Origin of the sequence: Caballeronia arationis, from assembly GCF_001544975.2 — a bacterium.
In the GTDB taxonomy this organism is placed as follows: Bacteria; Pseudomonadota; Gammaproteobacteria; order Burkholderiales; family Burkholderiaceae; genus Caballeronia; species Caballeronia arationis.
Map to the genome: position 1 here is coordinate 1 of NZ_FCOG02000008.1, position 56249 is coordinate 56249.

The window sequence follows — 56249 nt, forward strand, 5'->3', positions numbered from 1 at the left end:
GCGTCGGGCTGCTCGGGGTCGCGGCGCGGCATCGGAAGCCGTAAAGCCGCGATTCCGCCGAGAACGCCCGACGGTCGAACTACCGGCGTTCAGCCGTCATTTCGCCGCAGGCTGACTCGCCGCGGCATCCTTCTGCGCCTGGTCCTTCGCCTTTTCTTTCTTGCTCGCTTCGTGATGGCCGATCGCGCAACCGCCCGCCGCGCCGACCGCGCCATGCTTGCCGGCCACGTGACCCGCTACGCCGCCGACCGCTGCGCCCTCTATGCATCCCTTCGCCTGCACGGTGCCGGTGGCGAGAAGCGTCGTCGATGCAGCGAGGGCGCAAATAGCAAATTTGATATTCATTCGATGTCGTCCTGTTACGGGTTGTAGGTAACAGGCGCAGTCGCACGGGGCATACCTGACACGGCGTAATCGGACATCGGGCGGGTTGTAAGCGCGCCTGGCGCAGGCAAAAAAATGCCCCGTCGAGACGGGGCATTCTTCATGTTGCAATTCGCTTCAGAGCTGCTGCTGAACCCAGCCCGTCACACCCGCGAGCGCCGCCGACAGGTTCGCCGGCTCGGTGCCGCCCGCCTGCGCCATGTCGGGCCGACCGCCGCCCTTGCCGCCCACCTGCTGCGCGACGAAGTTGACCAACTCCCCCGCCTTCACCTTCTTCGACGCATCCGCCGTCACGCCCGCGATCAGGCTGACCTTGCCGCCATCGACGGAAGCGAGCACGATCGCCGCGCTCTTCAGCTTGTCCTTCAGCTTGTCGACAGTTTCGCGCAGCGTCTTCACGTCCGCGCCTTCGAGTTGCGCCGCGAGCACCTGCACGCCGCTCACGTCGACTGCCTGCGATATCAGTTCGTCGCCCTGGCTCGACGCGAGCTTCGACTTCAGCGCGCCGAGTTCCTTCTCCAGCGACTTCACGTGCTCCTGAACCTGCGCGATGCGTTGCGTCAGTTCCGACGGCTGCGCCTTCAGCACGGCAGCGGCCGAGTTGATGCGCGAATCGAGGTCCTGCACGAAGCGCACGGCGTTGTCGCCTGTGATCGCCTCGACGCGGCGAATGCCCGCCGCCACGCCGCCTTCCATCACGATCTTGAAGAAGCCAATGTCGCCCGTGCGGCGCACGTGCGTGCCGCCGCAGAGTTCGCGCGAAAAACCGAGGTCGAGCACGCGCACGGTGTCGCCGTACTTCTCGCCGAAGAGCGCCATAGCGCCGCCCTTCACGGCTTCGTCGTACGGCAGCACGCGCACGATGCCCGGCGCGTTCGCCAGCACTTCCTCGTTCACGATCTGCTCGACGCGGCGAATCTGGTCGTCCGTCATCGGCGCGTTGTGCGCGAAGTCGAAGCGGGTCTTGTCGGCGTCGACGAGCGAGCCTTTCTGCTGCACGTGGCCGCCGAGCACTTCGCGCAGCGCCTTGTGCATCAGGTGGGTCGCGGAGTGGTTGCGCGCGGTGCGGGCGCGGCGAATCGCGTCGATTTCGGCCTTCAAGACATCGCCAACCTTGAGCGTGCCCTGTTCCAGCGTGCCGTGATGACCGACGACGTCCGCCTGCACCTTCAGCGTGTCGAGCACGGCGAAGCGCACGCTCGCGTTCGCGAGCACGCCCTGGTCGCCGACCTGACCGCCGGATTCGGCATAGAACGGCGTGTGGTCGAGCACGACGACCGCGTCTTGCCCCGGTTTCACTTCTTTCACCGACGCGCCGTCGACATACAGCGCGACGATCTTCGCGTCGTCGAAGATTTCCTTCTCGTAGCCGTGGAACGTGGTCTTCGCGCCCGAGTAATCGAGGCCCGCCGCGATCTTGAACTTGCCGGCCGCGCGCGCCTGCTCACGCTGACGGGCCATCGCGTCGTCGAACGCGGGTTCGTCGACGGTCATGCCGCGCTCGCGGCAGACGTCCGCCGTGAGGTCGAGCGGGAAGCCGTAGGTGTCGTGCAGCTTGAACGCGAGTTCGCCGTCGAGCTGCTTCACGCCCTTCTGCTCCAGCGCCGCGAGTTCGCCTTCGAGGATCGACATGCCGTGCTCGATCGTTTCGAAGAAACGCTCTTCTTCCTGGCGCAGCACGTCGGTGACGCGCGCCTGCGCATCCTTCAGTTCCGGATAGGCGGCGCCCATTTCGTCGACCAGGTCGGCGACGAGCTTGTGGAAGAACGCGCCCTTGCGGCCGAGCTTGTAGCCGTGGCGGATCGCGCGGCGCACGATCCGGCGCAGCACGTAGCCGCGGCCTTCATTGCCGGGAATCACGCCGTCGACAATCAGGAACGAGCACGCGCGGATGTGGTCGGCGATCACCTTCAGCGAATTGTTCGTGAGGTCCGCCGTATCCGTTTCGCGGGCCGCCGCGTGGATCAGCTTCTGGAACAGGTCGATCTCGTAGTTGCTGTGGACATGCTGCAGCACGGCCGCGAGGCGTTCGAGCCCCATGCCCGTATCGACGCACTGCTTGGGCAGCGGCGTCATGTTGCCCTGCGCGTCGCGGTTGAACTGCATGAACACGAGATTCCAGATCTCGATGAAACGGTCGCCGTCTTCTTCGGGAGATCCCGGCGGGCCGCCCCAGATTTCCGGGCCGTGGTCGTAGAACACTTCCGAGCACGGGCCGCACGGGCCGGTATCGGCCATCTGCCAGAAGTTGTCCGACGCGTAGCGCGCGCCCTTGTTATCGCCGATGCGGATGATCCGCTCGGGCGGCACGCCGATTTCCTTTTCCCAGATGCCGTAGGCTTCGTCGTCTTCCTGGTAGACGGTGACGGTCAGCTTGTCCGCCGGCAGCTGGTAGACCTTCGTCAGCAGTTCCCAGCAATAGTGGATGGCATCGCGCTTGAAGTAATCGCCGAACGAGAAGTTGCCGAGCATCTCGAAGAACGTGTGATGGCGCGCGGTATAGCCGACGTTCTCCAGATCGTTGTGCTTGCCGCCCGCGCGCACGCTGCGCTGCGCGGTGGTCGCGCGCGAATACGGACGCGACTCCGTGCCGAGGAACACGTCCTTGAACTGGACCATTCCCGAGTTGGTGAAGAGCAGCGTCGGGTCGTTGCCGGGCACGAGGCTCGACGAGCGGACGATCGTATGGCCCTTCGATTCGAAGAACTTCAGGAATTTCTCGCGTATTTCGGCAGCTTTCATGGCGTACTGGGGCGGTCTGCTGTTTTGTGATGCGTCGGACTGGCGGTGCGCTCGGGCCAAGTCGCATTGCTGATGCATGCGCGCTTTGCGTTCGCCGCGGCCCGCCGGGCGTTTTCTGCCGCGTCGTTGACGGCGCGGCCTTGATTCAAAAGGTGATTGTCGATTATACGGGATCGCATGCGGGTTGCCGGTGCCGTCGTCATGCGCGTGCGTTCGTCATCGGCCACGCGAGGTCCCGCCGTTTGCACTCCGCGACGGCATGGGGATCGCGCCCGGGGCGTATCTGTGCGAGAGTCGCGTTGGAGATCGCCGGACGCGCCTCGGCGAAATCGACGAAATCGCGCGTTTCCTGCGCTTTTCGCGCACGGAACAGCCAAAACGAAGCAGGTCGAAACAGGAAGGGAGGAAGATGGGAGCCTTGAGTCATATCCGCGTGCTGGACCTGACCCGCGTGCTCGCGGGGCCGTGGTGCGGGCAGACCTTCGCCGATTTCGGCGCCGACGTCATCAAGATCGAACGCCCCGAAACGGGCGACGACACCCGCCACTGGGGCCCGCCGTACCTGAAGACGCCGGATGGCGCCGACACGCACGAAGCCGCGTACTACCTGGCCGCGAACCGCAACAAGCGCTCGGTGACCGTCGATATCGCGTCACCGGAAGGCCAGCAGATCATCCGCGAACTGGCGGCGCAAAGCGACGTCGTGCTGGAAAACTACAAGGTCGGCCAGTTGAAGAAGTACGGGCTCGACTACCAATCGCTGAGAGAGGTGAAGCGCGATCTCGTCTATTGCTCGGTGACGGGCTTCGGCCAGACCGGCCCCTACGCGCCGCGCGCGGGCTACGACTTCATCATTCAGGGGATCGGCGGCTTCATGAGCATCACCGGCGAGCGCGACGGCCAGCCGGGCGGCGGCCCGCAGAAGGCGGGCGTCGCGATCGCCGACCTGATGACCGGCATGTACGCGACGATCGGCGTGATGGCGGCGCTCGCGCACCGCGACCGCACGGGCGAGGGCCAGTACGTCGACATGGCGCTGCTCGACGTGCAGGTCGCGATGCTCGCCAACATGAACACGAACTTCCTCGCGAGCGGCCAGCCGCCGGTGCGCTGGGGCAATGCGCATCCGAACATCGTGCCGTACCAGACGTTCCAGACGAGCGACGGCTGGATCATCGTCGCGGTGGGCAACGACGGGCAGTTCCGCAAGTTCGTCGATGCGGGCGGCCGGCCGGAACTCGCCGACGACCCGCGCTTCGCGACCAATCCGTCGCGCGTGCGCAACCGCGAAACGCTCGTGCCGATCCTCGCGGCGATAGTGCGCGAGCGCGGCAAGCACGACTGGCTCGCGGCGCTCGAAGCGGCGGGCGTGCCGTGCGGGCCGATCAACGATCTGGGCGAAGTGTTCGAGGACCCGCAGGTGGTCGCACGCGGGATGCAGGTCGAACTGCCGCATCCGACGGGCGCAACCGTCAAACTCGTTCCCAGCCCGATCAAAATGAGCGCGACACCGCCCGAGGCGCGCCTTCATCCGCCGATGCTCGGCGAGCATACGGACAGCGTGCTGCGCGAACTGCTCGGCTACGGCGACGCGCGGATCGCGCATCTGCGGGAATCGAAGGCGATCTGAGCGCCCGATGGGAGCGCGTCGGCCCGGACTTGCCCGGCGACCCCGCCGGGCAAGTCTCGACGAATCTCAGCGCGTTCCCGCGCCGATCAGGCCACCGGCCGCGGCGCCCGCGATCGTGCCGATCGGGCCGCCGGTGAGCACGTAGCCGAGCGCGCCGCCCGCGCCCGCGCCGATGGCGGCGTGCGCCTGCTGGCGGCTCATCCCGGAACAGGCCGCGAGGCTCGCAATGAGGGCGCCGGCGGCGGCGAGCTTGATGGTCGTGTAGGCGATCTTGTTCATGGTCGAGTTGTCCTTGTTCTATTCGTATGCGGCGTTGTTATTGGCGTGCGGCCTTAAAAAGAGCCAGGGTCGCGCCCCGGCGAGGCGAAGCCATCATACGAAACGCGCCGGGCCGCGAACAACTCGATTTACCTCCCGTTACGCTCGAAACAAACTTGTCGCGAATGCCCGTACGCCGCCCGCCGGGCCCGCCCGGCTTGCATCCGGCGCCCATCGCCCCCATCTGCGAAAGACATTTGCAACCGCTCGGCAACAAATGGCCGGCTACGGCCATGCTCGCCGGTCGCCTAAGGTAGAATCGACAGATAAATCAGGTATTCCCGAACGCTTTCGGGCGTTTTTGAACGTCCGAACCTGCAAGCGCCCTCGTCCGCTCTCTTTTTTCGCATGAACACCGATCGCAACGACGCCCCGGCGGTATCCAATTTCATCCGCAACATCATCGACGACGACAATCGCACCGGCAAATGGTCGCAGCGGGTCGAGACGCGCTTTCCGCCCGAGCCGAACGGCTACCTGCACATCGGCCACGCGAAGAGCATCTGCGTGAACTTCGGCATTGCGCGCGACTACGGCGGCGTCTGCCATCTTCGTTTCGACGATACGAACCCGGAAAAGGAAAGCGTCGAGTACGTGGAGTCGATCATCGACGCCGTGAAGTGGCTCGGCTACGAGTGGAACAAGGACGGCCAAGAGCACCTCTACTTCGCGAGCGACTACTACGACAAGCTCTACGAATTCGCCGAAACGCTGATCCAGCGCGGCCAGGCGTACGTGGACAGCCAGACGGCCGACGAAATCCGCGCGAACCGCGGCTCGGCCACCGAGGGCGGCAAGAACTCGCCGTATCGCGACCGCTCGCCCGAAGAAAACCTCGATCTGTTCCGCCGCATGAAGGCGGGCGAGTTCAAGGAAGGCGAACACGTGTTGCGCGCGAAGATCGACATGGGGTCGCCCAACTTCAACATGCGCGACCCGGTGATCTACCGCATCCGCTTCGCGCATCACTACCGCACGGGCGACACGTGGTGCATCTACCCGATGTACGACTACACGCATTGCGTGTCGGACGCGCTCGAAAACATCACGCATTCGCTGTGCACGCTGGAGTTTGAGGATCACCGCCCGCTCTATGACTGGTTCCTCGCGCAACTCGCCGACGACGGCGTCTTCACGCGCCCGCTGCCGCAGCAAATCGAGTTCTCGCGCCTGAACCTCACGTACGCGATCACGAGCAAGCGCAAACTGCTGCAACTCGTGCAGGAAAACCACGTCGACGGCTGGGACGACCCGCGCATGCCGACCATCGTCGGCGTGCGGCGGCGCGGCTTCACGCCGGAGAGCATCAGGTTGATGGTGGAGCGCATCGGCGTGACGAAGGTCGATTCGTGGATCGACATGAGCGTGCTGGAAGGCGCGCTGCGCGACGATCTCGACGACAAGGCGCCGCGCGCGATCGCGGTCCTCGACCCGCTCAAGCTCATCATCGACAATTATCCCGAGGACAAGAGCGAAGACTGCAGCGCGCCGGTGCATCCGCATCATCCGGAGCGCGGCACGCGCACGTTCCCGTTCGCGCGCGAACTTTGGATCGAGCGCGAGGATTTCCAGGAAACGCCGCCGAAGGGCTATTTCCGGCTCTTCCCGGGCAACAAGGTGCGCCTGAAGTACGGCTTCGTCGTGGAATGCACGGGCGCGGAGAAGGACGAGAACGGCAACGTGATCGCCGTCCACTGCAATTACTTCCCCGACAGCAAGTCCGGCACGGACGGCGCGAACACCTACAAAGTGAAGGGCACGATCCACTGGGTCAGCGCCGATCACGCCTGTCCGGCTGAAGTGCGTCTCTATGACCGGCTCTTCAAGGAACCGCAGCCCGGCGCAGGCGGCGCCGAGTTCCTCGACGCGCTCAACCCGGATTCGAAGCGCATCGTGAACGCGTACCTCGAACCGAACGCGCGCGAAGCCGCCGCCGAAGACCGTTTCCAGTTCGAGCGTCACGGCTACTTCGTGGCTGACCGCATCGATTCGCAGCCGGGCAAGCCGGTGTTCAACCGGATCGTCAGCCTGCGCGACAGCTGGGGCAAGCCTGCTTGAGACGCGCGCATTTTTCGGCGCTTCCGGCGTTTTGCGGCGCGCGCATCGTGAAGATCGCGCGCCAGCACACCTTCGAACAAGCGCACGAGCGCTGAGTCATGTCGCAAACAGCGAGGATCTCATGACATTGCCGCCCGCTCTTGCCTTGCGCCGCGCTCTGTCGAGGCGCGGCGCGCGCTGGATTGCAGTTGCCGCCATCGTGTGCAGCGGCGCCGCGCATGCCGCCGCGCCGACCAGCGCCGAGGCCGCCATCGACCAGTTGCCGCCCTCCGCGACGCTGCGCAAGATCGCGGAAAACGGCGCAATCGTGCTCGGTGTGCGCGAGTCGTCGGTGCCGTTTTCGTATCTCGACCGCCAGCAGCAGCCGATCGGCTATTCACACGACATCGCGCTCAAGATCGTCGACGAAATCAAGAAACGTCTCAATCTGCCGAATCTCGTAGTCAAGACGGCGCTCGTCACGTCCGCAAACCGCATCTCGTTTGTCGTGAACAACCAGGTTGATCTGGAATGCGGCTCGACCGCGCATATCGCCGAACGCGACCCGCTCGTCGCGTTTTCGAACAGCTTTTTCCAGTACAGCATCCGGATGGCCGTGAAGCGCAAGTCGGGCATCAAGGACTACGAGGATCTGGCCGGCAAGACAGTCTCGACGACCGCCGGCACCTCCGACGAGCGCATGCTGCGCCAGATGTCGCTGGAGAAGAAGCTGAACCTGCGCATCATCAGCGCCCGCGACCACGCCGAGGCGTTCCAGGCGCTGAAGTCCGACCGCGCAGTGGCGTTCGTAATGGACGATCCGCTCCTGTACGGCAAGATCGCGCAGGAAGGTGCGGCCCGCAACGACTACGTCGTGACCGGCAAGTCGCTCGCGTTCGAAACCTACGGCTGTATGATGAGGAAGGGCGACCCGGTGTTCAAGCGCCTCGTGGACGACGTGATCGCCAACATGCAGCGCTCGGGCGAAGCGACGAAGCTCTACGAGAAGTGGTTCATGCACCCGATCCCGCCCGATGGCATCAACCTGCAGTTCCCGATGTCGCCCGAGATGAAGACGCTCTTCGCCAATCCCAACGACCGCACGATCGACTGATCGGCCGATCGGCGCCGGCCGCGATCAGACCAGCGTCTCGTGCAGTTCGGCAAGCGACAGCGTCGCCTGGAAGAGGCGCGCGAGGCTGCGGCTCGCGAACGCGTCGATGTCGGCGGGGCTCACCCAGCGGTACGCATCCATTTCGGGGATCATCGTACCGTCGCCGCGCCGGGGAAAGTAGGACTCGCACACGCACTCGTCGAGCCGCACTTCCTCTTCGGTGACGCGCACCGCGAACAGATGCAGGTCCTTGTCCCGGCGATAGAGAAACCGGCCGAGATCCTTCAGCCGCTCGGGCGGCAACACGATGCCCGTCTCCTCGACGAGTTCGCGCAACGCCGCATCGATTGGCCGCTCGTCAGGGTCGGCGTGACCCTTCGGCACGTCCCAGTGCGACGTCTCGGTCGCGTGGCAGAGCAGGACGTCGCCCTGCTCGTTCAGAATCACGACGCCGCACGACACGGTGCGCCCGCTCATGCGCGATCCTCCGCCCCGATGCCGGCGGTTCCGGCAGTCACTGCGCGCTTCATTGCTTCAGCAATTTCCACTTGCCGCTGCTCTCTTTGCAGGCGGTCGGCGTCCAGGTCTGCGTCTGGCCCTTCGCGATGGCGACGAGCGTCACCCTGCGGCAGGTGCGCTCGCCCTGCTTGAAGGTGTCTTGCGGCGTGATGGTGCCTCGGATGGGCACCGGATTGCCCGCGCCCTGGTTGTTCCAGTCGAGCGATTCGCCGTCTTTCTTCGTGTCGAGCGCCGTGTTCGCGGCGCTGTTGAGGGCCTGGATATCGCGCTGTTTCATGTAGCTGATCGGCGTGTCGTTCAGAAAGCCGAGATTCGCGGCCGATGCGGCGGCGGCCCCGGCGACGAGCGCAGCCGCCGCGATCGACTGGACACAGGCACGGACGAACGCGCGGGATGTCATCGGCATGGAACATTTCTCCTCAGGGTCGAGTTCGATGGCTTCGCACACACAGCATGGCGGCCGGGTCCATCGAGAATAGCATGAGGCGAACGCGGGAAGCTTTGCCCGCGTCAGGCGCGACAAGGCCACGGAGAGGCGAATCGGACGCACTGCGGGATAATTTTAAGATTGCTCCAATGTTCGACTTAGGGCGCCCGCTCTAGGATCGACGGTTCTGTCTGCCCTTGCGGCAGCGTCCTGTCACTTCCGTACCGTCGACCATGTCCGAGCTTCTGTTTTCCAGCCAATCACCGGCCGTCTACTGGCTGCTTTCGATCGTCACTGTCGCATGCGCGGCCGGTATTCCCGGCGCGGTCATGCTCGTCGACCGGGTGCTGGCGCGCGGCCCCGTATGGAAGCAGGGCGGCGACGTCTGCGACTGGCCGCGCGTCGCGGCCTGGTCCGGCATGGCGCTCCTCCTTGCCGCATTCGTCGCGCTTGTGCTGCTCTGCCGGTCGCTCGCGTCGGCGGCCTAGTTTGCCGCTGACTTCGCCGGTGTTTGCGCCGGCACCTGATACCCGTCGGTCAGCGTGCCGAGAAACGCGACCACATCCCTGATCTCCGCCTCATCCAGCGCCGGCTGCTCGCCGCGCTTGCGATCGAAAGGCGGCTCTGTATTTACATTGCTCCAGTAGCGCTTCGGCAGGTCGTCGAATTTCTGGACCACGCCCTTCGATACCGGATAGAACTTCTCCGGATTCGTGTCCCGCTCGACGTAGAACCGCACCACGTCTTCGAGCGAGTGATAGATCCCGTTGTGAAAGAACGTCTTGCGCAACGCGACGTTACGCAGCGACGGCGTGCGGAACAGTCCGCAGAATTCGTCGCGTCCCTTCAGGTCGGTCCGCTCCGGTCCGCATGCGCCGAGGTCGTGATAGCGCGGGTCCTTGTTGACCGGCAACGCGCGGTTGCGCGGCACGCCGACCGCGATCAGCCCGAAGTCGCTGAACTGCGGCGGTGTGCCGTCCTTCGCGCGCTGGCTGATGTGGCACGCCGCGCAATTACCCTTCTTCTCGTCGTTGAAAAGCTCCAGGCCGTGCAGTTCCGCGTCGGTGAGTTTCGTCTTGCCCGCGAGATACGCGTCGAACTTGCTCGTGTACGGGTAGAACTTCTGCGGCACCTGCTCGAACGCCTCCAGCGCGCGTAGCACCGCGGCGAAGGTCTTGTCGTCGCTGTCGAAGACGTTCGCACCGAATGCGCGGCGGAAGTCGTCGGCGTAAGGCGCCGCCTTCACCGCCGCCGCGATCTTGGCCGGTGTGCTGCCCATCTCGAACGACGACAACAGCGGAATGCGCGCCTGGTCCGCGCCGTGATCGACGCGTCCATCCCACGTCAGGCCGCCCGTCGGACCGGCATCGACGCTCTCGTCGCCTTCGTCGTCTGAATCGTGGAAATGCTCGGTGAACGCAGGCACCGCCTGCAGATATCTGAGCGACGGCACCGCGCGAAATCCCGGCCGATGCATGTCGCTGCCGCCCAGCTGGACCGACAACCCGTTCGACGGCCCGAACGCGTGATACGGGTTGTGGCACGAAGCACACGCGAGCTTGCCCGAGCCGGAGAGCGACGGATCGAAGAAGATCTTCTCGCCGACCGCCGTCATCTGCTTCACGGCCGCGAATACCTGCGAGCGCGACTGGGCTTGCGGCGATGCGCTCGCGGCCTGCGCGGGCGCCGCCTTCGATGCATCCGGGGACGGGTTCGCCGCATGTGAATCGCAGCCGCCGAGCGAGATCGCGAGGGAAGCAAACAGGAGAGAAGACAGGGCGACGGGCAGACGCATCGAAGACATGAGCGCAGGGGCAAATGAAGAGAAGCCGCAGCGTATGACGCAAACATGTCGGTCGCGTGACAGCGCGTGAGCGAGCGTCAAAGACTGCTACACCTTACGCAGCCGAAAGCCGCATTACACGGCCATGTCAAACGCGCTTGCGACACTTGCGGCGCCGGCCACACGCGACAGCGCAACTTCCAAGCGCGCGACGGGCGCCGGTTCCCCAACACGAGAGACCATTTCAATGAACAAGAAACTCGTCTGCGCCGTGCCGCTCACGGCGCTCGTCGCATTCGGCCTGTACGCGTGCGGCAGCAGCGACAGCAATCATGCGGATTTGTCGTCGGTGAAAAACATCGTCGTGATCTATGCGGAAAATCGCAGCTTCGACAACCTGTACGGCAACTTCCCCGGCGCGAACGGCCTGCAGAACGTCACGGCGACGAGCGCGGTCCAGCTCGATCGCGACGGCAGCACGCTCGCCACGCTGCCCGCGGTGTGGGGCGGCCTGACGGCGAAGGGCGTGACGCCTGTGGTCACCGAGGCGATGACGGTGAACCTGCCGAACGCGCCGTTCGCCATCGACGATCCGGCCGGCTTCAACACCTCGCTCTCGACGACGACGCGCGACCTGTATCACCGCTTCTACGAGAACCAGATGCAGATCGATGGCGGCAAGAACGACAAGTTCGCCGCCTGGGCCGACTCGGGCGGCCTCGTGATGGGCCACTACAACACGAACGCGGACAAGCTGCCGCTCTACAAGATCGCGCAGCAGTACACGCTCGCCGACAACTTCTTCATGGGCGCGTTCGGCGGCTCGTTCCTGAATCACCAGTGGCTGGTTTGCGCGTGCACACCGGTTTATCCGAACGCCGACAAGAGTCCTGCGGCCAGTTCGGTTTCGGCCGTCAACGACGACGGTGTTTCGCTGAAGGTGGCGTCGAATTCGCCCGCGTCCGCGCTGACGGGCATTCCGAAGTTCGTGAACTCGGGCAACCTCACGCCCGACTTCTTCGCGATCAACACGATGCAGCCGCCCTATCAGCCGAGCGGCAACAAGCCAGCAACCGGCGGCGACGCCACCCTCGCCGACCCGGCCGTCGCGACGACGCTGCCGCCGCAGACGCAGCAGCACATCGGCGACCTGCTGAACAACGCGGGCATTTCGTGGGCGTGGTACGGCGGCTCGTGGGGCGCGGCACTCGCCGATCCGACGGTGATCTACGGCTCGACGAACTCGGTGCCGAACTTCCAGACGCACCATCAGCCGTTCAACTACTTCGCCGACCTGGCTCCCGGCACGGCCAATCGCGCGCAGCATTTGCTCGACGGCGGCACGAACGGCGCCGAGTTCATCAAGGCAATCGATGCCGGTACGCTGCCGCAAGTGGCCTTCTACAAGCCGCAGGGCAACCTGAACGAGCACGCGGGCTACACCGACGTCGCGTCGGGCGACGCGCACATCGCCGACCTGATCTCGCATCTGCAGAAGAGCCCGCAGTGGAAGAACATGGTCGTCGTCGTGACCTACGATGAAAACGGCGGTTTCTGGGATCACGTCGGGCCGCCGAAGGGCGACCGCTGGGGCCCGGGCTCGCGCATTCCAGCGCTCGTGATTTCGCCGTACGCGAAGAAGAGTTTCGTCGATCACACGCAGTACGACACGACGTCGATCCTGCGCCTCATCACGCATCGCTTCTCGCTGCCGACGCTGCCGGGCCTCGCCTCGCGCGACTCGGCACTGGTGGCTAACGGCGGCAAGGCGATGGGCGACCTGACCAACTCGCTAGACTTCTCGCAGTAAAGCGGCCGATGTAATGCGTGAAGCGGGATCTCGCACCCGCTTCACGCGCCGCTGAATAGAGTCACGAGATCGGCGCCCGCGCGCTCGTTCGCCCGTGCGACGACGCGCTCTTCCAGTTCTGCCAGATGCTCGCGCATCGACGCGAGCGCGGCGTCGAAGTGGCCGGTTTCGAGCGCATCGATGAGACGCTCGTGGTCGTCCGAAGCGCAGTTCGATGCCTTCGACGGATCGAAGAGCGCCTTGTAAAGCTCCGTCTTCGCGACGAGTTGCGCGAAGAATGCATGCAGTTCCGGGGCAGCGGCCATCTCCACGAGCAGCAGATGGAACTGGCCCGCCAGCCGGACGCAATCCTCGACATTGCCCGACTTCAGCGCGCGCGCCTCGCTCTTTACGTGCGCTCGCAGGCTGCGCTTTTGCTGCGTCGTGAGCGCGCCGCACAGCGTCACGACGATCCCCGCTTCGATCACCTGCCGTGCGCGATAGACAGCGCGGATGTCGTCTTCCGACGGCGACGGGACGAACGCGCCGCGATTCGCCTCCAGCACCACTTTCCCTTCATAGCCGAGACGCATCAGCACCTTGCGGATGGTTCCGCGCGTGCAATCGAAGGCCGCTGCGAGATCGCGTTCGACGAGCTGCGCGCCCGGCGCGAGCTTGCCCTCCAGCAACGCTTTCGTGAGCGCGGCGTGGATGCGTTCGTCGATGGGAAGATCGTCCGTTGAGGGTCGCTTTCTGGAGGCCATGACCGCGTATCTGCGTCTGTTATAAGCTGTATTTCGATGACTGGCATTGTAGCGACTGATGTAAGCTCTCGAAAATGGTTGACCAAAAATAGTTAAAATGGTCAACCAGACATGAGGGCTTTGGTCATATGAAACCGTCTTTCTCGATCATCAATGTGCGGCTGCCTGGTGCGGCGCCGGTCGATGTCCGGGTCGTCGACGGCTCGATCGCGTCGATCGTCCCGCACGACCGTGCCACGCCGCAAGTCGCCGGCGACACCGTCATCGACGGTCAGGGCGCGCTGCTCCTGCCGGGCTTCGTCGAAGGCCACACGCATCTCGACAAGACCACGTGGGGCATGCCGTGGTATCGCAACGAGGTCGGGCCGCGTCTCGTCGATCGCATCGAGAACGAGCGGCACTGGCGCGCGACGAGTGGACACGACGCTGCGCGCGCCTCGCGTGCACTGGCGCTCGCGTTCCTGCGCGCGGGCACGACGCGCCTGCGCACGCACGTCGACATCGATACCGATGCGGGCCTGCACCATCTCGAAGGCGTGCTCGACACACGCGCCGCGCTTGCCGACGTGCTCGACCTGCAGATAGTCGCGTTTCCGCAATCGGGGGTGCTTAAGCGGCCCGGCACGCGCGAACTGCTCGATGCCGCGCTCGCGCAAGGCGCCGACGTGCTCGGCGCGCTCGATCCGGCTGCCATCGACGGCGATCCGGCCGCCTCGCTCGATCTCACGTTCGCGCTCGCGACCCGCCATCAGAAACCGGTCGACATCCATCTGCACGAGCCCGGCGAACTCGGCGCGTTCACGTTCGGACTTCTGCTCGATCGCGTCGAGGCGCACGGGCTGCATGGGCGTGTCGTCGTGAGCCATGCGTTTTGCCTCGGCGAGCTGCCCGACGCGAAACGCGACGCGCTCCTCGAACGCATCGCGCGCGCAGGCGTCGCGCTTTTGACGACCGCGCCCGCGTCGACGCCGGTACCGCCGCTCAAGGCGGCGCGCGCGGCGGGCGTGACGCTCTTCGGCGGCAACGACGGCATCCGCGACGCGTGGACGCCCTACGGTTCGCCCGACATGCTAGAGCGCGCGATGCTGATCGCGATGCGCTACGACCTGCGCCGCGACGACGATCTCGCGACCGCCCTCGCCCTGGTCACGACCGAAGGCGCCCGCGGCTGCGGCTTCGAGCGCTACGGCCTCGTGGCCGATGCGCGCGCGGACCTCGTGCTCGTCGACGCCGAGACTGCCGCGCATGCGATCACGGCGCGGCCGGCGCGCCGCCTCGTGATGGCGAACGGCACGCTGATCCCCGCGGATTTCTCGCGATGAAGACAGCGCGTTCCGACCTTGCGTGGCTCGCCGTGATCGTCGCGATCGGGTTGAACCTGCGGCCCCTGCTCACGTCGATCAGCCCGCTCACCGGCGTGATCCTCAAGTCGACCGGGCTTACGTTCCACGGCGCGTCGCTGCTCACGGGCCTGCCGGTCGTCGCAATGGGCGTCTGCGCGTTCGGCGCGAGCGCGCTCGCGCGGCTCGTCGGCGAGGCGCGCGGCGTGGCTGCGGGTCTCGTTGCGATCATGTGCGCCTGCGCGGCGCGGCTTTTCATCGACAGCGGCAGCGTGCTGATTGCGAGTGCCGCGGTCGCGGGCGTGGGCGTCGCGGTGATCCAGGCGCTCCTGCCCGGCGTCATGAAGACGCGCTTCGCCGCGCGCCTGCCGTTCGCAATGGGCGTCTATTCGGCATCGATCATGGCGGGCGGCGGGCTCGGCGCGAGCGTGACGCCGGGCGTCGCAGCGCATTTCTCGTGGCACGCGGGGCTCGCGGTCTGGGCGGTGCCCGCGCTCATAGCGCTTGCGCTGTGGGGCTGGCTCGTGCGACGTGGCGATGGAGATGGCGTGGGCGCCGTCCGGTCCTCGCGCGCCGCCGCTGCGCCGCCGCTGCTGCTGCTCAACCGGCGCGCATGGCTGCTCGGTATCTACTTCGGGCTGGTGAACGGCGGCTACACCTGCCTCGTCGCGTGGCTGCCGGCGTACTACCAGCAGCTCGGCCGCAGCGTGACGCAAAGCGGCGCGCTGCTCGCGATCGCGACGGTATTCCAGGCGTCGTCGGCGTTGCTCCTGCCGATGGCCGCCGCGCGCTCGCGCGACCGTCGTCCGTGGCTTGCCGCCGGGCTCGTCGCGCAACTGGCGGGCTTCGTCGCGTTGCTCGCGGCGCCGATGGCCGCGCCCGTCCTGATCGTCGCGCTGCTGGGCGGCGGCCTCGGCGGCGTGTTCGCACTGACGCTCGTCCTCACGCTCGATCACACCGACGACCCGAGACTCGCCGCGCGGCTCGTCGCGTTCGTGCAGGGCGTCGGGTTCGTGATCGCGGCGGTGGCGCCGATCGTCGCGGGCATCGTGCGCGATGCGACGGGCGGCTTCACGGTCTCGTGGATGATGCTGGTTGCGAGCCTCGTCGCGATGATCGCGCTTACGCTGGTGTTCTCGCCGCGCAGTTATGCGAACGCAATGCGGGGCCACGCGGGGGACATGAAGCGGGCGAAGGCACGGCAGACGCGCCGTGTCGCTGAAGAAACCTGAGGGAAGATCTGGGAAAACGCTGGCACGGCAGGAGGGACTCGAACCCCCGCCCCTCGGCTTAGAAGGCCGATGCTCTATCCAGCTGAGCTACTGCCGCGTCGCAAGCGAGCGAGGATTTTACCTCATCATCGACGGCCCGGGCGCTTCGCGGCGCACCCGGGCGCGCTTGATCCCGTCAGACCGGTTGCGGATGCAGCATGAACCAGCCGAGACAGAACGCTCCCGCAATCACGCAATAAACGCCGAACGACGCGAGCCGCCCGCGTCCTTCGAAGTAATGCATCAGGAAGCGCACGCTCAGATACGCGGCGATGCCGGTCAGCACACCGCCGAGCAGCGCATCGCCGAGCTGGCCGGGCGCATGAAAGAGCTTCGGCAGTTCGAGCACGCCGGCCGCGAAAATGATCGGCGTACCGAGCAGGAACGAAAACTCCGCCGCCTTTTCCGCCGTCATTCCGGCGCCGCTGCCCGCGATCATCGTCAGGCCGCTGCGCGAGAAGCCGGGCACGAGCGCGCCGATCTGCGCGAGACCCACGAGAAACGCCTGCTTGAACGTGAGTTGCCCAGGCGCGCGAGTCGCACGTGCGCGCTGCAGCCGGTCGCCGAGCCACAGCAGCACGCCGTTCACCATCAGCGCCGCCGCCACGATGCGCAGATCATGAAAGATCGCTTCGATGCGCTTTTCCAGCAGGAGTCCGACGATGCCCGTCGGAATCGTGCCGATGATCAGCGCCCACATCATGTGGCCGTGTTCGTTGCGCCGTCCGCCGAGCGAAGCGAACCAGCCGCCGATCAGCTCGATCCAGCGTGTGCGGAAATACCAGAGCAGCGCGAACGCGGTGCCGAGGTGCAGCGCAACCAGGAACGGCAGCAACTGAGGCGCGTGCTTGTCGATGTGCATCCCGATCAGGCCGGGCACGAGGAGCGTATGGCCGAGGCTGCTGACCGGAAAAAGTTCGGTCACGCCTTGCAGCACGCTTAGAAAAATCAGAAACCACAGAGTCACGCGTCGATCCTTTTGACGTTACGGATAGAGGACGCGTCGTGCGAATCCCGCCGACCTTCGCGCTGCCCGATAGCGGAACGGAACGATCGAATGCGCAAGATGGGGATTTGGAACGGCACGGCGCGCGAAAAATCGCACCGATTATGCCGGTGGCGAAATTGAGCGCCAAGCGTTTAGGTCAGTCAAAATCCGCCGACAGTCAATCGTCGGCAAAACGGATTTCGCAGTAATTGGAGAGGAATGAAACCGAAAGGAAATGTGCTGCGTCGTGCGGTTTTCTCTGTGCGCGTCGCGCGCAAAAGGGCCAGACTTCAGGGCATGAGCTTGTATAGAAAAAGCACGGTACTCGCGCCGAAAAGCCCGAACATCGCCAGAGCCATCGTCATCGCCAGATCCATGCTTCGCTCCTCGTTCTGTCTGATAGGCAACACAGCACCGAATAACAACACATCGCGGGCTCAGGCGTCAGTCGCTGTTTTCCCGAGAAGGGTTTCCCCGTAGAAAAAAGCACGGCAGAATCTGCGAGTCTGCAAGACTCTCTCGCCGTCACCACGCCTTCCGGAGCGCTCAAACCATGTCATCCGAGCAAGACATCATCGATATCACGCGCGACGGCGCTTCCATCTCGCTCGCCCCGCACGCGGGTGGCCGGCTCATGACCTGGCGCGTCGGCGGCGAGCAGGTGATCCACTGGCCTGCCACGGCAGACTGGTCGCAGGCCTCGAAGATCCGCGGCGGCAATCCGCTGCTGTTTCCGTTCCTCGGACGCCATTTCGTCGCGGGCGAGATCGGCAAGTGGCGCGACCCCGACGGCGTGGTCCACGACCTGCCGACCCACGGCTTCGCGCGCAACCTGCCCTTCTCCTGCACCAAGGACGCGGACGGCCACGGACTGCGCATGACGCTCGTCGACAGCGACGCGACCCGCGCCGGCTATCCGTTTGCGTTCCGCTTCGAGGCGGCGTACCGGCTCGTCGATGCGAGCACGCTCGAAGTGGAGCTGACGACGTCCAACCCGGGCGAAGTCGCGCTGCCCTACTACGCCGGCCATCATTTCTACTTTCACCTGCCGCACGGAGAACGTGCGGCCAGCAGCGTCGAACTGCCGCGCACGGAGCAGCGCCATCAGCTGCCGGATGGCTCGATCAGCGAAGCGGTGCCGGGCGCGCCGCGCTATACCCTCGACGATCCCGCCATCGTCGATCGTTTTCACTGCTTCACCGGGCCGTCCGACCAGCCGGTGCGGCTCTTCATGCCCGGCCGGAAGCGCATGGTGAGCTTCGAGCTTCACCAGCCGGACTCGGTGCCGTGGTACGCGGTCACCACCTGGACCGAGGCCGACACCTCCGATTTCTACTGCGTCGAGCCGTGGATCGGCCTGCCCGATGCGATCCACAACGGCCGCGGCCTGCGCTGGCTCGCGCCCGGAAAGACGGAATCGGCGTCGCTGCGCCTCGTCGTATCGCCGCTCGACTGAGCGGCGAGCGCGGGCATCGACGAGACCGCGCGCGGGGACTTTTCGCGGCTGAACGGGCGAAGACGTTAAAATCCGACGTTTGGACCGCCGCGCACCTTTTGCACGCGGCGGCGCTTCGCGAGGTCTAAAAGTTGGCAACAAGAATTCGACGGCTCCTCTGCGCCTCGATGGTCGCAGTGCTCGCCGCATGTGGCTCGGCGCCGGTCGGGCCGGGCTTTTATCGCGTCGAACGGGGCGATACGGTATCGAAGATCGCGCGTGAAAACCGCACCTCCGTGCAGAACATCGTGCGCTGGAACGGGCTTGCGAATCCCGATGCGATCGAAGTCGATCAGGTGCTGCGCGTTGTTCCGCCAGCGGGCATGGCGAGCGCGCCGCGCCCGGCTCCCGCGCCGTCTGCGAGCCGAGGGGACACCGCACCCGACCCCGCACCCGCGAAGGCGCCCGCCATGTCGCTCATCTGGCCCGCGCAAGGCGACGTGATCCGCACGTTCGACGGCAAGACATCGAAGGGCATCGACATCGTCAATGCGCCGGGCACGAAGGTCGTCGCGGCGGCGGGCGGCACGGTCGTCTATGCGGGCAACGGCTTGCGCGGCTACGGCAACATGCTGATCGTCAAGCACGATTCGGAGTACCTGACCGCGTACGCGCACAATCGCGCGCTACTGGTGAAGGAAGGCCAGACCGTCACGCAAGGCCAGCAGATCGCGGAAATGGGCGATACGGATTCGAACCGCGTGATGCTGCACTTCGAGTTGCGCTATCTAGGCCGCTCGACCGATCCGTCGCGCTATCTGCCGGCGCGATGAATGGCCGCCGCGCTCACACGGAAGTCACAGGACACATGACAAGGAAAGTTTCGATGAAGATGATGAACCGAGCCGCGCTTCTCGCGGCGCTTGGTGCACTGGCGACGCTCGCCGGCTGCGCGAACACGTCGACCATGACCTATCTGCCTTCGGGCGATACCGGATTTGCCATCAACTGCAGCGGCAGCGACGCAAGCACGAGCTGGGCGGAGTGTTACAAAAAGGCAGGTGAGACGTGTGGCGCGTATGGCTACGACGTCGTATCGAAGGACACCGACAACGGCGCAACGGCGGGCGGCTCGGTGGGCGGCATCTTCGGGGCGAACATCAAGAACCGCTCGATGGTCATTCGCTGCAAGCAATGACGCCCGCGTGGGATGCGAGCATGGCGCGCAACCGCGCATGACCGCCGAAACCGCGCCTGGCGTGGGGTTTGAGCGCTTGCCAGTGACCCGAGAGCGGGTTGATATGCGCGGCGAACGCGACGAGTGCCGCGAACGCGAACGGGCAAAGCGCGATGAAGATCCAAAGCAGGTGCATGATCGATACAGCCAACGACGAATGGTCGGATCATAACCGCAAGGCAAATATTTCGCTCGGTGCGGACAACCCAAGGCGAACTCGACGGGAATTCTTACCCGGCCTGCGTCTGAGCGGACCAGAGGCACTGTCGCATTGCGTTACGCTCCGATACAAGCGCACACAACGTTGCAAAAAGCGACGCTCTAGAATCCTTCTCAGCCCGTGCATTCTCTGCGCGAACAGTCAGCGCGGGTCAGAGGCCCCGATGTGCCCGCATCGGGGCTTCGCCATTTCTGGCGCACGATTCCATGCGAAAAAGCTGCTATTCCGACTTGTCCGGCGCGATCAGCATGACGGGCGGACGCGTGTCGGTGGGTACGCCCTTGTAATCCGGCGGGTCCTGCGGCGGTTGATGTTTCGGCTGAGTCGACGAATCGGCGCACGCGGAAAGCACGAGCGTCACAGCAGCGAACAGAACGATACGAAGCATGGAGTATCCGGAAGTCGCCTTGAAGGGCGAAAAAAACAAAGGGGTTACAAGCCGAAACTTGTAACCCCTTCTTGTACGGTGGTCGGAGCGAAAGGATTCGAACCTTCGACCCTCTGATCCCAAATCAGATGCGCTACCAGGCTGCGCTACGCTCCGACAAGCCGCAGATGATAGCGTTTTCCCGCACCCCGCGCAATGAAAAGCGACGCCCTCACTTTCACGCGGCGCAAATCAGGCACGACACCGGGCACGCTTCACCCGCTCGATGGTCGAAACGATCACATACAGGGAGACAATCGATGAACCTCATTCTCTGGCGTCACGCGGAAGCCGAGGACCAGGCAGCGAGCGATCTTGCCCGGCAGCTCACCCCGCGCGGACGCAAGCAGGCGCAGGCGGTCGCCAAGTGGCTGCGCGCGCGCCTCGACGACGACGCCCTCTTCCTCGCCAGCCCCGCGACCCGCACGATCCAGACGGCGGAGGCATTCGGCGACCGCTATCGCGTCGTGCCGTCGCTCGCACCGGGCGGCAGCGCGCAAGCCGTGCTCGACGCCGCCGGCTGGCCGGACGGCATCGCGGAAACGGTGGTCGTGGTTGGCCATCAGCCGACGTTGGGCCAGGTCGCCTCGCTGCTGCTCTCTGGAGAGGAATCCGAGTGGTCGGTGAAGAAGGCGGGCGTCTGGTGGTTCCAGCAGCGTTCGCGCGGCGGCGACGGCCAGATCGTCCTGCGCGCGGTGGCGAGCCCCGACCTGCTGTGAGCTTGCAGCACGCTAAGGCGTACCTGACGATGGCGTTTCATCGAATCGTCATTGCGACGCCATGCGAGCGTCATGCGCGATTACTACATTGGCGGGGACTCAAGCCTCCCATCGAGGAACGCCAATGCAAGATTCAGCCACGCCTGCGCTGCCGAAGAAGGCGCATTCAACGCTTGCCCACGACTCGCGCCGCCGTCTGCCGCGCGCGGCCGAAACGGTCACCGGCCAGCAGCGCCTGCAGGTTGCCTGGGCCCGCACCGACGACACGCTGCGCGAAGCCCAGCGCCTGCGCTACCGCGTGTTCTCCGAGGAGATGGGCGCCCGCCTGACCGGTCCCGCGGGCCTCGACGTCGATGCGTTCGACGCCTTCTGCGATCACCTGCTCGTACGCGATCTCGACACGCTCAAGGTGGTAGGCACGTATCGCGTGCTGCCGCCGCATCAGGCTGCGCGCATCGGGCGCCTTTACGCCGAGAGCGAATTCGACGTCTCGCGCCTCACCCACCTGCGGCCGAAGCTCGTCGAAGTGGGCCGCTCCTGCGTGCATCCCGACTATCGCAATGGCGCGGTCATCATGTCGCTGTGGGGCGGCCTCGCGACGTACATGATGCAGAACGGCTACGAGACGATGCTCGGCTGCGCGAGCGTCGGCATGATCGACGGCGGGCACTACGCCGCGAACCTGTATTGCTCGCTCGCGGCCGACGCGCTGACGGCACCCGAATACTGCGCTTTCCCGCACACGCCGCTTCCGGTGGAGGAATTGCGCACGGGCGTCGAAGTGAGTCCGCCGCCGCTCGTCAAGGGCTACCTGCGCTTGGGCGCGAAGATCTGCGGCGCGCCCGCCTGGGACCCCGACTTCAACACGGCGGATTTCCTCACGCTCTTTCGCCTCTCGGACATCAACGCCCGCTACGCGCGCCACTTCATGAGCGACGCGAACGCGCGCTGACCGGCGTGCAATGACAAAGGCCCTGCTCGCGCGCCGCGCGGCAGGGCCTTTGCGTGTGGCCGCAGATAGCTTCAGTCGTCCGTATAGACCACGCGATACGGCCGCCCGATCTTCTCCCACTCGGCCGCTTCCTGCACGAGGCTGTAGTCGGTGAGCGGATTGTTCGCGACCCAGTCGTTCGGCAGGCGCACATCGAAGCCGCTGCCCGCCTGCTTGACCTCGATGCTCGGCAGGCCTGCATCGGTACGCCGCCGGCACAGCAGCGACGCGAGCCGCAGGCAGAAGAGCAGCATCCACTCGACGTCGCGCGAATGCGACAGCTTGCCGAGCTTGCCCGCGTGTCCCAGCACGAGCGCCGCGAGCCGCGCCTGGTCGGTGCGCGAGAAGCCGGGCATGTCGGCGTGGGTCGCGATGTACGCCGAGTGCTTGTGGTACGCGCTATGCGCAATCGACAAGCCGATCTCGTGCAGCGCCGCCGACCACGCGAGAAACATGCGGTTTTCCTCGCGCTGTTCGGCATCGGGTTCGTCGAACTGGTCGTAGAAGCTTATCGCCAGTTCCGCGATGCGGTCGGACTGCGCGGCATCGACGGCGTAGCGGCGCTTGAAGCCTTCCACCGTGACCGTGCGCATGTCCTCGTGCTGCGAACGCCCGAGCAGGTCGTACAGCACGCCGAGCCTGAGCGCGCCGTCGGTGGTGTCGACGTAATCGATGCCCAGTTCCTCGAACACGCCGAGCATGATCGACAGGCCGCCCGCCAGCACCGGAACGCGGTCGGGCTTGAGCGCCACCAGTTTCAGCCGGTTCACGTTCTCCGCCTTGATGAGCGCGCGCTTCAGGCGTTCCAGGCCGCCGCGCGAAATGCCGTGCGTGACGTGCGGATCGTTGAAGCCGTTGGCCTCGACGAGTTCCGCGAGCGCGCGCGCCGTGCCCGACGAGCCGATCGCCTGATCCCAGCCCGTGTGCTTGTATTCGGCCGAGATGATCTGGATTTCGCGCTTCGCGGCGAGTTCGGCCTGACGCATGGTGTATTCGTCGACGTTGCCCGCCGGGAAGAACTGCCGGCTATGGCTCACGCAGCCGATATAGAGGCTTTCCATGTGGATCGGCGTGTAGTGCGAGCCGATGATGAATTCCGTCGAGCCCCCGCCGATGTCCACCACGAGGCGCTTGCCCGTGCTCGCCGGCACCGAATGCGCCGCGCCCGCATAGATTAGGCGCGCTTCCTCGCGCCCCGCGATCACTTCGATCGGGAAGCCGAGCGCGGCTTCCGCCTCGGCGATGAAGTCGCCCGCGTTCTTCGCGACCCTGAGCGTGTTGGTCGCCACCGCGCGCACGTGATCCGGGTGGAAGTCGCGCAGGCGTTCGCCGAAGCGCTTGAGCGCATCCCAGCCGCGCAGTTGCGACGCGCGGTCGAGATACTTGTCGCGCGAAAGCCCCGCCCCGAGGCGCACCGGCTCGCGCAGCGCGTCGACCTGATAGATCTGGCTGCCGGCCTCCGTCTCCTCGACGCGTCCGACGATCAGCCGGAAACTGTTCGAACCCAGGTCTACGGCGGCGAGAAGATGCGGTTGAGTGACCATCGGATATCCAGGATTCATGGGAAGGGGACGCTTCGCGGCGCCGCACCAATTCTAATCCAGGCGAGCGCCCACGGCGTCGGATGCGCGCCCGAACGTCCGGCGGGACCCGCCGCGCACAGGCGACGCTATTCCCAATCTGCGTAGAATTTGTGACACTGACAGTGTCACGAAAACTTAATCTTACTGTGAGACTATCCGAACGTCCGCTTGCCCTTTCGATAGACCCTCCACTTACCTCGTCGATGTCCATACGCTATCCGCTATTCAACCGCGAGCTGGGCATCCTGGGATTCAACGAGCGCGTGCTGGCGCAAGCCGCCGACACCGCCGTTCCTCTCCTCGAACGTCTTCGCTTCATCTGCATCACGAGCAGCAATCTCGACGAATTCTTCGAAGTCCGCATGGCGGGCCTGCAGGAACAGATGCGCGACAACCCCGGCTCGCTCTCTCCGGACGGCATGTCGTTGCAGCATGTGTACGACCTCGTGGTCGAGCGCGCGCACCGGCTCGTGCGCCAGCAGTACGCGATGCTGCACGACACCGTGATTCCCGCGCTCGAAAGCGAAGGCATCTACTTTCATAACGCCGAGGCGTGGTCCGCGCAGCAGACCGAGTGGGCGCGCGAGTACTTTCACAATGAGCTTTTGCCGGTGCTCACGCCGATCGGCCTCGATCCGGCGCATCCGTTTCCGCGCGTGCTCAACAAAAGCCTGAACTTCGTCGTTGAACTGGAGGGCAAGGACGCCTTCGGCCGCCAGGCGATGATGGGTATCGTGCAGGCGCCGCGCGCGCTGCCGCGCCTCGTGCGCATGCCCGAGGCGCTGTCGGGCTATCCGCACGGCTTCGTGCTCCTGAGCTCGCTGATGCAGCGCTTCGTCGAAGAGCTGTTTCCGCATCTGAACGTGCGAAGCTGCAACCAGTTTCGCATCACGCGCAACAGCGAGCTTTTCGTCGATGAAGACGAAATCACCAACCTGCGCGTCGCGCTGCAGGGCGAACTGCCGGCTCGGCATCTGGGCAACGCGGTGCGGCTGGAAGTGTCGGCGGAGACGCCGCCGCACATGGTGCGGCGCCTGCTCGACGAGAGCCAGCTGAACGAGCGCGACTGCTATCGCGTGAACGGCCCGGTGAATCTCGTGCGGCTGATGCAGTTGCCCGAGATGGTGGACCGGCCCGACCTAAAGTTCGTGCCGCATATTCCGTCGATACCCAAGAGCATTGCGAACGCGTCGAATCTCTTCGATGCGATCGATCAGGGCGACATCCTGCTGCATCATCCGTACGAAAGTTTTCAGCCGGTGCTCGAACTGCTGTTGCAGGCCGCGAAGGACCCGCAGGTTGTAGCGATCAAGCAGACCATCTACCGCACCGGCACCGATTCGCCGCTGATGGACGCGCTGATGCAGGCCGCGCGCAATGGCAAGGAAGTGACGGTGGTGGTCGAGCTGCTTGCGCGCTTTGACGAAGAGACGAACATCAACTGGGCGTCGCAACTGGAAGCGGTCGGCGCGCATGTGGTGTATGGCGTGGTCGGCCACAAGTGCCACGCGAAGATGGTGCTGATCGTGCGGCGCGTGTCGCAGGGCGGCAAGCTCGTGCTCAAGCGCTACGTGCATCTGGGAACCGGCAACTATCATCCGCGCACGGCGCGTCTTTATACCGACTTCGGCATGTTGACTGCCGACCAGCAACTCTGCGAAGACGTGCATCACGTGTTCCAGCAATTGACGGGCATCGGCGGCGAGATTCCATTGCATCAGATCTGGCAGTCGCCGTTCACGCTGCATGCGAAGCTGATGGATGCGATCCACGCCGAAGCGGAACATGCGCGCGCGGGCAGGAAGGCGCGCATCGTCGCGAAGATGAATGCGTTGCTCGAGCCTTCGGTGATTGCGGCGCTCTACGAGGCGTCGCAGGCGGGGGTGAAGATCGACTTGATCGTGCGCGGCGTGTGCTCGCTGAAACCGGGCGTGGAGGATCTGTCGGAGAACATCACGGTGCGGTCGATCGTCGGGCGTTTTCTGGAGCATCACCGCATCTTCTACTTCTATGCGGATGGCAAGGAAGACGTCTATCTGTCGAGCGCCGACTGGATGGACCGCAACTTCTTCCGGCGCGTCGAGGTGGCGTTTCCGATCCGCGATCGGCGGCTGAAGCGGCGCGTGATCGCCGAAGGTTTGTCGGTGCTTCTCGGCGATAACCAGACGGCGTGGCTTATGCAGAGCGACGGACATTACCGGCGGCGGCGGCCGGGTAAGGCGATGCGCAACGCGCAGTTGGGTTTGCTCGCCAAGTTTTGCTCTTGAGCGGACAACCGTGGTTTTGATTCGTGCTGGCGCTTGTTCGACACCGTCTGATGGTTCTGCGCTTCGATGGAACTTGTTTTCTTAGTGGTTTATTAGCACTGCCCCTGTCCGGGGCGGGACTTACTTTCTTTGCTGCTGCAAAGAAAGTAAGCAAAGAAAGCAGATTTTCAGGCAGCAGTCTTAGAGCGGCAACGCCTTTGAAGTACTGAGTGGACATACCTCCTAAGTGTCGCCCTCAAAGGACACGCCGGGCTTGGTGCGATTAACCACTGTGTCCTCGCACAGCAAAGATTTTGGTAAGGCAGTCATTCGTCCGTCCAGCTTCGCGGACGACAGGCATAACCGAAAAACATCGGTTCACAACCGGGACCGCGACGGTGCACCTGACGTCTGAGCGGAGCGAAGACGGATGTATGATGGCTGTGCCAATTTGTTCGCTGCGCGATGTCACAGTGCGTGCCGCGCACCAAGCCCCTGCGACCTACGAGGGCAACACTTAGGCGCTGCGCCACTCGGTATTGCTCGTGCGTTGACGTGTTGTGACTGCTGCCAGAAAAGCTGCTTTCTTTGCTTACTTTCTTTGCAGCAGCAAAGAAAGTAAGTCCCGCCCCGGACAGGGGCAGAGCTAATAGACCACAAAGAAAGCAAGTTCCACAGAAGCGCAGAACCCATCAAACGGTGTTGAACAACCACCGGCCCCGAGCGCCAGCAAACCATCAAACCGCGACTGATTTCCTCAAGGCCGTCCGCGCGGCCGGAAACCGTACGCTGAACGTGCTCCCCCGCCCTTCCTCGCTCTTCACATCGAGTTCCGCATGATGCCGCTGCAGCACATGCTTGACGATCGCCAGCCCGAGTCCCGTGCCCCCCGTATCCCGCGAGCGGCTGCGATCGACCCGATAGAACCGCTCCGTCAACCGCGGAATATGCTCCGCAGGAATACCGAGCCCGCTGTCGCGCACCGAGAACACCGCGCGATCCTCCTCGCGCCGCCACGTCACATCGATCGTGCCGCCGTCCGGTGTATAGCGAATCGCGTTCGTCACGAGATTGGCGAGGGCGCTCACGATCTCCGTCTCGGCGCCCGCCACCGTCAGCGCTTCGTCGCTATGAAAGGCAATGCGATGTCGCCCCGCCGACAGATTGATCGCGTCATCTTCGAGATGGCGCATCACCGCGCGCATGTCGAGCAGCTCGTCGCCCGGCGGCCGCATGTCGCCTTCGAGGTTCGCGAGCACCAGCAAGTCGCGCACGATGTTCCTCATCCGCGATGCCTGCTGATCCATCATCTCCAGATAGCGCGCGCGGTCCGCCTCGTCGAGCGGCAGTTCGCGCATCGTCTCCAGAAAGCCCGATAGCACCGTGAGCGGCGTCTTCAGTTCATGCGAGACGTTCGCGACGAAGTCGCGCCGCATCGAATCGGTGCGCTCCAGTTCGGTGATGTCCTGCGTGAGGATCAGCTTGCGGTTGTCGCCATAAGGAAAGACCTGCACCGAGAGCGTATGCCGCCGGTTCGCGCCCATCGCGCGCATGATCAGTATCTCTTCGTAATGGTGCGAATTCAGATAGCGCACGAACTCCGGGCGGCGTACGAGATGCGTGACGTGCTGGCGCAAGTCGCGCTTCGCGTCGAGCCCGAAATGCGTCTCGGCGATCGCGTTGCACCACTCGATCTGATCGCGATCGTCGAGCATCGCGACACCGTTCGGCGACGCCTGGATCGCCTGGATGAAGCGCGAGTGCTGCTGCTCGACCTGACGCACCTGCGCGTGCCAGCGCTTCGCGAGCTTGTGCAGCCTATAGTAGATCTCGCCCCAGATGCCGAGCGCGCTCGGCACTTCGCCATACACGGGGGCGTCGAGCAGGCGCCAGAGACGTTGCGTGTGATAGGTGCTGAAAAAGCTCTGCACGACGAGCATCACGACCGCGAACGCCAGCGCGATGCGCACGCCGAAGAACGCGCCGACCAGTGCGCTCAGCGCTGCGAGCAACGCAAGGGACACGATGGAACGCGTCCAGATGATATTCATGGTCGGCTGGTCTGGAATTATGAAAGGTGCGCAGCCGCGAGTCGGCTCAGGCGCTCTTCGCGAGCCTGTAACCGCTGCCCCGCACCGTTTCGATCATAGCATCGCAGCCCGCCGGCTTGAGCGCCGCGCGCAGGCGCTTGATATGCACATCGACCGTGCGCTCTTCCACGAACACGTGATCGCCCCACACCTGATCGAGCAGTTGCGTGCGGCTGTGCACGCGCTCCGGATGCGTCATGAAGAAATGCAGGAGCCGGAATTCGGTCGGGCCGAGGTCGAGCTTGATGTCGTTGCCGGAGTGGCTCGCGGCCACGCGGTGCGTTGCGGGATCGAGCCGCAAGCCGTTGATCGCGACGACGTCCTCGGTCAGCTGCGGCGCGCGCCGGCGCAGCACCGCCTTGATGCGCGCCATCAGTTCCTTCGGCGAGAAGGGCTTCGTGACGTAGTCGTCGGCGCCGATCTCGAGACCGAGCACCTTGTCCTGCTCGTCGCCGCGCGCGGTCAGCATGATGATCGGGATGTGCTTCGTGCGCTCGTTGTTGCGCAGCTCGCGCGCGAACGTGATGCCGGACTTGCCCGGCAGCATCCAGTCGAGCAGCACGAGATCGGGCAGCACGTCGCTGATCAGGTTCTGCGCCTGCTCCGCGTTATAAGCGCGGATCGGGCAGTGTCCCGCATGTTGCAGATTCACCGAGATCAGTTCGGAGATCGCGGGTTCGTCTTCGATGACGAGGATACTGCTGGGCATCGGCACCTCTGTAACCTTTTTTGCTTGGAGTGGAAATCGGCCGAATTCAACTGAGCGCTTCGCGTTCGAGCTGGTCGCGCGACACGTGCCGCACGTCGGTTCCCTTCACGATGTAGATGATGAATTCGGCGATGTTCTTCGCATGGTCGCCAATCCGCTCGACGGCCTTCGCGATGAAGAGATAGTCGAGGCCCGCGGAAATCGTGCGCGGATCTTCCATCATGTACGTGATGAGCTTTCTCACGAACGCGCGGAATTCCTCGTCGATTGCTTTATCGTCGCGCACGATCTGCGCGGCCGCGACCGTATCGAGGCGCGCGAACGCGTCGAGCGCCCGACGCAGGATCGTCACCGCCATCTCGCCCGAGAGCTTGATCTCGGCGATGTTCACCGTGCGGCCCGCGCCGTCCTCGTTGATGCGCTTCACGCGCTTCGCGATCTTCTCGGCTTCGTCGCCGGCGCGCTCAAGGTTGGTGATCGTCTTCGAGATCGCCATCAGAAGGCGCAGGTCGCGCGCGGCCGGCTGACGGCGCGCGATGATGTTGCTGCACTCCTCGTCGATCTCGACTTCCATTGTGTTCAGGCGCACTTCGGCTGCGATCACCTGGTCAGCGACGCCGATGTCGAACGTATTCAACGCCTGCATCGCGTGGATGATCTGCGACTCGACGAGGCCGCCCATTTCCAGCACTTTCGACGACACCGCGTTGAGGTCGGCGTCGAACTGGCTCGACAGATGTTTATCGGACATGTATTGCTCCTATAGTCCCTTTCTCTCCGGCGGCTTAGCCGAACCGTCCGGTGATGTAGTCTTCCGTTTCCTTGCGGGCGGGCTTGATGAAGATCTTTTCGGTGTCGCCGAATTCGATCAGCTCGCCGAGGTACATATAGGCAGTGTAGTCGGAACAACGCGCCGCCTGCTGCATGTTGTGCGTGACGATCACGACCGTGTAGTCGTTCTTCAGCTCAGCAATCAGCTCTTCGATGCGGCCCGTCGAAATCGGGTCGAGCGCTGAGCAAGGTTCGTCGAGCAGCAGCACTTCCGGGCGGATCGCGATCCCGCGTGCGATGCAAAGACGCTGCTGCTGGCCGCCCGAGAGGCCGTAGCCGCTCTGCTGCAGCTTGTCCTTCACTTCGTTCCAGAGCGCGGCCTTGGTGAGCGCCCACTCGACGCGATCGTCCATCTCCGAGCGTGACAGCTGCTCGAACATCTTCACGCCGAACGCGATGTTGTCGTAGATCGACATCGGGAACGGCGTCGGCTTCTGGAACACCATGCCGACCCGCGCGCGCAGGAGCGAAATGTCGCGGCGCGTGTCGAGCAGGTTCTCGCCGTCCATCAGGATCTCGCCTTCGGCGCGCTGCTCCGGATAGAGCGCGTACATCTTGTTGAACGTGCGCAGGAGCGTGGACTTGCCGCAGCCCGATGGCCCGATGAACGCCGTCACCTTCTTCTCGGGGATGCGCAGATTGATGTTCTTCAGCGCGTGATACTTGCCGTAGAAGAAGTTGAGGTTGTTCACCTCGATCTTCGGCTTCATCGAATCGGCGGGCTTCGCGCTATGCGTCGGCTTGAAGCTGCCGGGCACGGGGCCGCGTTCGATCGGCGCGTCGGTCTTTTCGTCGACCGCTTGTGCATTCAGGTGGCTGACACCACTCGCAACCGTGTTCATGGAATCACTCCGCCTATTTTTTCGAAAGAATCGTGCGTGCAAGGACATTCAGACCCAGCACGCCGAGCGTAATCAGAAAGACGCCGGCCCACGCGAGCGACTGCCATTGCGGGAACGGGCTCATCGCAAACTTGTAGATCGTGACCGGCAGGTTCGCGACCGGCTGGTTCATGTCGAACGAGAAGAACTGGTTCGAAAGCGCGGTGAAGAGCAGCGGCGCGGTCTCGCCGGCGATGCGCGCCACGGCGAGCAGCACGCCCGTCACGATCCCGCCGACAGACGCCTTCAGCGTGATCGACAGCACCATCTTCCACTTCGGCGTGCCGAGCGCGAACGCGGCTTCGCGCAGCGCATTCGGAACGAGCTTCAGCATGTTCTCGGTCGTGCGGATCACGATCGGAATCTGCAGGAGCGCGAGCGCGATCACGCCGGCCCAGCCCGAGAAGCGCCCCACCTTCGCGACGACGAGCGCGTAGACGAAGAGACCGATCACGATCGACGGCGCTGAGAGCAGGATGTCGTTGATGAAGCGCGTGACGCTCGCGAGCCACCGTTTCTGGCCATATTCTGCGAGGTACACGCCTGCCAGGATGCCGAGCGGCGTGCCGATGAACGTCGCGAGCACCACCAGCATCAGGCTGCCGACGATCGCATTCGCGAGACCGCCGCCGTCGGTGTTCGGCGGTGGCGTCGACTGCGTGAAAAGCTCGACCGACAGTCCGCCGACGCCGAGTTTCAGCGTCGTGAAAAGAATCCAGACGAGCCACAGCAGGCCGAAGGCCATCGCGGCAAGCGAAAGTGTCAGCGCGAGCGCGTTCTTGCCGCGGCGGCGGCGTTGCAGACGAACGCGCGTGGCTTCCGACGCGTCCATATTTGTGTAAGCAGGCTGGCTCATTTGGAACCTTCCCCTTTTTCGAGGCGAAGCAGCATCACTTTCGAAATCGCCAGCACGAAGAACGTGATCACGAAAAGAATCAGGCCGAGTTCCATCAGCGCAGCGGTATGCAGGCCGGGGCTCGCCTCGGCGAATTCATTCGCGAGCGCGGACGTGATGCTGTTGCCAGGCGAAAAGAGCGACACATTGTCGAGCAGGTTCGTATTGCCGATCACGAAGGTCACCGCCATCGTCTCGCCGAGCGCGCGGCCGAGGCCGAGCATCACGCCGCCGATCACGCCGGTGCGCGTGTACGGCAGCACGATCTTCCACATCACTTCCCACGTCGTGCAGCCGATGCCGTAAGCCGATTCCTTCAGGAGCACGGGCGTGACTTCGAACACATCGCGCATCACGGCGGCGATGTACGGAATGATCATGATCGCGAGAATGACGCCCGCGCACAGGATGCCGATGCCGATCGGCGGGCCCTGGAAGAAGCGGCCGATCACCCAGACGTCGCCGAGCAGATGCCCGAGCGGTTTTTCGAAGTAAGTCGCGAAAATCGGCGCGAAGACGAGCAGGCCCCACATGCCGTAGACGATCGACGGAATCGCTGCCAGCAGTTCGATCGCGATGCCGAGCGGGCGGCGCAGCCAGGCCGGCGAGAGTTCGGTCAGAAAGAGCGCGATGCCGAAGCTCACCGGCACCGCGATGATCAGCGCGATCAGCGACGTGGCAATCGTGCCGTAGATCGGCACGAGCGCGCCGAAGGTCTCGGTCGGCGGATCCCACTCGGCGTGCCACAGGAAGCCGAGGCCGAATTTTTCGATTGTCGGCATGGACGCCACGATCAGCGACACGATGATGCCGCCAAGCAAAAGCAGCGTGACGACGGCTGCAAGCCGCGTCAGACCGCCGAAAAGGATGTCGCCGAGACGGCCCGGGGCGCGCTGTGTGCCGGCTCCGGGGGGCGCCGACGCTAGATTGATGTCCGACATGGGAACCTTGGGTCGGGCCGCGCGGCACCTGCCGCGCGGCGAAACTTACCGCTTTCGTCCTTAGCTGTTTCAGCTTAGGACAGTTTCAGACATGCGTTACTGCGCGACTGCCTTGCCCGACGCATCCTTGACCTTTGCCTTCCATTGCGTGCGAATTTCCGCGACCACCGAATCCGGCAGCGAGATGTAGTCGAGATCGTTCGCCGCCTGGTTGCCGTTCTTGAACGCCCAGTCGAAGAACTTCAGCGTTTCCGTGCCCTGTTCCGGCTTGTCCTGCGTCGCGTGCAGCAGGACGAAGGTCGCGCCGACGACCGGCCATGCGTCCTTGCCCGGCTCGTTCGTGAGGATCTGGTAGAACGACTTCGACCAGTCGGCGCCCGCGGCCGCGGCCTTGAACGTCTCCGTCTTCGGCTCGACAGTCGTGCCGGCGGCGTTCTTCAGGCCGACGTAGGTCATCTTGTTCTGCTTCGCGTACGCCCACTCGACGTAGCCGATCGCGCCCGGCAGACGCTGCACGAATGCCGCGACACCGTCATTGCCCTTGCCGCCCGTGCCCGTCGGCCAGTTGACGGTCGAGCCTTCGCCGACCTTCGACTTCCAGTCCGCGTTCACTTTCGACAGGTAGTTCGTCCAGATGAAGCTCGTTCCCGAGCCGTCGGCGCGGCGAACCACGGCGATGTCCGTGTCCGGCAGCTTCACTTTCGGATTGAGCGCGGCGATCGCCGGGTCATTCCACTTCTTGATCTTGCCGAGATAGATGTCGCCGAGCACTTCGCCCGACAGCGTCACTTCACCCGCCTTCACGCCCGGCACGTTGATCACCGGCACGACGCCGCCGACCACCGTCGGAAACTGGAAAAGACCTTGCTTCGTGAGTTCGTCGTCCTTCAGCGGCGCGTCGGAGCCGGCGAAATCGACCGTCTTCGCGATGATCTGCTTGACGCCGCCCGACGAGCCAATGCCCTGATAGTTCACCTTGCCGCCGCCGGTCTTCTGGTAGGCGTCGGCCCACTTCGTGTAGATCGGTGCTGCGAAGGTGCTGCCCGCGCCGGTGATATCGGCTGCTTGCGCGGAAATGGCGACGAATGCGCCGATTACGCCAGCCAGCGCGGTTTGCATCAATTTCATGAGACCTCCAGGTTGTGAGCGAATGACACGACAACGCGAAGCATAGGCAGTATCCGTGACAGTAATGTGACTGTTCGTGAAGCCAGCGTGACAACGGGCTTACGTCTATGAAAGGCGGCATTTTTTCTCGTTCAGACACACGCGGAATGCAAAAAAGCCGCTGCGATTCGAAATCGCAGCGGCTTTTTTGCTGGTTTTGGCGAAAACTCAGGAAGTCGCGTCTTTCACGACCTGCGCAATCGTTTCCGCGTGCCGAATGGCGTCCTTTTCCGAAGCGGCCTCGACCATCACGCGCAGCACGGGCTCCGTGCCCGACGCGCGAATCAGCACGCGTCCGTGCGCCTGAAGCGCGTGTTCGGCGCCCGCGATCGCGGTCTGGATTGCATCGCTGCTTTTCCAGTCGGCGCCCGGGCTCATGCGCACGTTGATCAGTTTCTGCGGGAATAGTGTGACGCCGTCGAGCTGTTCGGCGAGCGTCTTGCCGCTGCGCTGGATCGCGGCGAGCACGAGCAGCGCGGAGACGATGCCGTCGCCCGTCGAATGCCGGTCGAGCGACAAGATGTGGCCAGACCCTTCCGCGCCGAGTTGCCAGCCGTTTTCGCGCAGCTTTTCGAGCACGTAGCGGTCGCCGACGGCCGCGCGCTCAAACTGCACGCCCACGTCCCTGAGCGCCACTTCGACGGCCATGTTCGTCATCAGCGTGCCGACCGCGCCTTCCACCTTGCCGTCGGTCGCGATGCGGTCCTTCACCAGCACGTAGAGCAACTCGTCGCCGTTATAGAGACGCCCGTCGGCGTCGACGATCTGCAGGCGGTCCGCGTCGCCGTCCAGCGCGATGCCGATGTCCGCGCCATGTTCGCGCACCGCGCGCACGAGCGCCTCGGGTGCGGTGGCACCGACTCCGTCATTGATATTGAAGCCGTTCGGCGAGATGCCAAGCGGAATCACCTCGGCGCCGAGTTCGTGGAAAACGTTCGGCGCGACGTCGTACGCGGCGCCGTGCGCACAATCGAGCACGATTTTCATGCCGCGCAGATCGAAGCTCGCCGGAAACGTGCTCTTGCAGAATTCGACATAGCGGCCGCCGGCGTCGTCGAGCCGCCGGGCCTTGCCGAGGCGCTCCGACGTCACGCAGTCGAGGGGCTGCTCCAGTTGGGTTTCGATCTGCAGTTCGACGTTGTCCGGCAGCTTGTTGCCGTCGGCGGAGAAGAACTTGATGCCGTTGTCGTAGTACGGATTATGCGAAGCGCTGATGACGACGCCCGCCGCGAGCCGCAGCGCGCGCGTCAGATAGGCGATACCGGGCGTGGGCATCGGGCCGGCCAGCATGACGTCGACGCCCGCGGCCGAAAAACCCGCCTCCAGAGCGGCCTCGAGCATATAGCCCGAAACCCGCGTGTCCTTGCCGATCAGCACGGTCGGGCGGCTGCCCTTCTTCTGCCAGCGGTCGGCGCCGGCCAGCACCTTGCCGGCGGCGTAGCCAAGGCGCAGGACGAATTCCGGCGTGATCGGGGCCTCGCCTACCCTTCCTCGAATTCCGTCCGTTCCAAAATAGCGACGTGCCATTGTGATTCGACCCTCCCTCATGGGACGCTGATGCGCGCCATGCGTCCCCGTTGTATATGAAACTGTAAAGCGGCGCTCGCGCAGCGCTCTGCTCTGCTCTGCGCATTTATCCGGTCAATGATGCCGGATTCAGGCCGCATCTTTCGTTGCCTTCCAGACCTTCATTGCATCGACGGTCGGCGCGACGTCGTGAACCCGGATGATCGCCGCGCCCCGCTCCGCTGCGCAAACAGCCGCCGCGACGCCCGCCGCGACGCGTTCGCCCTTCTTGCGCCCGGTCGCGGCACCGAGCATCGATTTGCGCGACATGCCGGCAAGCAACGGGTAGTTCGTGCCGGCCGGAATTGTATCCGCGAGGTGGGCGAGCAATGCGAAATTGTGCGCTTCCGTCTTGCCGAAGCCATACCCTGGATCGAGACAGATTCGCTCGCGCGCAATTCCCGCATTCGTCAGCGCATTCACGCGTTCGTCGAAGAAGGCGCGCACATCCGCGACGACGTCGCGATACACCGGCTCGTTTGCCTGCATCGTCTGCGGCTCACCGAGCATGTGCATGACACACAGTCCGCAGTTGCTGTCGCGCACCGCATCGAGCGCACCGGGCTGCCTGAAGCCCCAGATGTCGTTGATCATGTCCGCACCGGCGTCGAGCGCGGCACGCATCACCGCTGGCTTGTACGTGTCGACCGACAGCGGCACGTTCAACTGCCGCAACGCCTCGACGATCGGGATCACCCGCGCGAGTTCCTCGTCTAGCGCGACCGGCACTGCACCGGGACGCGTCGATTCGCCGCCGATGTCGATGAGCTCGGCGCCGTCGGCGAGCATTTCCTCGGCGCGCCTGATTGCGTCATCGCGCGCCAGGAAGCGACCGCCGTCTGAAAACGAGTCGGGCGTCACGTTCAGGATGCCCATCACGAGCGGCCGCTCGAAACTCAAGACAAAGCGCCCGCATTGCAGCGGCGGTGTTGGAAATTGCGATTTGGAAGTCGTCAAGGGATCTGACTGATGAATGGATTGATCAAGTTCGGCCGCCACTCGGACGGCAATGAAAAAGGGCCGGTGTGCGAACACACCAGCCCTCATGCGGATCGGGTGAAACTCAGGCCGGCGCTGTTGCGCTGCCCGGCTTGACCTCAGTGCCGCTATTGCCGCTGCTCGGCGTATCGCCCGACGGCGGCGGCAGATTCTTCGGCGGACGCGGCGGACGGCCCGCCATGATGTCGCTGATCTGGTCTGCATCGATGGTTTCCCATTCGAGCAGCGCCTTCGTCATCGCTTCGACATTGTCGCGGTGGTCCTCGAGCAATTTGCGCGCAAGGCCATACTGTTCATCGAGAATCCGGCGGATTTCGGCGTCGACCTTCTGCTGCGTCGCTTCCGACACCGTCTTCGATGCCAGCTTGCCGAACATGCCGTCCTGCTCGGTATCGACATAGACCATCGTGCCGAGCACATCCGACATGCCGTAGCGCGTCACCATGTCACGGGCCATCTTGGTCGCGCGCTCGAAGTCGTTCGAGGCACCGGTCGACATCGAGTTGAGGAACACCTCTTCCGCCGCACGGCCGCCGAACAGGATCGCGATTTCCTCAAGCATCTTGTCGCGATACAGGTTCACGCGGTCATGTTCCGGCAACTGCCACGTCACGCCGAGTGCCCAGCCGCGCGGCATGATCGTGACCTTGTGCACCGGGTCGGCATGCGGCAGCAATTTCGCGACCACCGCGTGACCGGACTCGTGGTAAGCCGTATTGCGACGCTCTTCCTCGCGCATCACCGCCGACTTGCGCTCCGGACCCATGAAGATCTTGTCCTTCGCGTCTTCGAAGTCCTGCATTTCGACGATGCGCTTGCCGCGACGCGCCGCAAAAAGCGCAGCTTCGTTGACGAGATTCGCGAGATCGGCGCCCGAAAAACCCGGCGTGCCGCGCGCGATCACCGATGCGTCGACGTCGTTTGAAATCGGTACCTTGCGCAGGTGCACCTTCATGATGTGCTCGCGACCGCGGATGTCCGGCAGACCGACATACACCTGGCGGTCGAAACGGCCCGGACGCAGGAGTGCCTTGTCGAGCACGTCGGAACGGTTCGTCGCGGCGATCACGATCACGCCGGAGTTCGCCTCGAAGCCGTCCATTTCGACAAGCATCTGGTTCAGCGTCTGCTCGCGCTCGTCGTTGCCGCCGCCCATGCCGGCGCCGCGATGACGGCCGACCGCGTCGATTTCGTCGATGAAGACGATGCAGGGCGCATGCTTTTTCGCCTGCTCGAACATGTCGCGCACGCGGGCCGCGCCCACGCCGACGAACATTTCCACGAAGTCCGAACCCGAAATACTGAAGAACGGCACCTTCGCTTCGCCGGCAATGGCGCGCGCGAGCAGCGTCTTACCGGTACCCGGAGGCCCGACGAGCAGCACGCCGCGCGGGATTCGGCCGCCCAGTTTCTGGAACTTTTGTGGATCGCGCAGGAAATCGACGAGCTCGGACACTTCTTCCTTCGCTTCGTCACAGCCCGCGACATCGGTGAAATTGATTGCGTTGTTGTTCTCGTCGATCAGCCGCGCTCGCGACTTGCCGAACGAGAAGGCACCGCCTTTGCCGCCCCCCTGCATCTGCCGCATCATGTAGAACCAGAAGCCGATGATCAGGATCGTCGGTCCAAGGTAGTACAGCGCCGACACGAGCGCATTGGGTTCGTCATCGGCCTTGCCGCTGACCTGTACGCCATACTTCATCAGGTCGCCGACCATCCAGATGTCGCCCGGGGACACGATCTGATATTTCTGGCCATCTGCCGGAGTGACCGTCAAATTACGGCCCTGAACGGTTACGGTCTTAACCTTGCCGTTCTTCGCGTCGTCCATGAACTGTGAATACGACACACCTTCCTGGACGCGGGGCTTATCGAACTGCTTGAACACCGTGAACAGCACCAGTGCGATCACGAGCCACACTGCTGCCTTAGAGAACATATTGTTGTTCAAAGCACCACTCCTCACTCATAGACGGGCGCCTACATACACCTTGCGGCACCACGAAAGCATTCTAATCCAGTCCGCTAGCCCCTGCCATAAGCATTCTCTACCACGCAAATAGCGATGGAGGCCCGTTTTTCGGCACATTCGCTGGAATTTAGCGTTTTTTTGCCACTTCCATCGAACGGGGCGCTCACGTGAGGCGCTTCAACTGCCGGCCCAAAATAAACGTTTCAGACGATTTGTCGCGCGAGGCTTTCGGCTTGCGCGGCGCGACGATCTTGAACTGGTGCTTGAATTTCTCGACGATCTGGCTGTAACCGCTGCCATGAAAGCACTTGACCAGCAAAGCGCCCTCCGGTTTCAGGTGATTCTGCGAGAATTCCAGCGCGAGATCGCAGAGATGCTCGATCCGCGCGGCATCCGCGCTCGCTACACCCGACAGGTTGGGGGCCATGTCGGAAATTACAAGATCCACCTGGCGCTCGCCGACGATTTCGTTGAGCTGCTCCAGCACCGCGTCCTCGCGGAAGTCGCCCTGGATGAACGTGACGTCCGCAATCGGCTCCATCGGCAGGAGGTCGAGCGCGATGATCGTGCCGTCGATGCCCCCCTCGCGTTCCGCGTCGCGCTTCGCGCCCTGCGCGAGCTTGTTGCGCGCGTACTGGCTCCAGCTGCCGGGCGTCGAGCCCAGATCGACGATCACCTGTCCCGGACGAATCAGCTTGTCCTGCTCGTCGATCTCCTTCAGCTTGTAGGCGGCGCGCGCGCGATAACCCTCGCGCTGCGCGAGCTTCACGTAGGGATCGTTGATGTGGTCATGCAACCACGAATGGTTAAAGCGGTTTTTTGCCATCAATAATGAACTCGTGCTGCGTAATCATGCATCCAGCAATGCTTTTAGCGGATAATACGCGTCTATTTGGCCGGCCCCGCTTCGCGCGGTGCGGCAGGCATGGGCGAAACCGGTGATTCAGTGCTGGTCGGCCGATAACCTGCGCCGAGCGCTGTTCATCGTGCCGCACGGTCTCGTTTCGCAGATAATCCGCGCCGTTTTCGTTTTTCAGGCGTTGGCGGGCCCCGTCCGCCTGGCTGTGCGCCTTATGGTAAATGGCTGTCAGCGCTTTTTCGCATCGTCCCGACCGCAGCCGGTCAATGCCGCTTTGCTCCTTTTGCGCTTCAGCATCCCTCATTTTAGTCGAGTCCGTTAATTCTCATGTCCGCCCTCAAACTCTCACCCGCCCAACGTGCCGATCTTCGCGCGCAGGCTCATGCGCTCAAGCCCGTCGTTCTCGTCGGGGCCGAAGGGCTGACCGAAGCCGTGCTGACCGAGATCGAAGTCCACCTCGACGCCCATCAGCTCATCAAGATCCGCGTTTTCGGCGACGATCGTGACGCGCGCGTCGCGATGTACGAGGAAATCTGCGATCGCCTCGGCGCCGCGCCTGTTCAGCATATCGGCAAGCTGCTCGTGATCTGGAGGCCGGAAGGCGCTGCGCCGCAAAAGCCTTCGGCCCGCCGCTCCACGATGCCGAGCGCCGCCGAAGCCGCGGAGCGTCCGTCGAAGGGTGCCGCGCCCCGCATCGTCAAGGCCGTGAAGATCACGCGCGACGCGCCCGCCGTGAAAAAGCCGAAAAAACAGAAGCTGCTCGTGCGCGGTAACGAACGCGTCACGGCCGGCGGCAACGTCAAGCGCGCGAAAAAGCGCCAGACGGGCAGCAAGCGCGCCCATCAGGCGTCGAAATAAAAAACGTGGTTGCGCCGGGCTTTGCCCGGACAGGAAGTCGCGGCGCCCGGATCGCAAGGCGCCGCCTGTTACTCACCGCCGCACGCGCCGAGCCGCCACAGCGGCAGACTGGCCTCGCGCGACGACCGGCCCCGACGCGGACTGCCCCGGCAGACGCCAGACGAGCAGAATGCCGAGCAGGCTTTCGACGACGTAAAACGCGCTCGACACGCCATGCAGCATGCCGAAGCGCTGCGTATAGGCCGAATGCGCGAGATCGGTCCCCGCTTCCTGCGCGGCGACCCGCAGCGATTCCATGAACGGCTGCAGGGCGAAATAGCCGATCAGCACGCACAGCAGCATCGCCATGACGATCCACCGCACGCGCTTGTAGTCGGCGAAACCGCTTTTCACCTGACGGTTGCCGATCAGCAGCAAGACCAGCGCGCACACCACGCCCAGTATTCCTTCGATGCGAAAGAGCTGCGCCGCCACCGATCCAGCCGACGCGCGCTCGAGCATCCGAAAGAGAACCGGCGCGGCGATGAAGCCAAGCGACAGCAGGCTGCCGACCCACACCATCGCCACGATCCGGAAGAGTCGATGTGCCATCAGACGTATCGAACGGCGATGATTTCGTACTCGCGCGCGCCGCTCGGCGCCTGCACCGACGCCACATCGCCTTCGTTCTTGCCGATCAGCGCCCGCGCGATCGGCGAGCTGATCGATACGAGGCCGTGATCGATGTCGGCTTCGTCGTCGCCGACGATCTGGTAGGTCACCGCTTTACCCGAATCGAGGTCTTCCAGTTCGACCGTCGCGCCGAACACCACGCGCCCTTCCGCTTCGACGGTCGTCGGGTCGATGACCTGCGCCGCCGCCAGCTTCGATTCGAGCTCGGCGATGCGGCCCTCGATGAATCCCTGCTTTTCCTTTGCCGCGTCGTACTCGGCGTTTTCCGACAGATCGCCCTGAGCGCGCGCTTCAGCGATCGAATTCACGACCGCCGGCCGCTCGACCGATTTCAGGCGTTGCAATTCCGCGCGCAGGAGTTCTGCGCCGCGCTTCGTCAATGGAACTGTGCTCATAAACAACTCGGAGAACAAAAAAACAGCCGTAAAAAAATTACCGCGGTTAAGTGCATCTCCCGGTAATCGGAAGACGCCGCTTAACCGCGGCCCTTGAAGCCAAAACCAATAATCGAGGCCTTAGTTTAGGCGAGCATGCAGACCTTGTAAATCATAGACTTCCAGGTCCTTCAGATAGCGCAGCCCTTCGACCGCGGCCCGCGCACCCGACATCGTCGTGTAGTACGTGACCTTGTTCGCCTGCGCGCTCATGCGAATGGAGCGCGAGTCGGCAATGGCGGCGCGGGTTTCGTCGACCGTCGTGAAGACGAGCGCGATCTCGCCGTTCTTGATCATGTCGACGATGTGCGGACGGCCGTCCTTCACCTTGTTCACGACCTTCACCGGCACGCCGGCCGCCTCGATCGCCGCTGCCGTGCCCTTGGTCGCGACGATCGGGTAGCCGAGTTCGTGCAGCATGCGCGCGACTTCGACCGCCTTCGGCTTGTCGGCGTCCATCACGGTCAGAAGCACCGTGCCGGATTCCGGCAGACGCGAACCCGCCGCGAGTTGCGACTTGAAGAGCGCCTCGCCGAAAGTCTGGCCGACGCCCATCACTTCGCCGGTCGAGCGCATCTCGGGCCCGAGCACCGGATCGACCGCCGGGAACTTCACGAACGGGAACACCGCTTCCTTGACGCTGAAGTACGGCGGAATTACTTCCTTCGTGACGCCCTGCTCCGCCAGTTTCTGGCCGACCATCGCGCGCGCCGCGATCTTCGCGAGCGGCAGGCCCGTCGCCTTCGACACGTACGGCACCGTGCGCGATGCGCGCGGATTCACTTCTAACACGTAGATCACGTCCTTCTTCGTGCCATCGTCCTGCGGAACCTGCTGGATCGCGAACTGCACGTTCATCAGGCCGATCACGTTCAGCGCCTTCGCCATCGCGCCCGTCTGGCGCTTCAGTTCGTCGACGGTCGTCTGCGACAGCGAGTACGGCGGCAGAGAGCACGCCGAATCGCCCGAGTGCACGCCCGCCTGTTCGATGTGCTCCATCACGCCGCCGATGAACACGGCTTCGCCATCCGAGATGCAGTCGACGTCGCATTCGATCGCGTCGTTCAGGAAGCGGTCGAGCAGCACCGGCGAATCGTTCGACACCTTCACGGCCTCGCGCATGTAGCGCTCGAGGTCGCGCGGCTCGTGGACGATTTCCATCGCGCGGCCGCCCAGCACGTACGACGGGCGCACGACGAGCGGATAGCCGATTTCCTCGGCGAGCTTGAGCGCTTCGTCTTCCGCGCGCGCGGTGCGGTTCGGCGGCTGGCGCAGGTTGAGGTCCTGCAGGAGTTTCTGGAAACGCTCGCGGTCTTCGGCGGCATCGATCATGTCCGGCGACGTGCCGACGATCGGCACGCCGTTCGCTTCGAGATCGAGCGCGAGCTTCAGCGGCGTCTGGCCGCCGTACTGAACGATTACGCCGACCGGCTTCTCCAGATCGACGATCTCAAGCACGTCTTCGAGCGTCAACGACTCGAAGTACAGGCGGTCGGAAGTGTCGTAGTCGGTGGAAACCGTTTCCGGGTTGCAGTTGACCATGATGGTTTCATAGCCGTCCTCGCGCATCGCGAGCGCGGCGTGCACGCAGCAATAGTCGAACTCGATGCCCTGCCCGATCCGGTTCGGGCCGCCGCCCAGCACCATGATCTTCTTCTTGTCCGTCGGGTTCGCTTCGCACTCGTCCTCGTAGGTCGAGTACATGTAGGCGGTCTTGGTCGCGAATTCGGCTGCGCACGTGTCGACGCGCTTGTACACCGGACGCACTTTCAGTTCGTGACGACGGCGGCGCACCGCGGTCTGATCCGAACCGGTGAGCTTCGCAAGACGGCGATCAGAGAAACCGCTCTGCTTCAGATACAGCAACTCTTCACGCGTGAGGCTCTCAAGCGTGCGGCCTTGCAGCGCCTTTTCCTTGAGAATGATCTGCTCGATCTGCGCGAGGAACCACGGATCGATCGAGGTTTCCTCGAAGATTTCCTGCGGCGTGAGGCCGAGACGGAACGCGTCGCCGAGGAACCAGATGCGGTCAGGGCCCGGCTCGCCGATTTCGCGGATCGCTTCGTCGCGGCTGGTGGTCTTCTCGTCGAGACCGTCGACGCCGACTTCCAGCCCGCGCAGCGCCTTCTGGAACGACTCCTGGAACGTGCGGCCGATCGCCATCACTTCGCCGACCGACTTCATCTGCGTGGTAAGGCGTGAATCGGCTTCGCGGAACTTCTCGAACGCGAAACGCGGAATCTTCGTGACGACGTAGTCGATGGTCGGTTCGAACGATGCCGGCGTCTGGCCGCCGGTGATTTCGTTCTTCAGCTCGTCGAGCGTATAGCCGACCGCCAGCTTCGCCGCGACCTTCGCGATCGGGAAACCGGTCGCCTTCGAGGCCAGCGCCGACGAGCGCGAGACGCGCGGATTCATCTCGATCACGACCATGCGGCCGTCCTTCGGGTTGATCGCGAACTGCACGTTCGAGCCACCCGTATCGACGCCGATTTCGCGCAGCACCGCGAGCGATGCGTTACGCAGGATCTGGTATTCCTTGTCGGTGAGCGTCTGCGCGGGCGCGACCGTAATCGAGTCGCCGGTGTGCACGCCCATCGGGTCGAGGTTTTCGATCGAGCAGACGATGATGCAGTTGTCCTTCGTGTCGCGGACCACTTCCATCTCATACTCTTTCCAGCCGAGCAGCGACTCTTCGATCAGCAGTTCGCGTGTCGGCGAAAGATCCAGCCCGCGACGGCAGATTTCCTCGAACTCTTCCTTGTTGTACGCGATGCCGCCGCCCGAACCGCCGAGCGTGAACGACGGACGGATCACGGTCGGATAGCCGCCGCTGCCGGTGGCCGCCGCGATGTCGGCCTGCACGTGAAGCGCTTCTTCCATCGAATGCGCGATGCCCGACTTGGCCGAACCGAGGCCGATCTTCGTCATCGCGTTCTTGAACTTCTGGCGGTCTTCCGCCTTGTCGATCGCTTCCGGCGACGCGCCGATCAACTCGACCTTGTACTTCTCCAGCACGCCGTGATGGAAAAGATCGAGTGCGCAATTGAGCGCGGTCTGGCCGCCCATCGTCGGGAGGATCGCGTCCGGGCGTTCCTTCGCGATGATGCGCTCGACCACTTCCCACGAAATCGGCTCGATGTAGGTCACATCGGCGGTGTTCGGGTCGGTCATGATCGTCGCGGGATTGCTGTTGACGAGAATGACCTTGTAGCCTTCCTCACGCAGCGCCTTGCACGCCTGCGCGCCCGAATAGTCGAACTCGCACGCCTGGCCGATGATGATCGGTCCCGCGCCGATGATGAGGATGCTCTTGATGTCTGTCCGCTTCGGCATAACTGCTCTCGGTAATGTGGTGCTGTGTTCTGTGCTTTCTTTCGCGCGTAACTTAAGCCGCGACCTTCGACGATTCCATCAGCCTGACGAAGCGGTCGAACAGATACGCGATGTCGTTCGGCCCCGGCGACGCTTCCGGATGGCCCTGGAAGCAGAACGCGGGTTTGTCCGTGAGCGCGAAGCCTTGCAGCGTGCCGTCGAAGAGCGACACGTGCGTGACCTTCGCGTTGGCGGGCAGCGTCGACGCATCGACCGCGAAGCCGTGGTTCTGCGACGTGATGACGACGCGCCCGTCTTCGAGATCCTTCACCGGGTGGTTCGCGCCGTGGTGGCCCGTCTTCATCTTCATGGTTTTCGCGCCGACCGCGAGGCCCATGATCTGATGGCCGAGGCAGATGCCGAAGGTCGGAATGCCGCGCGCGATGAATTCGCGCGTGGCGGCAATCGCGTAGTCGCACGGCTCAGGATCGCCCGGGCCGTTCGACAGGAAGATGCCGTCCGGGTTGAGCGCGAGCGCGTCGGCGGCGGTTGCCTGCGCGGGCAGCACCGTGACCTGGCAGCCGCGCTCGGCGAGCATGCGCAGGATGTTGTACTTCACGCCGTAGTCGAATGCGACGACGCGATGCTTCGGCGTTTCCAGCTTGCCGTAGCCGGATTCGAGTCGCCATTCGGTCTGCGACCAGTCGTAGGTTTCCTTCGTCGACACGACTTTCGCGAGGTCCATGCCCGCGAGGCCCGGAAACGAGCGCGCGAGTTCAAGCGCTTTCGCTTCGTCAGTGCCGGCGAGGATGCAGCCGTTTTGCGCGCCCTTGTCGCGCAGGATGCGGGTGAGCTTGCGCGTGTCGATGCCCGCGATCGCGACGACGCCCTGCGCCTTCAGGTAATCGGACAGCGACTGTTCCGAGCGGAAATTCGACGCGAGCACCGGCAGGTCGCGAATGATCAGGCCGGCGGCATGGACTTTGGTGGCTTCGACATCCTCGGCATTCACGCCGACGTTGCCGATGTGCGGATAGGTCAGCGTAACGATCTGGCGGGCGTAGGACGGATCGGTGAGGATCTCCTGATAGCCGGTGATCGCGGTGTTGAACACCACTTCGCCGATCGTCGACCCGGAGGCGCCGATCGAATGACCACGAAAGACCGTGCCGTCGGCGAGTGCGAGAATTGCTGGGGAAAATGACGGCAACACGGGAGGCTCCTTGGGGGAACACCCTGTTGCCGACCTGTCTATCCGCTTTGTCGAGGTCGCGCGCAGCTTGAGGCGCGCGCAGACCCGCATCGCGTGGCTTGCAGGCGGGCGCATGATTCGCGGCGGTGGCTCGTGCGGTCCGGGTTCGCACGGGGCGAAACGGTCGGCGCAGGTACTCGGCGGCATGCGGCGCGTGCTACAAGGCGCGGCGGATGAACGGTGTGTGGGAGGTAGGCGCTAGGGTGCGGGTTGATGTGCTCAAACCTTCGAATTATAGCCCGGAACCACCCCTTCCGCCAAATTTTGAGACTGTCCGGACGCAAGACGCGTTCCAGAAGCGCCTGCTGACGCCCTTGCCCGCCGTATCGGCCCGATTACGAGATCAGGGGACGGCGCGCGTCTTTTGCAGCACGCGACTCGGGAGAACGTACCAGATCGCGCTCGCAAGCTGCAGCACGATAAGAACGCCCCACGCGGTCTGATGGGCGATCGCCGGATAGTGTCCGTCCGCGATGGGCCAGAGCGACAGCGCGCTGCCGATGCCCACCTGGAACGCGAAAATCAGCACGAAGATCACGAGCGTGAGCGTCGTGTTGCCGCGCCCGATCATGTGCGAAGGGAAGTATTCGGCGAGCACCGCATAGCTCAGGATGCCCGTGCCTCCGAAGACACCGTAGGCGGCGAGCAGGAGCGCGGGCGGCAACGGCGCGCGAAACAGCATCAGCACCTGCACGAGCACGTAGAGCGCCATGCCGATGCCGCAGAACGCGTACACCGAGACGCCGCGCCGCTCCAGTCCGCGCGCCGCCGCGCCGAAGCCGATGCAACCGGCCATCATCGCGAAGCCGAGCACGGAGACGAGCGCCGCCGTGTGACCCGGCGTAAGGCCCATCACGTCGAGCAGATACGGGCGAATCCACAGCGACTGCATCGCGTAGAACACGCCCTGCGTCACGACGGAAAACGACGCGATCTTCCAGAACACCGCGCTCTTCAGGATGTACCAGGTGCCCTTGAATTGGGTGATGATGTCCGCCTGATGGTGCGGGCCACGCTTGTCGGCGGCGAAGAACAGGATCGCCGCGGCGACCAGCACCGTGAAAACGCCAAGGCCGGCACACACGCTGCGCCAGTCCGTGATCGCGAGGAGCGAAGCGAGCGGCGACCCGACGACGACACCGCCCAGCCCGCCGACGGCCATCGTCAGCCCGTTGACGAGCGGCAGGCGCGCAACCGGGAAGAATTGCGCGGACGCCTTGAACGCCGCGCTAAGACACACCGAAACGCCCACGCCGATCAGAAGCCGCCCCGCCATCATTACGGCGAGCCCGTGCGCCATGCCGAAGACCCAGATGCCGAGCGCCGCGAACATCAGCATGCCGGCCGTGACCCGGCGCGGACCGAAATGGTCGAGCAGCACACCGACGGGAATCTGCGCGAGCGCGAAGCCGATGAAATAAAGCGACGTGAGGAGGCCGAGATCGGTGGCGGACAGGCCAAGTTCGTGGGTAATGAGCGGCGCGAAGCCCAGGTTTACGCCACGAAACACATAGGAAACGAAGTATCCGGCGGCGAACAGGAAGAACACACGCAGACGAACGGAGGACGTCATTCGATGCAGCCGCTTTTTGGTTTTTAAAGCAGGAGTTTAACTGCGGCGCGGAAATGAAAACGCCGTCACCTTGGTGACGGCGTGGGATCAATCGTGGGCGCTTACTTCTTCTTGCTCTTCGCGGTCTTCGGCGACGCCGCTGCTGGCTTGACCGTCTTCGGTTCGCTCTTCGCCGACACCTTGGTGACCGTGCCCGCGGATTTCGTCGATCGCGAGGATTTCGACGCCGGCACATGGGTGCCGATCTTGGTCACGCCGCCGCTTGAACGGCTCGTCGCCGACACGGTCTCGACGCGCACCGGCCCCGGCTCCGCCGGCACCGCGCGGCCGACCGGCACGTGCAGCACGAGCGCCTGCCCCGGCATCACGACATCGCGGTGCGTCCGGTTCCACGCCTTCAACTGGCGGCGCACGCGGATCACCATCTTGCGCGTGTCGGGCACGTCCGGCTCGACGGCCAGCACCGCGCTCTCGGCTACGTCGGCGCTGATGTCCTCGTCGTCGTCGTCGTTGCGCGGGACGACGATCGTCGAGCCCGGCTTCAGGCGCATGCCAGCCGGAATGCGGTTGACCGACATGAGCGTATCCGCATCGACGCCGATTTTTTCGGCAATCGCCGCCGGCCGCGCGCGCTCGGTGACCGTATAAGTAGTCCACGACGACAGCGCGCCCGTGTACGACTTCAGGTTGCGCTGGAAGGCGGTGGCGTTGTCGAAGGGAAGCAGGATCTGCGGATTCGTCGCGCCGAGAATCACCGGCTTCGCAAACGACGGATTCAGCGAGCGGAATTCCTCGATCGGCATTCCGGCGAGCTTCGACGCCATCGTCACGTCGATGTCGCGCGAAGTCGTGACCGTCACGAAATACGGGTGATTCGGAATGTCAGGCAGCGCGAGGCCGTACATCTGCGGGTTCGAGACGATGTTCTTCACTGCCTGCAGCTTCGGCACGTAGTTGCGCGTCTCGTTCGGCATGCGCAGGCTTTCGTAGTCGGTGGGCAGGCCCGCCGCCTCGTTGCGCGCGATCGCGCGCTGCACGTTGCCCTCGCCCCAGTTGTAGGCGGCGAGCGCCAGATGCCAGTCGCCGAACATGTCGTGCAGGCGCGAGAGGTAATCGAGCGCCGCGCTCGTCGACGCGAGCACGTCGCGCCGCTCGTCCTGCCACATGTTCTGTTTCAGGTTGTAGTCGCGGCCGGTGCCCGGCACGAACTGCCACATTCCCGCGGCCTTCGCCACCGAGAGCGCCTGCGGATTGAACGCCGACTCGATGAACGGCAGCAGCGCGAGTTCGGTCGGCATGTGCCGCGCTTCGAGCTCCTCGACGATGTGATACAGATATTTCTGGGAACGTCCCGTCATCCGTTCGACGTAGTCCGGACGTTGCGCATACCAGCTCACCTGCATGTCGACGAGGTCGCTTTGCAAATCGGGAATCTGGAAGCCGCGACGAATCCGGCCCCACAGGTCGGCGTCGCCGCTCGCGAGCGAATCGACCGACGTCTTGTCGACGTTGATCGTTTCCTTGGCGGCTGCGGTTCGGCGGATCGTGTCAGCTACGGCTTGCTGCTTGGAAGCGGAGGGAAGTGAAGAAAGGGAATTGGGCGCTGTCGGTCCCTGGCTGGCACAGGCGGCCAGCGTGAGGACGAGTAGCGCACTAAGAATCTGTCGCATGAACGTCTCGGATTCCAAAAATTATGCTTGGAAATTTGGAGCCGATGGTACGGAAGCGCACTGCAGACGTCAATATAAAAGACAGAAATGCGAACAAAATCCGCGATCTGGCGACGTTTCCCACGTTTCGGATGAAGTTCGCCCCAACTTCCTGCGGGTTAGCGGAACTTATCCTTCCAGCCACGCATCAGCCGAAATGCTTCGAGCCGGTCCGAAACCGCGTGCTTGTAATGCGCGGCGAGTGTCGCCTGGACATCGGCATCGTCCACGCGCAGGAACGGGTTCACCGATCGCTCGTGGCCGATCGTGGTGGGCAGGGTCGGCTTGCCCGACGCGCGCAGCGCCTGCGCGTCCTCCTGCCAGCGCGCGAGCGCGCCGTTGGCGGGATCGCACGCGAGCGCGAAGCGGATGTTCGAAAGCGTGTACTCGTGCGCGCAATGCACCTGCGTGTTCTCGGGGAGCGCCGCGAGCGAATCGAGCGACGCGAGCATCTGCTGCGGCGTGCCTTCGAACAGACGCCCGCAGCCGCTCGCGAACAGCGTGTCGCCGCAAAAGAGGTGCGGCGTGCCGTGCGGGTCCGCCTTCTGAAAATACGCGATGTGGCCGGCGGTGTGCCCGGGAACGTCGATCACCGAAACTTCCAGCGCCGGACTCGCGATACTCACCGAATCGCCCTCTTTCAGGCGCGCCGTGAGATGCTCGATACGCTCGCCCGCCGGGCCGTACACGGGGATGCCGCCGTCGTCCGAACGGCTGGCGACCAGGTCGCCGACGCCGCCGACGTGGTCGTGATGATGGTGCGTGAGTAAAATAGCGGTCAGCCTCCAGCCGCGTTTCGCCAGATAGGCTTCGACGGGCGCGGCATCGCCGGGATCGACCACGACGGCGTCGCTGCCGTCGGACACGAGCCAGATGTAGTTGTCTTCGAATGCCGGCACCGGCACGTATTCAAGGATTTTCATAGCGAGTTCTAGAAGGCGGCAACCCCGAATGTCTGACCGATCGATTATAGACTGGCCCGCCTGGACCGGCTCCGCGCCCGGACGCTACGTCCTCGACTGGGAGCAGGAACAGCTCGATCGCGTGGTGTCCGACATCTTCGGCTACCACGCGCTGCAGCTCGGCATGCCGCAGCTCGACGCGCTGCGCGAGAACCGCATGACCGGCCGCGCGCTCGTGCTGGACGCCGCGAGCGGCGCCAGCGCGCCTTTTAGTTGTCCAATCGCGAATCCGCGGCCGGGTGTCGCGTCGCTGCCGTCGGCGAGCCGCGGGCTGCACGCGCCGGAGGGCCGCAGCACGGTCTGGTGCGACCTGCTCGATTTGCCGTTCGAAGCGCAGAGCGTCGATCTGCTTGTGCTGCCGCACACGCTCGAATTCACGAGCGATCCGCACCGGCTTTTGCGCGAAGCCGAGCGCGTGCTGATGCCGGAAGGCCAGTTAATCATCCTCGGCTTCAATTCGCTGAGTCTCTGGGGTGCGCGGCAGTCGCTCGGGAAGGTCGCTGGACGGCCGTTCGTGCCGGATGCGCACGACATGATCGCGTTCACCCGCATCAAGGACTGGATCAAGCTGCTCGGATTCGACCTTGAACGCGGACGCTTCGGCTGCTATCGTCCGCCGCTCGTCGCCGAAAAATGGCTGCAGCGCTATCAGTTCATGGAAGCGGCCGGCGACCGCTGGTGGCCGATCTTCGGCGCCGCCTACATGATCACGGCGATCAAGCGCGTGCGCGGCATGCGCCTGATCGGCCCGCGCAAGCTGAAAAAGCCCGCCCTCGCGCCGGGACTCGCCCCGGTCGCGACCCCGCACACCCGCAACGAGCATTGATGACTTCAGACTCCGCACAAAAAGTAATCGACATCTACACCGACGGCGCCTGCAAGGGCAATCCCGGTCCCGGTGGCTGGGGCGCCCTGCTGCGCTTCGGTGCGCAGGAAAAGGAACTGTTCGGCGGTGAAGCCGCGACCACCAACAACCGCATGGAACTGATGGCCGTGATTGCGGCGCTCGAAGCGCTCAAGCGGCCGTGCCACGCCGTGATCCACACCGACTCGCAATATGTGCAGAAAGGCATCAGCGAATGGATCCACGGCTGGAAGAAGAAAAACTGGATGACGGCCGCGAAGACGCCCGTCAAGAACGCCGACCTCTGGAAGCGGCTCGACGGGCTCGTCGGGCAGCATCAGATCGAATGGCGATGGGTGAAGGGCCATTCCGGCCACCCTGAAAACGAACGCGCCGATGCGCTCGCGAACCGCGGCGTGACGTCCCTCGCCGACTAACCTGACACGAAGCCAACCGAAGCCAATGCGCCAACTCGTACTCGATACCGAAACCACCGGCCTCAATGCCCGCACGGGCGACCGCATAATCGAAATCGGCTGCGTCGAGCTGATCAACCGGCGACTCACCGGCAATAACCTGCACTTCTACGTCAATCCGGAGCGCGACAGCGATCCGGGCGCGCTCGCGGTGCACGGCCTGACGACCGAATTTCTGAGCGACAAGCCAAAATTCGCCGAAATTGCCGCGCAACTACGCGATTTCATCGCGGACGCCGAGCTGATCATTCACAACGCGCCGTTCGACATAGGCTTTCTGGATGTCGAATTCGGGCTGCTCGGACTGCCGCGCATGACGGAATGCTGCGGCGGCGTGATCGACACGCTCGTGCAGGCGAAGCAGATGTTCCCCGGCAAGCGCAATTCGCTCGATGCGCTGTGCGACCGGTTCGGCATCAGCAACGCGCATCGCACGCTGCACGGCGCGCTGCTCGACTCGGAACTGCTCGCGGAGGTCTATCTCGCGATGACGCGCGGCCAGGAAAGCCTCGTCATCGACATGCTGGGCGAGGTTCCGGCGGCGGGCACGACGCTTTCGCCGCGCATCGCGCTCGACGATCTCGATCTGGTCGTGATCACCGCGAGCAGCGAAGAAGTAAGCGCGCACGAATCCGTGCTTCATGGCCTCGACAAGGCCATGAAGGGCACGAGCGTCTGGCGGGCGGAGCCGGCGGTGGTGGAAAATGCCGAGGCGGCCGCATAAATTCGCGCATTGCTTTAAAGAATCACTTTACGAACGCGATAATCCCTGACATAATTTCGTTTCTTCGGGTGGTTAGCTCAGCGGTAGAGCACTGCCTTCACACGGCAGGGGTCACTGGTTCGATCCCAGTACTACCCACCACGATAGAGGCAGGCGTTTGCAGTCCGGAACATCTGCCGGAAAACCCCGGCGCTGCAAGGCGCCGGGGTTTTTACTTTCAGCGCCGATTTTTCAGGTTAGCCCGCCCACACGCCCCGCGCCATCCCGCTCGCCGCGATCACCATCACGATCACGAGACCGGCTTCCAGGTCGCTCATCCACGCGAAGCGCCGGGCGCGTCCGAGGTCGATCGCGCCGCCATGCGCCGCGGCGACACGCCATCGGATCAGCGCCATCATCGGCGTGATTTCAACGAACAGGATCAGCACGAGCGCCGTCATTTTCAAGTGAAAAAGCGGCTCGTGCAGATAGTACGAACCGCCCTTCTCGAAGCCGCCGAACGCGCGCATCACGCCCGTGATTAGCAGGACCAAGGCCGCGATGCCCCACGCGCCGTCGGCGCGAAAAACGTCGCGCAGGCTAGTTGCGTTAGCGTGGAGCGTGTTGGATGCATCGAGTTTTCGCAACGCGCGGGCGCGCGCCAGCACCGACGCGAACGCGAAGCCGAATGCGAGCAGGTGAATCGCGGCCAGCGACCAACGTAGCATCATGCTCCCCCTCCCTGTGCAGACAAGAAAGTCGTGACGATACCCGCGCGACGGCACCCGGCCGCTCAGACCTGCCGCAGTGTGCTGTCGAGTGCGCGGGCGGCGCTGCGGTCGCCTTCGCTCGAAAGCGGTGCGCGGAAAACCGTCGTCCGGTTGTGGCCGGCAGCCGCCGGCGAGTCCCACAGCAATTCCATTTTGGGACGGCTCGAAAAGGCGCCTCGCCAGCCGCGCTGCCGCGCCGGGAAAAGCGATGGCGCGGGCACGGCCGCGGCGTCCTCGGAAACGCCATTGCCGCCGGCGGCCTGCGGCCATTTCACCGACAGCTCCCGCGCATCGTATTGCCCGAGCTTGCGGCTCTCGGCCCAGACGACGGCCGTGCCCGTCGTCGGATCGAGCGAGATGGCATAGCGGCCGATGGCGAAGCGCCGTGCCGCGATATTCGTGCGCCACAGCGCGCGCGGCCGGCAGATCCACATGACGACGGCGTACAGCGCAGGCGCCACGACAAGCCAGCCATTCGATTCCGCGAGCGCGTGCACCGCGCGCCGCCAGCCCGCGTGCCACGTAAAGAGCCCGACCGAAAACACCGCGAAACCGAATGTCAGCATGGCGAGCAGGCGCAACGACTGACGCAGCCACTGTGGCAGCGGATGCAACGGCCGCTCGGCGCGCGCCCGCGCACCGGGCAGGAAAATCAGGAGAAACAGCAAGACGAGATTGACGCAGGCCCACGGCGAGGACGTCATCGCGCGCAGCGACGACACATATCCCATCTGCGACATCGAGAACACCCATCGCGCGACGAGCACGAGCCCGATCGCCCGCAGCGCGAAGACGGTGCCGGCGCCCGGAGCCGGGGTCGCGCTGGTTTGCTTCGTTCTCGCCAAAACATTCGCTCCTGTCCACGGTTCATGCCGGCCGATTCGACGATCACCGGAAGCGGTCGCAGTCCGATCCCGGCCGGATTCCGGCCCGTCGCGGGCCACGGTCTGCCCCGCGTTGCGCGAAGCCCGGACATTATAGGGAGATTGCCGCCGGGGCTTTCGATTTCATGTCGCACGGCGGAATTGCGGGCGAAAACCGCGCAATTATGTGCGATTGTGACAACGCCCCGTGAACCTTGCGGTTCGCGGGGCGTTTTTGATGGCAGCGCTCAGGCGGCTCGTGGACGAACCGCCTGTCAGTCGGGCTTAGCCCGCGTTGACTTCGCGCAGCACGGTGCGGCGCTTCTGGCGCAGCAGTTCTTCATACGACTGGACATAGCGCTGGGCCATGACCTTCGACGAGAAGCGCTCTTCGAACGCCTTGCGCACCTTCGCGCGCGGCAGCGTGTCGAGACGCTTGACCGCTGCGATCGCGCTCAGTTCGTCCTCGACGACGAAGCCCGACACGCCGTTCTCGATCACTTCCGGCACCGAACCGCGGTTGAACGCGATCACCGGTGTGCCGCAGGCCATCGCCTCGATCATCACGAGGCCGAAGGGCTCCGGCCAGTCGATCGGGAACAGCAGCGCGTGCGCGTTGCCGAGGAATTCGGTCTTCTGCTGCTCGTTGATTTCGCCGATGTATTCGACGTGCGGCAGCGCGAAGAGCGGCTTGATCTGCTCTTCATAGTAGGCGCGGTCGGCCTTGTCGAGCTTCGCGGCGATCTTGATCTTCATGCCCGCGGCTTGCGCGATCCGGATCGCGCGATCGACGCGCTTTTCCGGCGAAATGCGGCCGAGGAACGCCAGGTAGCCCGGTTCGACGTTGGGAATCGGCTTCAGCAGGTTTTCCGGCAGGCCGTGATACACCGTCGACAGCCAGTTCGCCTGCGGCAGCGGCTGACGCTGGTTGTCCGAGATCGAAACGACCGGCACGTCGTTGAACGTGTTGAAGATCGGCTGCAGTTCGGGCAGGTCTAGACGGCCGTGGAGGGTCGTCAGGAACGGCACCGGCTGGCGCGCGAACAGCGAGAACGGGTAGTAATCGATGTGGAAATGCAGCACGTCGAATTCGTCCGCGCGGCGGCGCACTTCTTCCAGCAGGAGCATGTGGGGCGCCATCGTGTCGCGGATGGTCGGGTCGAGGCGCAGCGCCTGCGGCCAGAAGGCTTCGAGCTTTGCGGACGTTTGCGAATCACCGCTCGCGAACAGCGTGACGTCGTGCCCGGCGTCCACCAGGGCCTCGGTCAGGTAAGACACCACGCGTTCCGTGCCGCCGTAGAGCTTCGGGGGAACGGCTTCGTGGAGGGGCGCGATTTGAGCGATTCGCATGTCGGAAACTCCTAATAAAGATTCAGGCTAAGTACTACGTGTCGTGTCGAAGTATCGGAAGCGAATCGCTCGGCTCGGGCGGAAGCGTCCGCTGGCACAAATCCAGCGGCGTGATCTGATGCTCGAGTGAAAAAGCGAAGGTTCGCTGATCACCAGGTTTTCGCGCGGATGGCTGACCAGAGCAATTGTGATTCCATCTCTGAATCCGCCGCGCACCAGCAATAAACGCGTAAGTGTCGGGCGGGTTGACCGGAACCTACAGAAACCTGTCAAAAATCCTAGGGGCAAACCCGTAGCGGATTATGGTGGTTTTTACACGCCGATCGCGTAGTCATTTCAACTTATTTACCTTGTTACAAAGGGGAAACACTTTGCAAACCCCTGTTTATTAAGGCTGTTCTACATTGGGAAGCGTCTGTTCGCGCGGGCGCAGGGCGTTTTGCCTGCTGCCCATACTTTCTCTCGATGCGTGAGTCGCGCAGAGTGCCTGCGGGCCCGGGTTGTGCTCCGTCGTGCAATCGATGACGCTGCCGCGCCAGGCGCACGCGACGACCGCCGACGGTCGGCCGACGTGGCCATGTCGACGGCCGGACGTCCGCTGGTGGCCTGCCCGATGCCTCATTGGGGCGCGCATTGCTTACAATGCGCCGCGCCCGAACAACGCGCGATCCGCGTCAGGAATCGCGTGCAAAGGCGATCTGGGCGTGTGCGCTGGGGCCCGCAGGCGATTTTGGCTTCTTTGTCCCTTCACATAACTGGCTACAATTCAGCCAGGGATCGCACGCCGGCGCCGCGTCAACTTTCTCGACGATGGCGGCACCGTACTCAGGCCCATTACGAGCTCAACCGATCTACGACCAAAAAACGACCAATTGGACCAACTCACTGTCTCCCAGCGTAACGCGCACAACGCCAGGCTAGCGAGCTATGCGCATCGCCCGCTTGCGTTCCTGCTCCGTTACATCCGCCGTCACCCGATCGCCCACGCCACCGTTCTCATCAGCGTGTTTGCCGCGGTCGGATGCGCCCTCGCCTCGCAGTACGCGATCAAGCACCTGATCGACGTGCTCGGCCAGGGCCGCGGACATCCGGGCCCCCTCTGGGGCGCGTTCATGATCCTGGTCGGGCTGATCGCCGCCGACAACATGCTGTGGCGCGTAGGCGGCTGGGTCGGCGCGCATGCGTTCGTCACCGTGACGGGCGACTTGCGCCGCGACCTCTTCCAGTACCTGAGCGGCCACTCGCCCACCTACTTCTCCGAGAAACAGCCCGGCATGCTCGCGAGCCGGATCACGGCGACGTCGAACGCGATCTACACATCCGAGAACGTGATGGCGTGGAACGTCCTGCCGCCGTGCATCGCGGTGTTCGGCGCGATCGTGATGATCGTCACCGTGAATCCGCTGATGGCGGGCGGCCTGATGCTCGCGTCGGCGATTCTCTCGTTCATCCTGTACCGGCTCGCGAAGCGCGGCTCGGCGCGGCATCACAACTTCGCGTCGAAGGCGGCTTCCGTCGACGGCGAACTCGTCGACGTGATCGGCAACATGGCGCTCGTGCGGGCCTTTGGCATGACCTTCCGGGAGCAGAAGCG

53 protein-coding genes and 3 tRNA genes (1 of these 56 running past the window's edge) are annotated in these 56249 nt (G+C 64.1%); 20 read left to right on the forward strand and 36 right to left on the reverse strand.

The features are described from left to right. Positions 1-96 precede the first annotated feature (96 nt). From AWB81_RS06565 to AWB81_RS46800, 3 genes are all read right to left on the reverse strand, one after another. Positions 97-345, reverse strand: a complete 249-nt coding sequence (locus AWB81_RS06565; RefSeq protein WP_062633433.1) for a hypothetical protein — start codon at positions 343-345, stop codon at positions 97-99. A gap of 156 nt (positions 346-501) precedes the next feature. Next, complete coding sequence (gene alaS, locus AWB81_RS06570) at positions 502-3126, reverse strand: alanine--tRNA ligase (RefSeq protein ID WP_062633435.1); 2625 nt, start codon at positions 3124-3126, stop codon at positions 502-504. Beyond that, positions 3123-3353, reverse strand: a complete 231-nt coding sequence (locus AWB81_RS46800; RefSeq protein WP_144444085.1) for a hypothetical protein — start codon at positions 3351-3353, stop codon at positions 3123-3125. Before AWB81_RS46800 ends, alaS begins: the two co-directional genes overlap by 4 nt. A 182-nt stretch (positions 3354-3535) precedes the next feature. Between AWB81_RS46800 and AWB81_RS06575 the strand changes: the two genes are divergently transcribed. Then, positions 3536-4756 carry a CaiB/BaiF CoA transferase family protein gene (locus tag AWB81_RS06575; RefSeq protein ID WP_062633679.1) on the forward strand — a complete coding sequence of 407 codons (1221 nt, stop codon included), beginning with the start codon at positions 3536-3538 and terminating at the stop codon, positions 4754-4756. A gap of 66 nt (positions 4757-4822) precedes the next feature. On the opposite strand, the gene AWB81_RS06580 is transcribed toward AWB81_RS06575, so the two are convergent. Then, complete coding sequence (locus tag AWB81_RS06580) at positions 4823-5035, reverse strand: hypothetical protein (RefSeq protein ID WP_062633439.1); 213 nt, start codon at positions 5033-5035, stop codon at positions 4823-4825. 387 nt (positions 5036-5422) lie between these two features. Here AWB81_RS06580 and AWB81_RS06585 point away from each other — a divergent pair, with 387 nt between their 5' ends. Next, positions 5423-7132, forward strand: coding sequence for a glutamine--tRNA ligase/YqeY domain fusion protein (locus AWB81_RS06585; RefSeq protein WP_062633441.1), 1710 nt, complete (start codon positions 5423-5425; stop codon positions 7130-7132). A gap of 121 nt (positions 7133-7253) precedes the next feature. Further along, the gene (locus AWB81_RS06590; RefSeq protein WP_087134838.1) at positions 7254-8225 is read left to right on the forward strand and encodes a transporter substrate-binding domain-containing protein; all 972 of its coding nucleotides are present in this window, start codon (positions 7254-7256) and stop codon (positions 8223-8225) included. Between the two features lie 24 nt (positions 8226-8249). Here the strand turns inward: AWB81_RS06590 and AWB81_RS06595 are convergent, their stop codons facing one another. Then, positions 8250-8702 (reverse strand): NUDIX hydrolase, encoded by a 453-nt coding sequence (locus tag AWB81_RS06595; RefSeq protein ID WP_062633443.1) that lies wholly within the window; start codon positions 8700-8702, stop codon positions 8250-8252. Positions 8703-8751: 49 nt separating this feature from the next. Continuing rightward, entirely contained in the window at positions 8752-9150 is a 399-nt protein-coding gene (locus AWB81_RS06600) for an RT0821/Lpp0805 family surface protein (protein ID WP_062633445.1), read from the reverse strand. 254 nt (positions 9151-9404) lie between these two features. Between AWB81_RS06600 and AWB81_RS06605 the strand changes: the two genes are divergently transcribed. Next, positions 9405-9659, forward strand: coding sequence for a hypothetical protein (locus AWB81_RS06605; RefSeq protein ID WP_062633447.1), 255 nt, complete (start codon positions 9405-9407; stop codon positions 9657-9659). Here AWB81_RS06605 and AWB81_RS06610 read toward each other — a convergent pair. Further along, complete coding sequence (locus AWB81_RS06610; protein ID WP_062633449.1) at positions 9656-10975, reverse strand: cytochrome-c peroxidase; 1320 nt, start codon at positions 10973-10975, stop codon at positions 9656-9658. The genes AWB81_RS06605 and AWB81_RS06610 overlap by 4 nt on opposite strands. Before the next feature lie 226 nt (positions 10976-11201). On the opposite strand from AWB81_RS06610, the gene AWB81_RS06615 reads away from it, so the two are divergent. After that, on the forward strand, positions 11202-12764 hold the full coding sequence (locus tag AWB81_RS06615) for an acid phosphatase (protein WP_062633451.1): 1563 nt from the start codon (positions 11202-11204) through the stop codon (positions 12762-12764). 41 nt (positions 12765-12805) lie between these two features. Here the strand turns inward: AWB81_RS06615 and AWB81_RS06620 are convergent, their stop codons facing one another. After that, the gene (locus AWB81_RS06620) at positions 12806-13507 is read right to left on the reverse strand and encodes a GntR family transcriptional regulator (RefSeq protein ID WP_062633452.1); all 702 of its coding nucleotides are present in this window, start codon (positions 13505-13507) and stop codon (positions 12806-12808) included. Positions 13508-13635: 128 nt separating this feature from the next. Between AWB81_RS06620 and AWB81_RS06625 the strand changes: the two genes are divergently transcribed. After that, entirely contained in the window at positions 13636-14829 is a 1194-nt protein-coding gene (locus AWB81_RS06625) for an amidohydrolase family protein (protein ID WP_062633454.1), read from the forward strand. Next, positions 14826-16079 (forward strand): cyanate transporter, encoded by a 1254-nt coding sequence (locus tag AWB81_RS06630; RefSeq protein ID WP_062633456.1) that lies wholly within the window; start codon positions 14826-14828, stop codon positions 16077-16079. The genes AWB81_RS06625 and AWB81_RS06630 overlap by 4 nt, the downstream gene beginning before the upstream one ends. Before the next feature lie 20 nt (positions 16080-16099). On the opposite strand, the gene AWB81_RS06635 is transcribed toward AWB81_RS06630, so the two are convergent. After that, positions 16100-16176: transfer RNA gene (locus AWB81_RS06635), tRNA-Arg, on the reverse strand. Positions 16177-16254: 78 nt separating this feature from the next. Further along, the gene (locus AWB81_RS06640) at positions 16255-17085 is read right to left on the reverse strand and encodes an undecaprenyl-diphosphate phosphatase (protein ID WP_062633458.1); all 831 of its coding nucleotides are present in this window, start codon (positions 17083-17085) and stop codon (positions 16255-16257) included. 38 nt (positions 17086-17123) lie between these two features. Here AWB81_RS06640 and AWB81_RS44580 point away from each other — a divergent pair, with 38 nt between their 5' ends. The 4 genes from AWB81_RS44580 (at position 17124) to AWB81_RS06655 (ending at position 19739) form a co-directional block, all read left to right on the forward strand. Further along, the gene (locus AWB81_RS44580) at positions 17124-17315 is read left to right on the forward strand and encodes a hypothetical protein (RefSeq protein WP_143753633.1); all 192 of its coding nucleotides are present in this window, start codon (positions 17124-17126) and stop codon (positions 17313-17315) included. Positions 17316-17659: 344 nt separating this feature from the next. Continuing rightward, the gene (locus AWB81_RS06645; protein ID WP_062633459.1) at positions 17660-18562 is read left to right on the forward strand and encodes an aldose epimerase family protein; all 903 of its coding nucleotides are present in this window, start codon (positions 17660-17662) and stop codon (positions 18560-18562) included. A gap of 167 nt (positions 18563-18729) precedes the next feature. After that, positions 18730-19374, forward strand: a complete 645-nt coding sequence (locus AWB81_RS06650) for a peptidoglycan DD-metalloendopeptidase family protein (protein ID WP_062633461.1) — start codon at positions 18730-18732, stop codon at positions 19372-19374. A gap of 62 nt (positions 19375-19436) precedes the next feature. After that, complete coding sequence (locus AWB81_RS06655) at positions 19437-19739, forward strand: hypothetical protein (RefSeq protein WP_096032054.1); 303 nt, start codon at positions 19437-19439, stop codon at positions 19737-19739. Here AWB81_RS06655 and AWB81_RS06660 read toward each other — a convergent pair. The 3 genes from AWB81_RS06660 to AWB81_RS06665 form a co-directional block, all read right to left on the reverse strand. Next, entirely contained in the window at positions 19720-19914 is a 195-nt protein-coding gene (locus tag AWB81_RS06660) for a hypothetical protein (RefSeq protein WP_062633464.1), read from the reverse strand. The two genes, AWB81_RS06655 and AWB81_RS06660, sit on opposite strands and share 20 nt — an antisense overlap. Before the next feature lie 304 nt (positions 19915-20218). After that, on the reverse strand, positions 20219-20386 hold the full coding sequence (locus tag AWB81_RS45635) for a hypothetical protein (protein ID WP_159938836.1): 168 nt from the start codon (positions 20384-20386) through the stop codon (positions 20219-20221). 79 nt (positions 20387-20465) lie between these two features. Continuing rightward, a tRNA-Pro gene (locus tag AWB81_RS06665) sits at positions 20466-20542 on the reverse strand. Between the two features lie 143 nt (positions 20543-20685). Between AWB81_RS06665 and sixA the strand changes: the two genes are divergently transcribed. Next, complete coding sequence (gene sixA / locus AWB81_RS06670) at positions 20686-21144, forward strand: phosphohistidine phosphatase SixA (RefSeq protein WP_062633465.1); 459 nt, start codon at positions 20686-20688, stop codon at positions 21142-21144. 124 nt (positions 21145-21268) lie between these two features. Next, entirely contained in the window at positions 21269-22096 is an 828-nt protein-coding gene (locus tag AWB81_RS06675; protein ID WP_062633467.1) for a GNAT family N-acetyltransferase, read from the forward strand. 71 nt (positions 22097-22167) lie between these two features. Here the strand turns inward: AWB81_RS06675 and ppx are convergent, their stop codons facing one another. Then, positions 22168-23679, reverse strand: a complete 1512-nt coding sequence (gene ppx / locus AWB81_RS06680) for an exopolyphosphatase (protein ID WP_062633468.1) — start codon at positions 23677-23679, stop codon at positions 22168-22170. A gap of 242 nt (positions 23680-23921) precedes the next feature. Between ppx and ppk1 the strand changes: the two genes are divergently transcribed. Then, complete coding sequence (ppk1, locus tag AWB81_RS06685) at positions 23922-25985, forward strand: polyphosphate kinase 1 (RefSeq protein WP_062633470.1); 2064 nt, start codon at positions 23922-23924, stop codon at positions 25983-25985. A 716-nt stretch (positions 25986-26701) separates the two neighbouring features. Here ppk1 and phoR read toward each other — a convergent pair. The 12 genes from phoR to AWB81_RS44590 all read right to left on the reverse strand — a co-directional run bounded on the left by phoR (position 26702) and on the right by AWB81_RS44590 (position 39178). Beyond that, positions 26702-28015, reverse strand: coding sequence for a phosphate regulon sensor histidine kinase PhoR (phoR, locus tag AWB81_RS06690; RefSeq protein ID WP_062633471.1), 1314 nt, complete (start codon positions 28013-28015; stop codon positions 26702-26704). 46 nt (positions 28016-28061) lie between these two features. Then, complete coding sequence (phoB, locus tag AWB81_RS06695; RefSeq protein ID WP_062633473.1) at positions 28062-28763, reverse strand: phosphate regulon transcriptional regulator PhoB; 702 nt, start codon at positions 28761-28763, stop codon at positions 28062-28064. Positions 28764-28809: 46 nt separating this feature from the next. Then, positions 28810-29514, reverse strand: coding sequence for a phosphate signaling complex protein PhoU (gene phoU, locus AWB81_RS06700; RefSeq protein WP_062633474.1), 705 nt, complete (start codon positions 29512-29514; stop codon positions 28810-28812). A gap of 34 nt (positions 29515-29548) precedes the next feature. Next, entirely contained in the window at positions 29549-30304 is a 756-nt protein-coding gene (pstB, locus tag AWB81_RS06705; protein WP_235025740.1) for a phosphate ABC transporter ATP-binding protein PstB, read from the reverse strand. 145 nt (positions 30305-30449) lie between these two features. Further along, positions 30450-31331 (reverse strand): phosphate ABC transporter permease PstA, encoded by an 882-nt coding sequence (pstA, locus tag AWB81_RS06710; RefSeq protein ID WP_062633477.1) that lies wholly within the window; start codon positions 31329-31331, stop codon positions 30450-30452. Next, complete coding sequence (pstC, locus tag AWB81_RS06715) at positions 31328-32311, reverse strand: phosphate ABC transporter permease PstC (protein ID WP_062633479.1); 984 nt, start codon at positions 32309-32311, stop codon at positions 31328-31330. The genes pstA and pstC overlap by 4 nt, the downstream gene beginning before the upstream one ends. A 96-nt stretch (positions 32312-32407) precedes the next feature. Continuing rightward, entirely contained in the window at positions 32408-33439 is a 1032-nt protein-coding gene (gene pstS, locus AWB81_RS06720; RefSeq protein WP_062633481.1) for a phosphate ABC transporter substrate-binding protein PstS, read from the reverse strand. Positions 33440-33646: 207 nt separating this feature from the next. Further along, positions 33647-35005, reverse strand: a complete 1359-nt coding sequence (glmM, locus tag AWB81_RS06725; protein WP_062633483.1) for a phosphoglucosamine mutase — start codon at positions 35003-35005, stop codon at positions 33647-33649. Between the two features lie 129 nt (positions 35006-35134). Next, a complete protein-coding gene (gene folP, locus AWB81_RS06730; RefSeq protein WP_374730475.1) occupies positions 35135-35920 on the reverse strand; it encodes a dihydropteroate synthase in 786 nt (261 codons plus the stop codon). A gap of 187 nt (positions 35921-36107) precedes the next feature. Then, complete coding sequence (gene ftsH / locus AWB81_RS06735; protein WP_062633486.1) at positions 36108-37994, reverse strand: ATP-dependent zinc metalloprotease FtsH; 1887 nt, start codon at positions 37992-37994, stop codon at positions 36108-36110. A 184-nt stretch (positions 37995-38178) separates the two neighbouring features. Further along, positions 38179-38841 carry an RlmE family RNA methyltransferase gene (locus AWB81_RS06740; RefSeq protein WP_062633488.1) on the reverse strand — a complete coding sequence of 221 codons (663 nt, stop codon included), beginning with the start codon at positions 38839-38841 and terminating at the stop codon, positions 38179-38181. Beyond that, positions 38822-39178 carry a hypothetical protein gene (locus tag AWB81_RS44590; RefSeq protein WP_143753632.1) on the reverse strand — a complete coding sequence of 119 codons (357 nt, stop codon included), beginning with the start codon at positions 39176-39178 and terminating at the stop codon, positions 38822-38824. Before AWB81_RS44590 ends, AWB81_RS06740 begins: the two co-directional genes overlap by 20 nt. A gap of 23 nt (positions 39179-39201) precedes the next feature. On the opposite strand from AWB81_RS44590, the gene AWB81_RS06745 reads away from it, so the two are divergent. Further along, positions 39202-39732 (forward strand): YhbY family RNA-binding protein, encoded by a 531-nt coding sequence (locus AWB81_RS06745; RefSeq protein ID WP_062633490.1) that lies wholly within the window; start codon positions 39202-39204, stop codon positions 39730-39732. A 72-nt stretch (positions 39733-39804) separates the two neighbouring features. Here AWB81_RS06745 and AWB81_RS06750 read toward each other — a convergent pair whose 3' ends face one another. The 7 genes from AWB81_RS06750 to gloB all read right to left on the reverse strand — a co-directional run bounded on the left by AWB81_RS06750 (position 39805) and on the right by gloB (position 49610). Next, positions 39805-40323: a DUF4149 domain-containing protein gene (locus AWB81_RS06750; RefSeq protein WP_062633491.1), complete on the reverse strand. Its 519-nt coding sequence runs from the start codon at positions 40321-40323 to the stop codon at positions 39805-39807. Further along, the gene (greA, locus tag AWB81_RS06755) at positions 40323-40799 is read right to left on the reverse strand and encodes a transcription elongation factor GreA (protein WP_062633493.1); all 477 of its coding nucleotides are present in this window, start codon (positions 40797-40799) and stop codon (positions 40323-40325) included. The genes AWB81_RS06750 and greA overlap by 1 nt, the downstream gene beginning before the upstream one ends. A gap of 120 nt (positions 40800-40919) precedes the next feature. Beyond that, positions 40920-44174, reverse strand: coding sequence for a carbamoyl-phosphate synthase large subunit (gene carB, locus AWB81_RS06760; RefSeq protein WP_062633495.1), 3255 nt, complete (start codon positions 44172-44174; stop codon positions 40920-40922). A gap of 52 nt (positions 44175-44226) precedes the next feature. Next, positions 44227-45366 (reverse strand): glutamine-hydrolyzing carbamoyl-phosphate synthase small subunit, encoded by a 1140-nt coding sequence (gene carA, locus AWB81_RS06765; protein WP_062633497.1) that lies wholly within the window; start codon positions 45364-45366, stop codon positions 44227-44229. Positions 45367-45748: 382 nt separating this feature from the next. Continuing rightward, a complete protein-coding gene (locus AWB81_RS06770) occupies positions 45749-46978 on the reverse strand; it encodes an MFS transporter (RefSeq protein WP_062633499.1) in 1230 nt (409 codons plus the stop codon). Positions 46979-47079: 101 nt separating this feature from the next. Further along, complete coding sequence (locus tag AWB81_RS06775; RefSeq protein WP_062633501.1) at positions 47080-48648, reverse strand: transglycosylase SLT domain-containing protein; 1569 nt, start codon at positions 48646-48648, stop codon at positions 47080-47082. A gap of 158 nt (positions 48649-48806) precedes the next feature. Continuing rightward, positions 48807-49610 carry a hydroxyacylglutathione hydrolase gene (gloB, locus tag AWB81_RS06780; RefSeq protein WP_062633503.1) on the reverse strand — a complete coding sequence of 268 codons (804 nt, stop codon included), beginning with the start codon at positions 49608-49610 and terminating at the stop codon, positions 48807-48809. 28 nt (positions 49611-49638) lie between these two features. On the opposite strand from gloB, the gene AWB81_RS06785 reads away from it, so the two are divergent. The 4 genes from AWB81_RS06785 to AWB81_RS06800 all read left to right on the forward strand — a co-directional run bounded on the left by AWB81_RS06785 (position 49639) and on the right by AWB81_RS06800 (position 51834). Beyond that, positions 49639-50475, forward strand: coding sequence for a class I SAM-dependent methyltransferase (locus AWB81_RS06785; RefSeq protein ID WP_062633505.1), 837 nt, complete (start codon positions 49639-49641; stop codon positions 50473-50475). Then, complete coding sequence (rnhA, locus tag AWB81_RS06790; protein WP_062633507.1) at positions 50475-50930, forward strand: ribonuclease HI; 456 nt, start codon at positions 50475-50477, stop codon at positions 50928-50930. Before AWB81_RS06785 ends, rnhA begins: the two co-directional genes overlap by 1 nt. A 25-nt stretch (positions 50931-50955) precedes the next feature. Then, positions 50956-51693, forward strand: coding sequence for a DNA polymerase III subunit epsilon (gene dnaQ, locus AWB81_RS06795; RefSeq protein ID WP_062633509.1), 738 nt, complete (start codon positions 50956-50958; stop codon positions 51691-51693). Between the two features lie 66 nt (positions 51694-51759). After that, positions 51760-51834 (forward strand) — tRNA-Val (locus AWB81_RS06800). Between the two features lie 95 nt (positions 51835-51929). On the opposite strand, the gene AWB81_RS06805 is transcribed toward AWB81_RS06800, so the two are convergent. From AWB81_RS06805 to AWB81_RS06815, 3 genes are all read right to left on the reverse strand, one after another. Continuing rightward, positions 51930-52403: a DUF2214 family protein gene (locus tag AWB81_RS06805; RefSeq protein ID WP_062633511.1), complete on the reverse strand. Its 474-nt coding sequence runs from the start codon at positions 52401-52403 to the stop codon at positions 51930-51932. 62 nt (positions 52404-52465) lie between these two features. Next, positions 52466-53287, reverse strand: a complete 822-nt coding sequence (locus AWB81_RS06810) for a hypothetical protein (protein WP_062633513.1) — start codon at positions 53285-53287, stop codon at positions 52466-52468. Positions 53288-53590: 303 nt separating this feature from the next. Then, positions 53591-54655, reverse strand: a complete 1065-nt coding sequence (locus AWB81_RS06815) for a glycosyltransferase family 4 protein (protein WP_062633515.1) — start codon at positions 54653-54655, stop codon at positions 53591-53593. Between the two features lie 872 nt (positions 54656-55527). Here AWB81_RS06815 and AWB81_RS06820 point away from each other — a divergent pair. Further along, positions 55528-56249, forward strand: the start of a protein-coding gene (locus AWB81_RS06820) for an ABC transporter ATP-binding protein (RefSeq protein ID WP_062633517.1). It continues 1099 nt past the right edge of the window; 722 of the gene's 1821 nt are visible here — the first part of the coding sequence; its start codon is at positions 55528-55530; its stop codon lies beyond the right edge, outside the window.

Coding starts and splice junctions, on each gene's coding strand:
- pstA (WP_062633477.1), bottom strand. CDS start 31,331: ATGAGCCAGCCTGCTTACACAAATATGGACGCGTCGGAAGCCACGCGC.
- AWB81_RS06770 (WP_062633499.1), bottom strand. CDS start 46,978: ATGACGTCCTCCGTTCGTCTGCGTGTGTTCTTCCTGTTCGCCGCCGGA.
- AWB81_RS06815 (WP_062633515.1), bottom strand. CDS start 54,655: ATGCGAATCGCTCAAATCGCGCCCCTCCACGAAGCCGTTCCCCCGAAG.
- AWB81_RS45635 (WP_159938836.1), bottom strand. CDS start 20,386: ATGCTTCGTATCGTTCTGTTCGCTGCTGTGACGCTCGTGCTTTCCGCG.
- AWB81_RS06630 (WP_062633456.1), top strand. CDS start 14,826: ATGAAGACAGCGCGTTCCGACCTTGCGTGGCTCGCCGTGATCGTCGCG.
- AWB81_RS06600 (WP_062633445.1), bottom strand. CDS start 9,150: ATGCCGATGACATCCCGCGCGTTCGTCCGTGCCTGTGTCCAGTCGATC.
- pstB (WP_235025740.1), bottom strand. CDS start 30,304: ATGAAGCCGAAGATCGAGGTGAACAACCTCAACTTCTTCTACGGCAAG.
- AWB81_RS06580 (WP_062633439.1), bottom strand. CDS start 5,035: ATGAACAAGATCGCCTACACGACCATCAAGCTCGCCGCCGCCGGCGCC.
- AWB81_RS06775 (WP_062633501.1), bottom strand. CDS start 48,648: ATGCGACAGATTCTTAGTGCGCTACTCGTCCTCACGCTGGCCGCCTGT.
- pstC (WP_062633479.1), bottom strand. CDS start 32,311: ATGTCGGACATCAATCTAGCGTCGGCGCCCCCCGGAGCCGGCACACAG.
- phoR (WP_062633471.1), bottom strand. CDS start 28,015: ATGAATATCATCTGGACGCGTTCCATCGTGTCCCTTGCGTTGCTCGCA.
- AWB81_RS44590 (WP_143753632.1), bottom strand. CDS start 39,178: ATGAGGGATGCTGAAGCGCAAAAGGAGCAAAGCGGCATTGACCGGCTG.
- AWB81_RS06805 (WP_062633511.1), bottom strand. CDS start 52,403: ATGATGCTACGTTGGTCGCTGGCCGCGATTCACCTGCTCGCATTCGGC.
- phoU (WP_062633474.1), bottom strand. CDS start 29,514: ATGTCCGATAAACATCTGTCGAGCCAGTTCGACGCCGACCTCAACGCG.
- AWB81_RS06675 (WP_062633467.1), top strand. CDS start 21,269: ATGCAAGATTCAGCCACGCCTGCGCTGCCGAAGAAGGCGCATTCAACG.
- alaS (WP_062633435.1), bottom strand. CDS start 3,126: ATGAAAGCTGCCGAAATACGCGAGAAATTCCTGAAGTTCTTCGAATCG.
- pstS (WP_062633481.1), bottom strand. CDS start 33,439: ATGAAATTGATGCAAACCGCGCTGGCTGGCGTAATCGGCGCATTCGTC.
- AWB81_RS06590 (WP_087134838.1), top strand. CDS start 7,254: ATGACATTGCCGCCCGCTCTTGCCTTGCGCCGCGCTCTGTCGAGGCGC.
- gloB (WP_062633503.1), bottom strand. CDS start 49,610: ATGAAAATCCTTGAATACGTGCCGGTGCCGGCATTCGAAGACAACTAC.
- ppx (WP_062633468.1), bottom strand. CDS start 23,679: ATGGTCACTCAACCGCATCTTCTCGCCGCCGTAGACCTGGGTTCGAAC.
- AWB81_RS06745 (WP_062633490.1), top strand. CDS start 39,202: ATGTCCGCCCTCAAACTCTCACCCGCCCAACGTGCCGATCTTCGCGCG.
- glmM (WP_062633483.1), bottom strand. CDS start 35,005: ATGGCACGTCGCTATTTTGGAACGGACGGAATTCGAGGAAGGGTAGGC.
- AWB81_RS06645 (WP_062633459.1), top strand. CDS start 17,660: ATGTCATCCGAGCAAGACATCATCGATATCACGCGCGACGGCGCTTCC.
- AWB81_RS06565 (WP_062633433.1), bottom strand. CDS start 345: ATGAATATCAAATTTGCTATTTGCGCCCTCGCTGCATCGACGACGCTT.
- AWB81_RS06740 (WP_062633488.1), bottom strand. CDS start 38,841: ATGGCAAAAAACCGCTTTAACCATTCGTGGTTGCATGACCACATCAAC.
- AWB81_RS06610 (WP_062633449.1), bottom strand. CDS start 10,975: ATGTCTTCGATGCGTCTGCCCGTCGCCCTGTCTTCTCTCCTGTTTGCT.
- AWB81_RS06660 (WP_062633464.1), bottom strand. CDS start 19,914: ATGCACCTGCTTTGGATCTTCATCGCGCTTTGCCCGTTCGCGTTCGCG.
- AWB81_RS06585 (WP_062633441.1), top strand. CDS start 5,423: ATGAACACCGATCGCAACGACGCCCCGGCGGTATCCAATTTCATCCGC.
- ppk1 (WP_062633470.1), top strand. CDS start 23,922: ATGTCCATACGCTATCCGCTATTCAACCGCGAGCTGGGCATCCTGGGA.
- folP (WP_374730475.1), bottom strand. CDS start 35,920: ATGGGCATCCTGAACGTGACGCCCGACTCGTTTTCAGACGGCGGTCGC.
- AWB81_RS06595 (WP_062633443.1), bottom strand. CDS start 8,702: ATGAGCGGGCGCACCGTGTCGTGCGGCGTCGTGATTCTGAACGAGCAG.
- sixA (WP_062633465.1), top strand. CDS start 20,686: ATGAACCTCATTCTCTGGCGTCACGCGGAAGCCGAGGACCAGGCAGCG.
- carB (WP_062633495.1), bottom strand. CDS start 44,174: ATGCCGAAGCGGACAGACATCAAGAGCATCCTCATCATCGGCGCGGGA.
- AWB81_RS06620 (WP_062633452.1), bottom strand. CDS start 13,507: ATGGCCTCCAGAAAGCGACCCTCAACGGACGATCTTCCCATCGACGAA.
- AWB81_RS06750 (WP_062633491.1), bottom strand. CDS start 40,323: ATGGCACATCGACTCTTCCGGATCGTGGCGATGGTGTGGGTCGGCAGC.
- AWB81_RS06655 (WP_096032054.1), top strand. CDS start 19,437: ATGAACCGAGCCGCGCTTCTCGCGGCGCTTGGTGCACTGGCGACGCTC.
- phoB (WP_062633473.1), bottom strand. CDS start 28,763: ATGCCCAGCAGTATCCTCGTCATCGAAGACGAACCCGCGATCTCCGAA.
- AWB81_RS06615 (WP_062633451.1), top strand. CDS start 11,202: ATGAACAAGAAACTCGTCTGCGCCGTGCCGCTCACGGCGCTCGTCGCA.
- AWB81_RS06625 (WP_062633454.1), top strand. CDS start 13,636: ATGAAACCGTCTTTCTCGATCATCAATGTGCGGCTGCCTGGTGCGGCG.
- AWB81_RS06605 (WP_062633447.1), top strand. CDS start 9,405: ATGTCCGAGCTTCTGTTTTCCAGCCAATCACCGGCCGTCTACTGGCTG.
- rnhA (WP_062633507.1), top strand. CDS start 50,475: ATGACTTCAGACTCCGCACAAAAAGTAATCGACATCTACACCGACGGC.
- greA (WP_062633493.1), bottom strand. CDS start 40,799: ATGAGCACAGTTCCATTGACGAAGCGCGGCGCAGAACTCCTGCGCGCG.
- AWB81_RS06575 (WP_062633679.1), top strand. CDS start 3,536: ATGGGAGCCTTGAGTCATATCCGCGTGCTGGACCTGACCCGCGTGCTC.
- AWB81_RS06785 (WP_062633505.1), top strand. CDS start 49,639: ATGTCTGACCGATCGATTATAGACTGGCCCGCCTGGACCGGCTCCGCG.
- dnaQ (WP_062633509.1), top strand. CDS start 50,956: ATGCGCCAACTCGTACTCGATACCGAAACCACCGGCCTCAATGCCCGC.
- AWB81_RS06650 (WP_062633461.1), top strand. CDS start 18,730: ATGGTCGCAGTGCTCGCCGCATGTGGCTCGGCGCCGGTCGGGCCGGGC.